We start from the raw sequence: 57,120 nt of genomic DNA, 5'->3' as shown, positions 1-57,120 counted from the left end.
GTTCGCACAGGTCAAGGATCTGGCCACGGTCAAGGCATGTGGTAGTATTCACGGCAGCGGCTTGTCTTTCAACTGAGAATCTTTGTGGTAGGACACTTTGAATTGTCTCAGATCAGGCAAGCCACCCTCGCATCCCTCAGGACAAAGCGTTAGCTGAGAAAAACCAAAACACCCCTATGAATAAGCCTCATTGCATCGCCTCCAGAACCTAGCATCGCCAATCCCCAACAACATCAGCGGCTTCTTCCAGTTTTTCTCCGTATTCACTCCAGAGGTCCGGTCGCTTCTTCTCGATCCATCTGAACCCTTGACGCACATCCGCATCGTCGATTCCCCAGCCTAGATCCCGAGATGGGATGGATGCGATTGCTGCGGGCAGGTTTTGAACCATTCGCATGACATTGTGGGGGTTAGAATCTGCCAGCCATCCAACAGCCCTAACCAACCAAGCAACTGTGGCGGACACCGGCTCCGACGACCCTTCCAAGGACCAATGATCAAAAGATCGGAGGTTGTCCCGGTGCAATAGGTACCCCAGCGCACTCGAGACCTCGGAACAAAACTGTGAAATTGCCTCTTTGGACATAGAACTACTTTGACGACCGAGTTCCATGTCCTTGACCCCTAGAAGTACCCCCGTAAGCACGTTAAGCCTGAGTCCGCCTTTGGTGCTGTAGTCAATAGCTTCAACTTGACGCAATAGCCTACTAGCGCATGCAGGCAGGACATGGAGCAAAACTCGATAGAAAACATGGCCGGGACGCTGACGCTCAGCCGTCTGACCCGTCACCAATTGAGAGATGGCAAAGGCATTTACTTCCAAGCCTCTCTTAACAGCTGAGTCAACGAAGGTAATCAAACCATCATAAGCACAGAAATTGTCTTTGCTAACGGAATATCGCTTCTCTAAGCCAATCATATAGTCATCAAGCGCCGCCTGATCCAAGAAATCTGCAACTTCGAGACCAAGTTTAGTCCCCGGAAGGGCGACGGCAGGATTAGCACGAAAAGTTCTCTTCAGAAGTTTTTGATCACCGTCATCATACTCACCCATTTCCTCCCAAAGTAGTTTCAAATGGGTTTTATCCGCACTTTGGGAAACAGTATTTAAAAGCTCATCCCTACGACTCTTCGCGAGAACAGTTTTCTGCCTTTCCAAGCTCTCTGCTTGCCGCTTCGCTTGCTTGGAGTCGAGACGCCAGATAAATACAGGAATAAGCGCAGTAACCATGACCGTAATCAGGCTCAGCAGCAGCATGGGATCCGTCCAATCCCATTTTGCGGCGAACTGTTGCCACCAGTCGATCACTTCTTCCTTTCAGAAACAAGCCACTCACACATTGAACCTGAACTCCACGACATCGCCGTCCTGCATGACGTAGTCCTTGCCCTCCAGGCGCATCTTTCCGGCCGCCTTTGCCGCCGCTTCGGATCCTGCCGCCACGAGGTCGTCGAAGCTGACGACCTGGGCCTTGATGAAACCCTTCTGGAAGTCGGTGTGGATCACCCCCGCCGCTTCGGGGGCCGTCGCTCCCTGGGGGATGGTCCAGGCCCTGGCCTCCTTCGGGCCCGCTGTCAGGTAGGACTGGAGGCCGAGGGTTTCGTAGCCGACCCTGGCCAGCACGTCGAGGCCCGGTTCCGTGATTCCCATTTCCTCCAGGAACGCGCGCCCCTCCTCCTCGTCCATCTCCACCAGTTCGGCCTCGAACTTCGCGTCGAGGAAGATCGCCTCGGACGGGGCGACGACCTGGCGCATGCGGTCCTTGAGGTCCTCGTCGGCCAGTTCGTCCTGGTCGCAGTTGAACACGTACAGGAACGGTTTCGCGGTGAGCAGGAACAGGTCGCGCAGCAACTCCAGGTCCAGTCCCGAACCGTGGATCCGTTTCCCGGATTCGAGGACCTCGACGGCCGCCTTCATGGCCTCCAGCTTCGGGCGCGCCTCCTTCTTGATCCGCGCCTCCTTCTCCACACGCGGCAGCGCCTTCTCCAGGCTCTGGAGGTCCGCGAGGATCAGTTCCGTGGTGATCGTGTCGATGTCGCCGGCCGGATCCACCTTCCCGTCGACGTGCGTCACGTCGACGTCCTCGAAGACGCGGGTCACCTGGCAGATGGCGTCGGCCTCACGGATGTTGGCGAGGAACGCGTTGCCCATGCCCTCACCCTTCGACGCCCCCCGAACGATGCCCGCGATGTCCACGAAACTCACGGTGGCGGGCAGGATGCGCTGCGAGCCGAAGATCTTCGCCAGCACCGGCAGCCGGGAATCCGGCACCCCCACCACGCCGACGTTCGGTTCGATCGTCGCGAACGGGTAGTTGGCCGCCAGCACATCGTTACGGGTCAGCGCGTTGAACAGGGTCGACTTGCCGGCGTTCGGGAGGCCGACGATTCCAATGGTGAGAGCCACGAGCGATGAGTCTACGACACGCCACCTCGGAAGGGTCGGCGTCGCGCCGACGAAAAATATTTACGAACCACTTGCGTTTTCCAAATACTGTGGGTTAGGGTTTCCTCAGTGAACGACACAGTTGGTCACAGGTGTTCAGGACCACCGCTACGCGCTATGCCACAAGCGCTTGGCAGGCCCGCCGCACCGGCCATTTCTCTCCTTGGGCCGGGTTCGCAGGCGGGCCTGCACACTGTTTCCAGGGGTTCCGCGGGTTTGAGCACTGACCCGATACCACTGCGAAGGGACAGCCGTGGGCGTGGGTCCCGGGCGGTCGCCGGGTGGTTTCGACACGTCCGCTCGCTGACGCTCGTGAGGCTCGGCTCAACCAACTTCAACCGGAATGGTTTCGACACGCCCCGCTCACTGACACCCGTGAGGCTCGGCTCAACCAACTTCAACCAGACCGGTTTCAACACACCCCGCTCGTCGACGCTCGTGAGGCTCGGCTCAACCGGCTTCGGGGGAACCAATCATCCCTCAAGGTAGGCGCGCAGTGCAGCGGCCAGGTGGTGTGGGTCTTCCACCCCGCACATCTCCCGGGCCGAGTGCATCGACAACAACCCGATGCCGACGTCCACCGTCACCATTCCCAGCCGCGTGGCGGTGATGGGGCCGATGGTGGAACCGCACGGCATCGCATTGTTGGAAACGAACACCTGCGACGGCACTCCCGCGGACTCACAGGCCTGCAGCCACAGCACCTCACCCACCGCGTCGGTGGCGTAACGCTGGTTGGCGTTGACCTTCAACATGGGGCCGCCGTTGGGAACAAGATCGACGTGCGGGTCGTGGTGCTGGGGATAGTTGGGGTGGACCAGGTGCCCGGCGTCCGCCGAGACGCAGGAGCCGCGGGCGAGCAGCGCCTTCGTCGCGTCGAGATCACACCCTGCGACGGATGTGATCCGCTCAAGCACGTCCTCGAGGAACGGCCCGGCCGCCCCGGAGCTTGTGGCGGAACCGATCTCCTCGTGGTCGAAGGCGGCCAGGACCACCAGGTCGTCGCCGTCGTCCAGGTCCTCGATGGCCGTCAATCCGGCGTGGGTGCTGGAGAGGTTGTCCAAGCGAGACGAAGCGAAGAACTCTTCACGCAGCCCGAAACGAGCCGGAGGCTGTGAGAGGTAGGTGAACAGATCGTGTCCCAGGACATCGCCGGGCCTCACCCCCGCCTGCTCCGCGAGGGCCGCCAGCAGGTCGGGTTCGGCGTCAAGGGTGAAGACGGGTTGGGTGTGGGTCTGCCGATCGAGCCTGAGACCGTCATTGACCGACCGGTCCAGGTGAATGGCCAGCTGCGGGAGCCTGGCCACGGAGTCGAGACGCACCAAGTGCTGGGCGCCGTCGCGGGTGATGATGCGACCCGCGATGCCGAGTTCCCGGTCCAGCCACGAGTTCAGCAGCGCACCGCCGTAGATCTCAACGGCGATCTGACCCCACCCGCGGAAGGAGAAGCTGGCCTCGGGTTTGACCTTCAGGGCCGGGGAATCGGTGTGGGCGCCGACGACGCGCAGCCCGGTGGCCTCGTCGATGCGTTCTGGTTGTCGCCAGGCGATCACGGCGCCGTGCCGCACGATGAAGAACCGGCCGGCGCCCCGCGGGAACCGGCTCTTCTCGTCGACCGGGACGAAACCGGCATCGGCAAGGCGTGACGCCATGTTCCAGGCAGCGTGATAGCTGGTCGGGGAGGCCGTCACGAAGGCGGCCAGGTCATCCAGATGGGAAGAAGGATTCGAGAACACGATTCCCATTCAACACCCCATCCCCGACAAAACCGTCCCCGCATGGGGTAGAGGGCACACGTGGTCCCCCCGTTGAGGATGAACGCTCGCCGCCGCGTCCCCGCATGCGCGATGGGGCGCGGCGAAAAATGTCGGTGCCGTCTGCAACCCTTCCCTCATGGACACTTCCTCACTGCTCCTGGTCCTGGCGGCGCTGCTGGTCGGCGTGGCCCTCGGTTTTCTGCTCGCCCGCCAGAGCGCCACCACCCGCACGGCACGCGCCGAGGCGGAACGCGACGCCGCCGTCCAACGGGCCGCGGATGTCACCGCGGACCGCGAACAGCTCGCCCACCAGTTCCGGTCCCTGTCGGCGGATGCCCTGGAGAAGCAGACGCAACAGGCCGATCGTGCCGCGGAACTGCGCCTGACCCCGATATCCGAGGCGCTGCGTCAACTCCAGCAGCGGCTGGCGGAGGTGGAGAAGCAGCGCACCGCCCTGGCCGCGGAACTCAGGCAGCAGGTGGAGGGGGTCCGGGTCTCCGGCGAGGCGGTGCGGAAGGAAGCGGCGTCGCTGGCATCGGCGCTGCGGGCCCCTCACGTGCGGGGCGCCTGGGGCGAGTCCAGTCTGCGGCGGATAGCGGAGGTCGCGGGGCTGGTGGAGCACTGCCATTTCGAGACCCAGACCAGCTACACCTCCTCGGAGGGCAACCGGCTGCGCCCCGACATGCGCATCGACCTGGACGGGGGCCGGGCGGTGTTCGTGGATTCGAAGGTGCCCCTGTCGGCCGTGTTGGAGGCCTGCCAGGCAGAGGACGAGGAGGAACGCGCCGCGCACCTGCGGCGCTTCGTCAGACACGTCCGCACCCACATCGACCAGCTCTCCGCCAAAGAGTACTGGGCCCTCGACGCAGGCAGCCCCGAGTTCGTGGTGCTGTTCCTCGGCAGCGACGAGTTCTACCGCCTCGCCCTGGAACAGCAACCCACCCTGCACGAGTACGCCGCCGCCCGTCGGATCACCCTGGCGGGACCGGGCCTGCTGATCCCGCTGCTGCAGATCATCTCTCACGGGTGGCGGCAGTCGCGGCTGGCGGAGTCGGCGACGAGAATCAGCGCGCTCGGACGCGAGCTGTACTCCCGGCTGGCGACCCTGGGATCGCACTTCGAGAAACTGGGGGCATCCATCAACGGCACGGTCAAGAACTACAACGCCGCCATGGGCACGCTGGAGTCGCGGGTACTGGTCTCGGCGCGACGATTCCGGGCGCTGGACGTTTCAATGGACGAACTGCCGCACCTGAACTCCGTCGACGAGGGGGTCCGGACCCCCGTCGCCCCCGAGCTGATGGCTCCTTCAGCAACGGAGTGAGAGGTTCTCAAAGCCGACGGGGCTGGCCGCATGGAAACCGCAGTGAGGGTGTTCAAGGACCTGTGGCCGGGTCTGCTTTTCGGGTGCCGGATGGTTTCACCTCGGGCCGCTCCTTCCTCACGCCCCGACTCAACCGGGTTTGCATTTCCGAAGAGTGACGACGACCACGAGTGCTTCCGCCGTCGCATGCCCGACTTTCAGCGGCGTACCGAATCCCATGGGACATGTTCAGGTATGTGCACGTGAGGAGGACAAGAGAGTTTGAACCGAACTCGCCCGCCGTCGCTGCGACTCGCGTGGGATGATCAACCCATGCTGATGCCCGGTGCTTTTCCAATCCTCGACTTCGACGATGACCCCGACGACCTCATCTCGCCGATGATGTTCGCCGATGTGCAGGTCGAGGGGCCTGACGTCGCTGTGTTGGCGTTCCTGTCCGAGAAGACGATCGAGACCGCCGAGGGCTGGGAGGTGCGGCGGGTGGGGACCGTGCCGTTCGTCACCGTCGAGTACCCGATTTACGAGGCGACGCGCGGCGGGCAGGCGGTGCGGGTCGTGCCGATGCCGATCGGCGCGGCCGCCGCGGCTCTGGTGACCGAGCGGATGATTCGCTCCGGGGCCGAATCGCTGGTCGCCGTCGGTTCCTGCGGGGCGCTCCGGAAACTGCAGGAGGGGGAGTTCATCGTCCCCAGCCGAGCGCTGCGCGACGAGGGTACGTCGTATCACTACCTGAAGGCCGGGGCGTGGGTCGAGACCGACGAGGCGCTGCGAGCCACCGTCGCGAAGGTGGCGCGTTCAGCGGGCTTTGGGGCGCAGGTCGCTCCGGTGTGGACCACCGACGGCTTCTTCCGTGAGACCCGCGCCCTGGTGGAGCAGCGCAAGTCGCAGGGCTGCGTCGCCGTCGAGATGGAATGCGCCGCGATGGCGGCGATCGCTAAGGTCCGCGGAGTGCGCTTCGCCCAATTGCTGTTCACCGCCGACACCCTCGCCGACGACGACTACGACCTGCGCGGCTTCGGCGTCGACTCGCACCATGTCGCCCTGTCCCTGGCTCTGGAAGCAGCAGCCGGCTGCTGATCCCACGCCGGCGCCGGCCCTCTTGGCCCTCGACGGTCGTCTGCCGGGATTTGCTCCGCCCAGGCGGGATACCGCCGAGCCGTCGGCCTGGGCGGGTTCGCGCCCTTTCGGGCAGCAACGGGCTTGTGTGCGGGCTGGTCGACGGCCGTGCCCGCTGGGGCTGCCGGTTGGTGTGAAGATACCGGAACTGGTCGCTGACATCCGTGCCGGCTCACGCCGTCCCAACACGAGTCGGGCGTCGCAGGAATACTTACAAGGATCGGCATCAATCGACGACCACGATCGTCGCGACTGCCCGTCCCGGGGGACTGCCCGCCCCGGCGGCGCAACTGTTGACAGACATGGCCCAAGTTTCGTCCAGTGGTTTTGTCCTTCTTCGACGCGGTCTGGTGGGCCTTCGCGTACTTCTTGGTGACCTCCATCCGATCAGCCAACGACAGATCCTTCACATCCCCTTGCCGCCCGCCCCACCCATCTTCTGAGGAAACCGGGTGAGGCACGGCCCCTACCCACGCGGGGACTATGAGTCTCGTCGAGGGATTGACAGTGAGGCGCCGCAATACTAGAGTCGAGAATGGTTACCTACTCGTGATCTAGTGAATTAGACGAGAGTCCATAGTTTGATGGATGACGCAACGAAGGGGTTTGACCATGATGATCAGATGGCGCGCGGCGCTCGGTATAATAGGAGCTTTTCTTCTGGCGGTGGGGGCCGTGTCTCCTACGGCGAGGGCAGAAGATCAGGATGGCGAGTCCACCTCGCTTGTCACGGTTTCGGATCTCTCTGGCTCGACAAATCAGACGCAAACGTTGCCGGAGGCGACTACGGCGGTGGCGCCGGAAGGAACCATCGAGGGGGAAACGGACGCGGATCACCCTGAAACTGTCCCGTCCTGGTGGAAACCCTCGCCCGCCGGATGCCGGGGGTCCACGGGTTACCCTCACAAGAGCCACAGGGGCGGAAACATGGTTTCGGTCCATGCCGTGACCAAGTGCGGACTGACTGTGGAACGTGCTGAGGTGGTCACCGCGGTTTTTCGAGACCGCTGGTGGGGAGCACAGTATGTGATGTCAGGGTCTTCCCGTCGAACCAACCAAACCTGGTCCGGTGTAGCTACTCCGCACTCCACCTGCCGGAACGAGGGAGAGTTCATGTTCCGTGCGTTCTCGATGCACGCCTCTCTTGAAGGCGGAACCGTCTATAAGTCGACGACCAGGAACTGGGACCCAAAAATAAGCCGCTTCTGGTGCTGAGATGGCGGGACTAGGCGGCGCTCGTTCGGTTCTGGTTCCGGTGGTCGTCCTCGCGGCACTCGCCGTGGGAGGATGCTCCAGCTCGGGAAGGGATGAAGCTTATCCCAGCGCCTCGTTGCCCTCCGAGGAGACGATGGAGACGATGATTGCCGTGCAGGCCCCACCAACTTCTGCGCCCGACGCGACCGTGAATGGGATTGCGATCCCACCACTGTCCTCTATTTGGTATAGCGGCTCCAGCAGTTCCTTTCACACTGCACGACCGACGATCGAACCGAACGAGGTAATAACGATCGCTACCGGCGGTTCGGCGCGGATCACGGTGGATTCCCCCGTGATTCCCGCGCAGGTTTTTGTACGTGAGTTCACGGGCTATGACGCTGAAGGAATTCCTTCTGATGAGCGGCCAACGATCGAGTGTGTGATGGAAGGGCAGACTTGTACCTTGGATTCAGATGGGGAGTCAGTGACGGCTGCAGTGGAGCTTGATAGCGCTACCGTGTTTGTGACGGTGGAGGTCTATTACCACATCGATTCGCTGGATGTGGAGTATCCATATGACATCGTGACCTATGGTTTCAGGGTATGAGGGTGTGTGCTGGGAGGTGCGATTGTGCGGGTAAGTGACCTGGTGGGCGAGGGACACGAGCGTGCGGTGCGGGTCCTGCTTCCAGTCCGTGATGCCGCGGGGCAGTGGCGTTCCTGGAAGGATGTCGTCGATCTCACAGAGATTGACGGGGAGGTGTATTGGGAACAAATCTGCGACAGAGCACCAGAGTTGGTGGATGCTCCGTACGGGGACTTGTCCGACCAGGCGGCAGGGGCGCTCGTCGATGCTCTCGCGCAGGGGCGGGACCGCGAGTGCTACTTCGCCCTCTGGAAGGGCTACGGGGAGGACAGCACCATGACGAGCGCGCCCGTGAACGTGCCGACGTGGGTGTCGCCTCTCGTGCGTTACCTGTCGTTGATCCCGGACAGCATAGGCGATATTCCGGGCATCCCGGAGGATGTCGTTTTGATTCACGAACCGCTGTCATGGCTTGCCCGCGATCTCCCTGTACTAGGGCAGCGATGCCCGCTGATGATCCTGTCCCAAGACCGCAGCTTTGTCGCGGCATGTCCGATCTACCACGACTCTTTGTACATCGGGTGCACGCGGGAGTTGGGGGATTCCCTCCTGGCGGCTGACCTCGACAGCTACCCGATCTCGCTCGACAGCGTGATCCGAGGGACCATCGACTGGCAGCCCCAGACTTAGGCGACGGCGAGCGGGGTTGAGAGGGGCAGCCCAGGTGTCTCTGGTGAACTGGTTGTGGGAACACGCCGTGTCATCGAGACCGACGCCGGGAGCCTGTGCTGCACGGCCTGCTGTGACACTCCAGCAAGCCGGTCGAGTCGAAACCACAATGACCTTGCCCGGGAACTGGAGTCGGGTCCGCCACTCAACCGCCGGATGGTTTCGACACGGGCCACTCGTTCCTCGCGCCCCGGCTCAACCAGCTTCACCCTTCCCGAAGCCGGTCGAGTCGAAACCACAGCGCTCTTTTCCGGGAACTGGGGTCGGGTCCGCCACTCAACCGCCGGATGGTTTCGACACGGGCCGCTCGTCCCTCACGGCCCGGCTCAACCGGCTTCAGGGAAGGGGGCTCGCGACTCGGCTCAACCGGCTTCAGGGAATGAATAGCTCAACCAGCTTCTGGGAGGGCGCGCCCCCGTGAAGAGTGCGGATTTTGTTTCCGGCTAGCACAATTGGGCCCGTGACTGTGCTTTCCGATCTGGCTGCCCTCGTTCCCGACGCCCGCGACCGGTTGAAGGGAGTGGCCCGCATCACCCCCGTCGAGTTGAACCAGCGACTCACGGACGCCACTGGATCCGAGGTGTGGTTGAAACGCGAGGATCTCCAACCCGTGCGTTCCTACAAGCTGCGGGGCGCCTACAACCTGATCTCGCAGCTCCCTCCCGAGGCTCGGGAAGCCGGTGTGGTGTGCGCGTCGGCCGGCAACCACGGGCAGGGGGTCGCGTTCGCGGCTGCGACGCTGGGCATCGGCGCGGTCGTCTACGTGCCCACCACCACGCCCCGGCAGAAACGCGACCGCATCCAGGCGCTGGGACGCGGTCACGTCGAGCTCGTCATGGAGGGCGCCACCTACGACCAGGCCTCCAAGGCCGCGGCTCGGTTCGCGGAGAACAACGGCCGCATTCTCGTGCCCGCCTTCAACGACCCGCGCACCGCCGCCGGGCAGGGCACCGCCATCGCGGAGGCCGTCGAACAGCTCGGGTTCGTGCCGGATGTCGTCATCCTGCCCGTCGGTGGCGGGGGTTTGATGTCGGGTGCCGCGGCCTGGTTGCGCACCCACCACCCGCAGGTGCGGATCATCGGGGTGGAACCGGACGGGGCGCCGTGCGTGGCGGCCGCGATCTCCGCGGGACGCCCGTTCCCGCTGAACAACATCGACACCTTCGTCGACGGTGCCGCGGTCAGCCTCGTGGGCGACTACACCTTCGGCGTCATCAACGAGGCGAAGATCGAATTGACCCGCATCCCCGAGGGGCAGGTGTGCTCCGAGATGCTCGACATGTACCAAACCGACGGCATCATCGCCGAACCCGCCGGGGCCCTCGCGGCCGCCGCCCTGCCCACCGGCGGGGTGGGCACACGCGTCCACATTCCCGGTGGGTCGCGGGTGCTGAGCATCGTCTCGGGTGGCAACAACGACGTCGCCCGCTATGCCGATGTCGTGGAGCGGTCGCTGCTGCACGAGGGTCGCAAGCACTACTTCCTGGTCAACTTCCCGCAGCAACCGGGCGCGTTGCGACGTTTCCTCGACGAGGTGCTCGGCCCCGACGACGACATCACCTACTTCGAGTACGTGAAACGCTCCAGCCGGGAGGTCGGCCCGGCCCTGGTCGGCGTCGAACTCAGCAACCCCGGGGACTACCGTTTCCTCCTGGCCCGCATCACCGAATGCGGCATGGAGGTCAACGAGGTCGATTCCACCAGCCCCTACTTCCGTTTCCTGGTCTGACCAGTCCGACCAGGCGGAGGAGAACACGTCTTCCGGCACGGATGTCCCGGCGCGGTCACTTCATGAGCCGACCCCGGGTCACACCTCGTCATCAATATCGGCATGCACATCGCCTCCGGCTGACCTGGAGGCCACCGAGTGGCTGGAGTCGCAGGTGAGCAGGTGCTGGCCTCAGGCGGGGTCGCTTTCCTTGATGGCGCGACGCAGCTCAGGGGGCAGGGCGAAGGTCAGGTTCTCCTCGATGAGGCTTTCCTCCTCGGCCTTCGGGAAACCCCGTTCCCTCAACAACGCCAGCACCCCCTGCACCAGTTCGTCGGGCACGGAGGCCCCCGAGGTGAGCCCGATGGTGGAGACGCCGTCGAGCCAATCGTCCTGGATCTCGTTGGGGTAGTCGACGCGTTCGGAACGTTTCGCACCGGCCTCGAGTGCGACCTCCACCAGACGCATCGAGTTCGACGAGTTCCGCGACCCGACCACGATCATCAGGTCGCAGTGGGGCGCGATCTGCTTGACCGCCTGTTGCCGGTTCTGGGTGGCGTAGCAGATGTCGTCGGTGGGCGGGCTCATCAGCAGCGGGAACTTCTGCTGCAGCCGGGTGACGGTCTCCATGGTCTCGTCGACGCTGAGGGTGGTCTGCGACAACCAGACGAGGGGTTTGTCGGCGGGCAGGTCGAGGCGGTCGACATCGTCGGGGTTCTCCAGGAGGGTGGTGCGATCCGGGGCCTCCCCCATGGTGCCCTCCACCTCCTCGTGTCCGGCGTGCCCGATCAGGAGAATGTCGGTGCCCTTGGCGGCGAACCGTTTCGCCTCGCGGTGCACCTTCGTCACGAGCGGGCAGGTGGCGTCAATGGTGCGCAGCTCACGGCGGGCCGCCTCCTCCCGGACGGCCGGGGAGACGCCGTGCGCGGAGAACACCACCAGGGCGTCGGCGGGCACCTCGTCCAGTTCGTCGACGAAGATCGCGCCCCGTTCCTCAAGGGTTGAGACGACATGTTTGTTGTGGACGATCTGTTTGCGCACGTAGATGGGCGGGCCGTAGGTCTCGAGGGCCTTCTCCACGGTGGTGACGGCACGGTCCACGCCCGCGCAGTATCCGCGTGGCGCAGCGACGATGACCCGCTTGCTGGTGCTCATGCGGGCCAGTGTACGGGGCACACACCGTCCCTCGGCGTTTCCGACCGGCCGCCGGTCAGGCGATCAGCACCCCGGGAATCAGGATCGCCAGCAGCGCCGCGGTGGCGATCATCTCCGTGTAGCCGAGCTGTTTGGTGGTCACCTTGCGTCCCTTCATCACCCCCAGCGAGGGCACCAGCCACGCCCGCAGCGTGCAGGCGACGAAGAACGCCACCAGCCACCAGCGGGGCAGGTTGAAGTCGACGACGGCGAACAGCACCGCGCAGGCCGCGTGCCAGGCGACGGAGTAGACGATATAGCTCACCCGACCGCGTTCCCGCACGTTGGTCTTGACATAGAAAACGGTGCCGAAGAAATAGCCGAAGCAGGCCAGCGACAACCCCGCCAGCACCGGCAGGCCACCGAGGTTGAGCGGCCCCTCCGAGCCGAGCACCAGGGGCAGTCCCGCGGCGGCCAGTACCGTCACGAAACCCGACGGCAGCGATCGTTCGCGGCGTTTCCACGCCAGCCACAACCCGATCCCGGTCAGCGGCCCGAACACCAGCGCCCACGCCCACCACGCGGGTTTCAACGCCAGCAGCAGAATGCCGAGGACGACGGTGATCGCGCCGTAGGTGAGCACAGCGCGGCGATACCTGGGTTTGAAGTTCGACTTCAGCCACGTCGCCGTGGCGAAGAAGGCGAAATAGCCGATCACCCACACCGGGGCCAGCAACACCAGCGGCCACGAGAACCGTCCGGCCCCGACGGCCCAGATCATCCCCATGACGTAGGGCATGATCAGCATCGCCCATGCCCCGTGATGGTTAGGCACCCAACCCTGTGAATGTCCCCCGGGTTTCCGGGATCCCTTCCTGCTGCTCACAGCACCCGATACTAAGCGGGACACGCCGGCGGGGTTTTCCGGGGACGGGAGTCGCAATGTGGCCAAGGAACCGCCTGGCCGAAAGTCAGCGCGACGAGGGGCCGTTGAACTTGAAATTCCCCAGGGCGGCGGCGAAATTGATGCCGACGATCCCCGCCCAGATCACCAACCCCATGAGAGGCCCGCCGAATATCAAAGCGATGGCGGTCAGCGGGATGGCAAAAGCCATCGATGTGATCGCCAGCGCCATCGGGTTGTAGGAACGTTCCTGACGCTGCGCACGGGCCTGCTGGGCCGGCGTGAACGTCTGCGACATGCCCGGTCCCGGGCTCATTGCCTGCTGACGCCTGATCTCAGCAACCACCTTCTCCGCGAATGATTCGACGAGGGCCGGTTCCATCTCCGGGCCCAAGTCCTTGCGGGCCGCCAGTGCGGCCTCGAACTCGGATTTGTCAAGAGGTTGCTGACTCATGCTCCAAGCGTAGTCCGGGCATTCGTCAGGGTGCATGGGTAGGCTCCCTGACATGGCCCTGACCAGTTCTCCCGAGCATCCGCAGCCCCTGGCGCGAGTCGTCGGTGCCGTCGCGGACTGGGTGGGCAGGCTCGGCGAGATCTGGGTGGAGGCGCAGGTCATCGAGATCAAACGCCGCGCAGCACCCACCCAGTTCCTCACCCTGAGGGATCGGTTCGCCGATGTCTCCTGCTCGGTGACGACCACGGCCTTCGTGCTGGATGCGGCGGGCCCGCTGCCGGAGGGGTCGCAGGTGGCGGTGCGCCTGAAACCGCGGGTGTGGGAACCCAATGCGTCGCTCAGCTTCGAATGCCTGGAGCTGCGGGTGGCGGGTGTTGGCAGGCTGTTGGCCGAATTGGATGCGCGGCGCCGCAAACTCCAGGCCGAGGGCCTGTTCGATCCCCACCGCAAACGCCGGTTGCCGTTGCTTCCCCGGCGCATCGGGTTGATCACCGGCAAGGATTCCGACGCCGAACGCGACGTGCTGCGCAACGTGACCCGTCGCTGGCCGGCACGTTTCACCGTCGTGCACTCACCGGTTCAGGGACCGGGCGCCGCCGCGTCGGTGATGCAGGCCCTCCAGGAACTCGACGAGAACCCGGAGGTCGACGTCATCGTCATCTCCCGCGGTGGTGGGGCGCTGGAGGATCTGCTGCCGTTCTCCGACGAGGGCCTGGTGCGGGCGGTTTCCGCCTGCCGCACCCCGGTGGTTTCCGCCATCGGACACGAGTCCGACACCCCGTTGCTGGATTTCGTCGCCGACCTGCGGGCCTCCACCCCCACCGACGCGGCCTCGCGCATCGTCCCGGAGTTCACGGCCGAGCAGGACCTCGTCGCCCTGGCCCGCGCCAGGCTCAGGCAGGCCGTCGATGTGCGGATCGGGCAGGCCCGGCAGGAACTCGCAGAACTGCGGCGCCGCCCCGTCCTCGCCAGCCCCGCCGCCGCGCTGGAGGGGCACCGCGACCGCCTCGCCCTGCTGCGTCACCGGCTCCGCACCGCCGTCGACCAGCAGCTCACCAGCAGACGAACCGAACTGGCCTCCCACCTGTCGGCGGTGCGGGCCCTGTCCCCCGCCGCCACCCTGCAACGCGGCTACACCCTGCTGGTCGACGGCGACCGCACCGTCTCCAGCGTCGCCGACGCCCCCGTCGGGGGCACGTTGACGGCTCACCTGGCCGACGGCGAACTCACCCTCACCACAAAGGCCAGTCACCCGAAGGAGTCCCGATGACCAAACCCAAGAAGCTGTCCTACGAGGAAGCCCGCGACGAACTGGTCAAGACCGTCGCCACACTGGAGTCGGGTGGGACGACGCTGGCGGAGTCGATGGCGCTGTGGAAACGCGGCGAGGAACTGGCCGCCATCTGCCAGGCCCACCTGGACGAGGCGAAAGCCGCCGTCGAGAAGCAGACCGCCGAACAGTGAGTTATGAAACCCCTTCCTGAAACCGGTTGAGCCGGGACATCCCCTTCTCCGAAGCCGGTTGAGCCGGGACGCGAGGAACGAGCGGCCCGAGTCGAAACCCCCCAACCACCCCCAAGAGGTTTCGACACGACCAGCTCGCAGAACGAGCAAGCCGGCTCAACCAACTTCGGAAAAGAGCAGGCCGACTCAGCCGACCTGTGGATCCGGTGTGGGACTCGCGTCGGTTCCCGGGGCATTCCGCGACAATGGGGTCGTGGATTTCTTCGGATGGTTGACAACCATCTGGGACGTGGCTTCGCTCCGGGTGGTCGAGGACCCCTCCCTGGGGTTGCCCGGTCTACCCACAGCCGGGCTCATCGCGCTGGTTGCCGGGGTTTCCACCCTGATCGGGCACTGCGCCGTGCTGTTCATCAACCGCGTCAGGGGCGTTCGGTTCCTGGCGATGCTGTTGGTCGGCGGGATCTTCCTCACCCTGCTGTACACCATCCAGGCGTTGATCCTGTGGGTAGTGGCGGGCCCCATCACCCAGCACAGCATGCGCCTCACCGACCTGCTGGCGGTGACGCTGTCCTCCACCGCTCCCCTGGCCTACGGGTTCCTGGTGTTCATCCCCCACCTCGGTTTGCTGATCGGCCGCATCCTGCAGGGCTGGAGCGCGATCTGCCTGTGGCTGCTGGTGACGGCGGCGATGGAGACCAGTTGGTGGCAGGCCCTGATCGCCACCGGGCTGGCCTGGGGCATCATGCAGATCGCCTCGCGGCTGCTCGGGCACCCCATCGGATACCTGACCAGCCGCATCTGGACCCTGGTGACGGGCCGACCTGCGATCCTGGGTCCGCGGGACGTGCTGGCCGGGGCGCCGTTCATTCCCGTCGAGGCGAAGGCGATCCCGTGATCCGGCCGATGATTCTCGCGCTGCTCGAGGTGACGCTGCTGGTGGTCCTCGTCCTGGCGCTGCTGGCTCCCCTCGAATCCCTCGAATGGTGGGCACGACGCTACCCGACGCCATCCCTTCCGGCCCCGGAACCCGCACCCGCCACCGGCATCCGGCGGTTCGCGGTGTACCTGTCGGGCATCGCGGTGCTCGACGGCAGGTCGATATCGCGCCGCGAGCACGCGGTGCTGGAGGAGGTGCGGAAACAGCTTCCCGACGTTGCCATCACCGAGGACGTGTTCCCCTACGCCATGGAGAACCGCGGGCTACCGCAGCGCGCCACCGCCTGGCTGTGGCGTCGCCTGGACTGGGCGCGACACCGGTTCCCCTGGTCGCCGCTGCCTTTCCTGATCAACCTGCGCAACGTCATGCAGGTGCTGGTCTCCGCCGATCAGCGTTACGGCGGCACCTACAACTTCGGGGTCGCGTGCGTGGTGTGGCGTTCCCTCCTGAACGCGGGCTATGACCCCGACGACCCGGCCCCGGTGACGCTGATCGGCTACTCCGGTGGCGCGCAGATCGCCTGCGGGGTGGCCCGTTTCCTGGCCGCCCACGACGTGCGGGTCGACGTCGTCTCCATCGGAGGGGTCTACGCCGACGACCCGGGGCTGGATCACGTCGGTTCGCTGACGCACCTGAAAGGCAGCCGCGACCGCGCCCAGTCGCTGGGCACCATCGCCTTTCCCGGGCGCTGGTTCACGGCCCCGCTGTCCTCCTACGGCCGCGCCGTCAGGGACGGCCGCATCCACACCGTGAACATGGGCCCCATCCACCACAACGGTTACTTCTCCCGGCACATCACCCTGCCCGACGGACGCACCCCGAAACAGGAGACCATCGAGCAGCTCGTCAAGGCGCTGAGCCGCTGACCCCACTGCGGCTACCGGCCGAAACGGCGTTCCCGCTGGGTGTAGTTGCGCAGGGCACGCACGAAGTCGACCTTGCGGAAGTCCGGCCACAGGGCCTCACAGAAGTAGAACTCGCTGTGCGCCGACTGCCACAGCAGGAAACCGGAGAGCCGCTGCTCCCCCGAGGTGCGGATGATCAGGTCCGGGTCCGGTTGGCCCTTCGTGTACAGGTGCTCCGAGATCTCGTCGATCTCGACGGTGGCCGCCACCTCCTCCAGGGTGCGGCCCTGCGCGGCCCGTTCCGCCAGCAGCGACCTGAAGGCGTCGCGCAGCTCGTGTCTGCCGCCGTAGCTGACCGCGACGTTGATGTGCATGCCCTCCACCGCTTCCGTTCTGGCCGCCGACGCCCTGAGGCTGGCGGCCCGCTCCTTCGGGAGCAGGTCTAGATCACCGACCGCCTGCACCCGCCAGCGTCCCGTGTCAGCCAGTTTCACCACCAGTTCGTCGATGACCTCCAGCAGCGGTTCCAGTTCGTCCGCGGCGGAACGGTCGAGGTTGTCGGTGCTCAGCACCCACAACGTGATGACGGGAATACCGAGGTCGTCGCACCACTCGACGAACTGCTGCAGCTTCGCGGCCCCCGCGCGATACCCAGCGACGAGGGGCTGGCCTGGTGCGTTGAGTCGCGCCCACCGCCGGTTGCCGTCCGCCAGCACCGCCACGTGACGGGGCATGGCGGAGCGATCCAGCCGTTTGACCACCTGGGCTTCGTAGGTGGAGTAGAGCCAGGCAGGAGGCCAGATGCGATCGATGAACCGGCTTGTCGCAGACATGCACCAAGGGTAGACCCCGGGAGCGGGACTCATCCGCACCCGTGGGCAAAGCACCCACTCACTTGCAGATCTTGCCGTCCTCGGGGAGGGTTCCGTCCTCGAAGTAGGCGGTGATCGTCTCGTCCACGCACTCATTCCCCGAGGTGACGGAACCGTGACCGGGGCCGTCGTAGGTGAGCAGATGCCCGGATTCCAGCTGCTTCGCCATGGTGACGGCCTGCTGGTAGGGGGTGGCGGAGTCCCCCGTCGCCCCCACCACCAGGATCGGCGCCGCGCCCTTGCCGGTCAATTTCAGGTTGGGTGCGGAATTGGCGGTCCAGCGTTCGCAGACCAGTTCCATACCCATGTTGCCGCCGAACACCGGGGCCTTCTCGGCCACCTTCTTCTGCGTTTCCTCGGTGACCGCGACCCCAGCGTCCGGCTGGTCCACGCACCGGATGGCCGGGAAGGCGTAGGCGACGGTCTCCCACCCGTTGTCGGTGCGGCCCGTCAGGAGATCGGAGGCCTTGAGGATGCCCCTGCCGTCGCCTTTCATCGCCGCTTCCAGGAGCTGGGTGAGCCTCGGATAGGCCTCCTTCCCCGAGTAGAGGAACAAAGCGATGCCCGTGGCACCCTGGCCCTGCGTCACCTGCCGGTCCCCGACCTTGATCGGCTTGGCGTCGAGGCCGTGCAGGAAGGTGTTGATGCGGGAGGTCACCTCGTCGCGCGAGTTCCCGAGGGAGCAGGAATCCTCACCCGCGCACCAGTCCGCGTAGAGCCCGAGGGCCGTCTCGAAACCCTCGGCCTGGAAAACCGCGTCATCGTTGGTGATGTCGACGGCGGAGTCCAGCACCAGGTGGCCCGTGCGTTCCGGAAACAGTTCCGCGTACATCGCGCCTATGAAGGTGCCGTAGCTGACACCCAGGTAGTTGAGTTTCTCCGCCCCGGTCAGGAAACGCAGCAGGTCGAGGTCGCGGACGTTCTCGATGGTGGAGACGTGGTCCAGCAGTTCACCGGAGGCCTCCCGGCATTCCCGGGCGAAAGCGGCCCAGGTGTCGTTGAGGGCGGTTTTCTCCGCCTCGTCGTCCGGGGTGCCGTCCGCGAAATAGGCCTTGTCCGTCTGCTCGGTGGTGCCGCACTGCACGTGGGTGGATTCCCCGGAACCACGCGGATCCCACGCGATGATGTCGTATCCCTTCCACTTGTCGCTTCCCAGGGTCGTGGCGAACGAACCCGCCTCCACGCCGGGGCCACCGGGATTGACGAACAACGGACCCTTCGTCGGGTTCTCGGAGGGCATCTTCGTGACCTTGATGTCCAGCGCCGCCTTGCCGGGGTTGTCCCAGTCCAGGGGCACCTTCATGGTGGCGCACATGGCCTTGCCGCAGGGCTGCCAGCTCAAGGACTGCTGCCAGTAGGGGGTCAGGTCGTCTCCGAGGGCGGCTGGGAGCTGCACCGCGGGGTTGGACGCCTTGACGTCGAGCTGCCGGTCGGGGTTCTCGGTTGCCTCGCTCGGCCACGTCTCGTGTTCGGAGACGGGAACCGCGGGCACCCCGGGTTTCTGGTCACCAACGGTGGGAGGGGGCTGCACCGACGGCTCGGCCGATGGCGTCCCCGATACCTGCTTTCCCGGAGCCAGCATCCCGCTGGCGAAGAACGTCACCACGAGACTGACCGCGACGAAGATCAGCATCCCTTGGAACCAGACAATCCCTCTTCGCATCAACTCTCCTCATCCGGAGTGGCTTGGTGCGCCACTCGGTTCCTCTTCCAGCCACAAACCCGCGCCAGCGGGCAACGTCTCACCCCGTCGGCGGTCCGTACCGCCACTTCTCCCGTCGGCACCACATGCCCAACCACCCGGCCCGGCCCGTCCGGAGTGGTGACATGCTCCCCGATCTGCGGCGCCCGCTTCAAGAAGTCCACATACAGCGGGTGTTCGAAAGCCAGACAGCACAGTAGCTTCCCGCAAACCCCCTGGATCTGGAGGGGGTTCGCTGCCAGGTTCTGGCTGCGCGCCAGCCGCATGGACACCGGATCGACCTCGTCGAGGAACAGGGTGCAGCACAGTTCCCGGCCGCACATGCCAACCCCTCCGACCAGCCTGGCGGTGTCTCGGGAGGATATCTGCCGCAGATCGATGCGCGCCCCGATGGCACGGGCCAGGTCGCCGATCAGGGCTCGGAAGTCCACCCTGCCCGGGGCCGTGAAGTAGATCACCGCCAGCTTGTCGTATTCCTTGGAGGAGTCTATGTAGTCGGTTGCCATCACCTTCATGGGCAGCCCGTGGGCGGTGATCCGCTCCACTGCCACCTCACGGATCCTGCGGCGGTGTTCCCGGTTGGTTTCGTCGCGTCTCAGATCCACTTTCATGGCGCGTCCCAAGCACTTCGGGAGCGGGGCATCCAGCGTCGTCTCCTCCGGCGCCCACACCACGCGCGCCACCTCCGCACCGTCTTCGGTCGGGTAGAGCACCCAGTCACCGACGCGATAGTCGACACCATCCGGGTCGAGGTAGTGCAGACGACCGTACTGCTCGAAGGTGACGGCCATGACTCTGGGCATGATCAACAGAGTAACCGCAGGCACCGACAGCCCGCAGGAAACCCGAGGCCAACCCTCTCCGCGCCAACGTTCGCCGGTCCGATTCACCCATCCTCGACGGGCTGCTCGATCCGCAGGATCCTTAACTTTTGGCCAAAGTCTTCGCATTGCCCCGCAGGGTCTGGTTGTTGGTTCTAGAGTCGTGTGATCCCGGGTTGGAGACGCCTGCCGGGTTTGTGACACCAATGGGGGTGTTGAACGATGAAACATCGCATCAAAGGAACCACCACGGCGGTCGCTGTGGCCGCGGTTTTGCTGCTGGCCTCGTGTGGCGGGCAACAGCCAGGTCCGGGGAGCAGTGATTCGGAGTCCTGGGGGGACTGCCCCGCAGCAGCCTCCCCGAACCACCACGGCCCAACCGTCGGCTGCATCGTCATCGCCGGTGAAACCCCAGCCGTCGGAGACCTTCACCCCGGAGCAACTCGAAGCAGCCAATGTGCTGATCGAGTTCATCCGCATCCGAAATGAGGTTTTCAGCAATCCGGATGCCGATCCCCAGCCCCTCAAGAACATCACCATTGGCCAGAGCCAGGAAATACAGATGGACACTCTTGCGGAGTATCGCGGGAATGGTCAGGTGCAGACCGGGGAGGCGGTTGTTCACATCACGGGCGCTTCGGAACCGGTCGAGTTTGACGGGGTGCGCTCCATGGATGTCCAGATGTGCACGGACGCAGGGAAGGTCGATGTGATCGACTCAGCCGGCAAGAGCGTGGTGCCCATGGACCGGCCGCAGTATCTCCAGTGGAATGTGAATGTGGTCAAAACCGAAACCGGCTGGAAATTCGGCGATGCCACGAACGAAAACGCCCTGAGGTGCCCGGCATGAAACGCCTCATCACCGTCCTCCTTGCCACAGCTTGTCTCTTGGCCGTGGCCGGCGTGTCCCAGCAGTCGGCCCGCGCCGAAGGAGAGGTCCGCTGCGGACAAAAAGACAGCACTGCCGGAAGTTGTGAAATTGTAGTACGTGCTCCGGGCTCTGGCGGCCAACCGGGTAGGCCTGCGCAACCCCGCAACACTGGCGGCGGGGGTTCCGGTGGGGGTGGTTCCGAAGAGCCGAGCTGGCCCATAGAAGGCTGCATCCGATACGACTCGCGCTCGGGGTTGTGCGTGCGTTTTGCGCCTTCCGAATCACCCGGGACGGGTTCGGGGGGCACTCCTGAACCCGCCGCCATCGCAAGGATCGCAGTCGAACGCATGGACCTCCACGCCCCCGAAATCGGACTGTGGCCTCATCCTTTGGAGGAGCTACCCGACGGATACAACTACGTCGGCTGGAACAACTGGATGTGGATCAAGAACCCCACCCCCAGCACCTGGGGACCCGTCACCAAAACCGTAACGCAGGCCGGGTACTCGATCACCGCCACCGCAGCGGTCACCCACCTCACCTGGGAGATGGGCAACGGTGACACCAAGGAATGCGACAAAGGCGTCGAACATCCCGAACACCAAACCCGCAACGAGAAATCCCCCAGCTGCGGCTACGTCTACCACCAAACCGGTGACTACACCATCACCGCGACCGCGCACTGGGTGATCGTATGGAGTGGTCTCGGACAACAAGGAACCATCGAGATGGACCTCACCGCCCAGGCCCACACCAAAGTGGTCGAGGTATCCGCGGTCAACATTCCCAACGACAGGCACCACCTCGCCACCCCGTCACCACCACCAAGTCAGACCGGCACCCCCACCAAAAACGCCCCCTGCCCCACCAACCAAAACAAACACGGCTGCTGACAAAGCCCCGACCGCAGTCACCATGGTTTCGGCACGACCAGCTTCAGGGAGAGTTCGCGCGGGTCGGCTCAACCAGCTTTGGGAAGGGATCACGCGGGTCGGCTCAATCGGTGTGCATTCACTGCTACTGGTCGCGGTCTTCCCTCGCCGCTTTGCGGGAGTGCCTGAAGGCGGCGTCGATGCCCCAGCCACCACCGCCGATGCAGATCAGCAGCAGACCGACAGCCCCGAGGAGGAGGTCACGATCCCCGAGGAAACCGTCGAGCCCCGGCAGGAACGGGCTGAACGCGCCCCAACGGATGAATGCCAAGGAGCAGATGGCCATCGCCAGCAGCAGCACACCGACGACCCGCTGCAGCAGGCCGATCACCAGCAGCAGCGCCATGACCACCAGCAGGAAACCGCCGATCCACACCAGCATCCTGGGTTCCGGAAGGTGGGTGCGGCTCAGGGCCTCGGTGGTGCCCTCGACGTTGGTGAGTCCCTGGTAGGCCAGGACCGTCAGGATGGCGGCGGTGATGAGACGCAGGAAGAACAGGCCGAAGCTTGCGAGGGGCCTGTCGGTGGTGCGTCGCGGCTTCTCCACGAGAGCACGGGAAGCGTTCCGCGGGGAGGTCGCAACCACCCCGAGGCGTTCGTTGCGGGCGGCACGCTCCGCTTCCAGCTTCTCCTTGAGGCGGCGTTCCTCCTCCTGCTCCGCCGCGGGAATCGGCGAGGCGGGTGGGGTTGGAACGGATTCCTGCTCGGAGGCCTGCATCACCACGGTCGCCTCGGGTTGCGCATCCGCTGTTCCCGCTGGTTCAGGTTCGTTGGTGGTATCCCCGCGGAACAACCCGGGAGAGATGGCGGTGGTTTCCTGTGGCGTGGCCTGCTGGGGTGTGACCGGCTGTTGCGCGGCGGCTTCGGCTGGCTGGGCGGGTTGCGGCTTCACACGCTCGAAACGCTGGGTCGTGGCGGGGTCGTGGTACTGCGGGGCGACCTGTTCCGGACGGGGCCGCGCGGGCTCCGCGGATCGTGAGGCACCCTCCTGCCCGCTCTCCCCTTCGAGGCGCTGCTCCAAGGTCGGTTCCGTCCGCTGCGGTTCAGTCCGCTGCGGTTCGGGCTGTTGCTCCTGCTGTTCGGGGGTTTCGAGGGACCACGAGACGGTGTCATCCGTCTGCTGTGGCCGTGTCTCTGGTTGCTGCGGCGGGTTGGGTTCCACGCGCTGCGGGAACGCCTGCTCGGGATGCGGCGCGTCGAGGGGCCGCACGAAGGTTTCCTCGTCCTCGGGCTCGGCGGGTTCCGGGGCCGCGGTGAACGACGGGGCCGGCCTCGGGTCCGGATCCCGGGGTTCCGGCATTCTCAGGCCCGACACCACGGTTGGTTCGTCGGCGGCCTCGTCCTCCTGAGGGGTGGGTGTCGCCGCAGCCTGGAAGGAGACGTCGGGGGCGTGCGATGCCACGGGCTCCGTCCTGGGTTTCTCCTCCCCCACCTCGGAGTGCGCGGGCTGCTGCTGCGGCTCGCTGGAGAAACCCTGCTGCCCTGCAGCGGCCCGGGTGGCCGGGCGTGGCCTGGGATTCGGGGTTTCGACGGGCACCGATTGTTCGGCTACGTGGTCGTCCCACTCGGCGGGGTCCAGGGCGGTGCCGTACTCGCTCTGCTCGTCCTCCCAGCCGGCCCCGCGGGGCGTGCTCTGCCGCACCCAGTCGCCTGCGTCACGTGAAGACATGAACCCTCCTGAATCAGTCAACGCTTGAGTCCATATTCTCACCGCCCCCGTCGAGCGCGAATGAGGCGCGCCCGGTTTTGAACCTTCACCGGCCCTTGTCAGCGATGCGAGGCCCGCCCCAGCCCCAGCAGCATCGCCTCCAGGGCCAGTTGGGGTGCCACATTGCCCTCGAGGGCCTTTCGGGCCTCCAGCAGGGCGTCAAGGGCGCGCACCGTCTGTTCGGGACGGGTGCGCCCGGCGAAGGCCATGATCTCGTCGGCGATGTCGGCGTTCACGAATGGCACACCGGGTGCGCTCTGGCAGGCCAGGACGTCGCGGTAGTAGCCGGTCAGTTCGGTGAGCACCCGGTCCAGGGCGTCGCGTTGGAAACGTTTCGCCCGGGCCTTCTGCTGGTCCTCCAATTCTTTGATGGCTCCCTGAACCCCGCGCGCCTTGACACGTCTGGTGCCCATGCCCAGCGCCGCCTGGAGCTCCGTCATCTCCCGGGCATCGAGGTCCGCGGTGAGCTGCTCGGCCTCCTCGGATGCGGATGCGACGAGGGATTCGGCCGCCGACAGGCAGTCGGTGAGGGTGTTGAGCCGGGCGGGCAGCGACAGGATCTCGTGGCGCCGTTTCCTGACCTTCTCGTTCAACGCCAGGGCCCGGGCACGACCGACGTGTCCCTGCGCGGCGCGGGCGCAGTGCTGGGCCATCACCTCGTCCACACCGTCGCGTCGAACCAGCAGTTTCGCCACCTCCTCGATCGGCGGGGTGACCAGCCGCAGCTCCCGGCAGCGGGACCGGATGGTGACGATCACATCGTCGGCGCTGGGCGCACACAGCAGCCACACGGTTTTCGGTGCGGGTTCCTCCAAGGCCTTCAGCAGCGCGTCGGCGCCGCGTTCGGTGACGCGGTCCGCGTCCTCGATCACGACCACCTGCCAGCGGCGGTTCACGGGCGCGACATTGGCCCTGGAAACCAGCTGACGCATCTCGTCGACGCCGATGCTGAGCTGTTCGGTGCGCAGCAGAGTCACATCGGGGTGGGCCCCGGAAAGCGACGTGCGGCAGTCGTTGCAGCGTCCACAGCCGCCGTCGTGGCACTGGAGAGCGGCCGCGAACGCACGTGCCGCATTGGAACGCCCCGACCCGGGCGGCCCGACGAACAACCACGCGTGGGTCATGGCGTGCCTGCCGCCCGCCACCGCACGCCGCAGCGTCTCAACGGCCCTGTCCTGACCCACGAGTTCGTCCCACACGCTCACGTGCTCATCCTGCCATCCCCCACCGACAAAGGGCCCCTTCCCCAAGCTGGTTGAGCCAGCACGCGAGCGAAGCGAACGCCTGAGTCGAAACCACCCGACCCCAACACCCCCGACCACCCCCAAGAGGTTTCGACACGACCAGCTCGCAGAGCGAGCAGGCCGGCTCAACCAACTTCGAGAAGGACAAAGCCGGTTGAGCCGGGCCACGAGGAACGAGCGACCCGAGTCGAAACCACCCCACAACCGGTAACCAGAACCCAACCACAAGCCCACAGACACACCCCCTGGTTTCGACACGACCAGCTCGCAGAGCGAGCAGGCCGGCTCAACCAGCTTGGGGATGAGATGGTTTCGATACGACCGGCTCGCTGACGCTCGCAGGCCGGCTCAACCAGCTTCCGGGTGGGTCGGCTCACCCGAGCAGAGCGAACACCTTCTCCGCGACCTTTTCGGCAATGCTTTCCCGCGAGTCGCGGGCCCCCAGCACCAGGTAGCGTCCCGGGTCCTCACCGGCCAGCCGGAGGAAATGGTCGCGGGCGCGGCGGTGGAAGTCCAGGCCCGCGGCCTCCAGACGGTCCTGTTTGCGGATGTTCGCGACCGCCTCGGCGGGGTCGATGTCGAGCAGCACGGTCAGGTCGGGCCGCAGCCCGCCCGTCGCCCAGCGCGCCACCTGCTCAACCTCGGCGAGGTCGAGCACCCGGCCCGCCCCCTGGTAGGCGATCATCGAGTCGACGTAGCGGTCGCACACCACCACATCGCCCCGGGCCAGGGCGGGAAGGATCACCTCCTCGACGTGCTGGGCCTTGTCGGCTGCATAGACCAGCGCCTCGGTGCGGGCAGTCAGCTCCGGGTGGCCGGGGTCCAGCAGCAGTTTGCGCAGCTTCGCGCCGATCGGGGTGCCGCCCGGTTGCCGCGTCAGAACGGGTTCGATGCGACGGTTCCGGAGCCGGGTCACGAGCTCCAGCACCTGGGTGGACTTGCCCACCCCGTCGCCGCCCTCGAAGACGACGAACAACCCGGAGGTGGGGGTGTCGGGAACGGTCATCTGCGCACCTTCGCCAGTAGTTTGCGGATCCTGATGACCCGTTCGATCCAACCTGCGACGAAATCGGCACGGGCCATGGACACCGCTTGGTTTCGTCGTTCCATCTCCCGGCCGCACTCGAAAGCCTCCGCCGGGGTGAGGCCACCCAGGTCCGGGGGCTCGATGTCCGTGGCGCAGTCCCGCAGGTCGTGGGTGACCTGTGTGATGATCTTCAGCAGTTTGGTTCCCGGTTTGCCGTGCAACTGCATCGCCACCTGTCCGCAGGCGTTCACCTGCTCGGCGGCCGTCAGCGCGGCCCGCCAGTCGGCGTCGGAGGATTCGGTGGTCAGCGACCGGCAACGATCAGCCAGGATGTATGCCCCCTGCTGGGCGCGTTTCAGCAGCAGCTTCGCCGCGGGTTCGGCGGAGAGGTCACCGAGCCGCGGGGCCCGCACCGCCGCCACCAGCGACTCCGTCACGTCGAGAGCCGCCTGCCTGGGCGTGGCGGCCTTCTCAATGGCGGATTCCACGGTCTGCCGCCACTCGGGGTCGAGCACGTTCGCCAACCCCCGCACGTGCCCCCGGAACTCCTGGATGGCTTCCGCGACGGCTTCCTCGTCGCGGTACTGCGCCCGGACGAGGCCCTGCAGATCGGCGGCGAACAGTCTCGTCACGAACGCCTCCATGGTTGCCCCACGGTTCAGCGGACCGGGGAGCGGGAAGTCGGTGCCGCCGGTGGCGGGCGGTCCGAGGCGCTGCCGGAGACCCGGGAACTCGGCGACGGGGGTCGCGGAGACCGCATCCAGCGCGGCCAGCACATGTTCCAGTTGGTGTTTGTCGAGCAGATCGGTGGGGGTGAGGGTGGCCTCCCGGTAGCGGGCCGTCGCCATGCCTCCGCGGCGCACCGTGACCCGTTCGTCGCGGATACTTCCCAAGGGGCCGTCGGGCCCTCGCAGGAGATACTCGACCCGCTGGCATTCCAGCGCGGCCACCGGCCCGAGCGCAGCGCGGCGCACCAGCGGCCGGGTGAGGTCGGTGAATTCCTGGGGCAGCTCGGCGGTGGCGTTGATGGGCACGATCCGTTCAGCGGGCAGGTGGGGCACCCATCCGGGCGCGGCCAGATACCAGTCCCCCACCCCACCGAGCACCCGGTGTGCCAGCACCACCCCGGCGCGCAGCAGCCGGTCGTCGGGGGTGTCCAGGATGGTCACGTCGATGCTGTGGCTGGCCGCGCGCCGCTCCATCAACCCGGTGATCCCGATGGCGTCCGACAGCAGCGACGGGGCATCAGCCTGGAAGGGAAGGTCGAAACGCATCACTGCCGGTCGCTCGAAACCCATGGCACCTACCTTCCCACAAGGCCCGGGAAAACTGGAGCGACGCTCGAGATGACGAACTGGTTGGACCAGAACGCGAGCACCCCCTGTGAAGCTGGTTGAGCCGGGGCGCGAGGAACGAGCGACCCGAGTCGAAACCACCCGACACCCGAAAAACACACCCGACCACAAAACCACAGACATCCTCACCATGGTTTCGACACGACCAGCTCGCTGCCGCTCGCAGGTCGGCTCAACCAACTTCAGGAAGGGCAAATCGGCGGTGGCAATGGCGATGTGGAACAGTTGAGCGATCTTCAGCCGGTTCAAGCAATGGCGCAGATCGCGATGCGCTCACACGAAATCGCCCGAAACCACCGCGCCAGCACCTGCCCTGACACCGCATTCAACGGTGGCTGGGAAGATTCTGACCCAGGACGCAGCGCCCTGAGATCGCTATGCACTCTTGAATCGTCGACTCGTCATCCAGGCAACGGAGCATGTGGCCAGCGACATCAGCCCTGGGGATTGGCCATCCCAGCCAGCCGCTCTCGGCATCCCGAAGCTCTCGGACCATGCCCGTGGCCCGCTTGTTGGTCAGACCTACCGGCCGGACGATCGTCCAGTCCAGTCCCGATTCTCGGACCACTTGTTCCTGGGCGGTGTGGTCGGCGAGGGCCGGGGCGAGCATACGGCTTGCCAAGTGCCGGATGCCGGGGGGCAGCATTCCTGCGGAAGCGCCAGCACCCAACGAGGACTGCACGATGATCCGGCGTAGGCCTGTCTGCCCGGCAGCCTTGAGGACGGCCTGGGTGATGGCCGTTCGATCACGGCTGCCGTCGTTGCCGCCATTGACGGTGACAAAAACCGCCGTGGCATCCTCCAACGCTTGGCGCACGACCTCCGGGTCATGGGCATCGCCGGCCACAAGGCGCGCCCCGATAGGACCAGCACCGCGACGGGAAAGACACGTGACCTCGAAGCCCCGCTTCAGTGCCAACTCCGCGAGTTCCTTGCCCGTGCCGGACGAGCCGCCGATGACGCTGATTCGACGTCGGGCGCCCTCGCGCTGGTGCGCAACGAGGGTCTGGGGTTCCGCGCTGATCGGCTTGTTGACACATCTCATCACACCTGTCGCGATCCGGCGCAGGGGCGGGGTCCAGCGATCCCGGAACTGGATCCACGGCCCGATGGCGTCCCGATAAGGCATCCGGCCTGCATCGGGGCCGAAAAGCCGGCTCTCCAGTTCACCGGCCTTCTGGCCAACGCGACCAGCTACCGCTGAGAGAATTCGGAGTCCGACGTTGCTGACGGATCGGACCGGATCCTCGTTGACGACGTTGTCCCTGAGATGGCAGGCGTACTCACCGAGTGCCTTCAGGTCGGGAATTCGACCCTCGTCGTATTCGCGCAGCGGCATCGGACTGCCAGAGGCCAGCGCGTCGGCCAGCAGCATCGCGTCCTCCAGACCGGAGTTGACGCCCTCGCCTGTCGGCGGGATGACGGAGTGGGCGGCATCGCCGAGGAGGACGAGCCACCCGTCGTGGGACACCCGGGGGCAGCGCACAACGGCGCCGCTGAAGGGCGCCCGCCCGAAGAAATCCACATAGGCGTCGCGAGTGAGCAGGGGGAGGACGAGCGGGGCGTACTGCCGCAGGTGCCGACGCAGGGCGCTGATGTGGTCCTCCGTAGGTTCCGTCGACAAGAGCAGGGCCTCCGCTGGGTCACCCTTGATGGCCGTGACCGCAACGCACCACACGCCGTCCGGCAGCGTCGCGGTGTAGATACCTTTGCCCGTGAAGATGTGGTGCCAATTCGGATCCAGTCCGGGAGCCATTGCACCGGGTGCCGAGAACAGGACGCGGAACTGGACGCCCCAGTCATTCACCTCCGGGGCGAAATCAGCAAGCTGCTCGGCCATGCTCTGACGCGTCTTCGACCAGACCCCGTCACATGCGATGACCAGGCCGTTTCCCACCTCGACCGTGGTGGGTCCCGTGAACTGCAGGGTTCGGGAGGCCAGATCGATGGCCTCCAGCCTGTGACCGGTGCTGAGGGTGATTCGCCGGTCCTGTTGCGCCGCAGCCAGAAGGATGCCCGTGAGCCGGGCTCGGGTGGTGCCGACGATGGCGCCAGACCGCAACGACGCAAGCATCCTGCGCCCGGCACGGATCTTGAATCCCTCGACAAGTTCACCCTGCGCGCGCAACTCCTCGACCAGACGCGGATCGATACGCCGCAACGTCTCCTGACCACGCGGGTTCACCCCGATCGGGTAGCTGTTCGCGTCGGTCAGAGAAATGGCTTCCCGCGCCTCGTGGATTGTGACGCGCCGGTCCTGGGCCGCCAACAGCAACGCTGTGGCCAAACCGACCGGGCCGGCACCGATGATGTGGATATCTGGGTTGGCCATGGCCTGTCCTTGCCTTGTTGGAGTTCCTTCCCCAACTCTGGATGACATACTACTAGGGGTGCCTGGTGACCCTGGTGGAGTGGCTTTCAGGCCGCGGGACCCAAAACCAGGAACGAGGCGAACCGGCCCAGCCGTTCTCCCACGCCTTGACCGCGGCGGAGCACTTCTTGGGTCAAGTCCCTTCGAGTGGTGTTTTTCAGGCGGCGGTGAGGGGTGCGGGGCCCAGGCACAGCGAACGCCACCGGCCCAGGAATCAAGCGCGGCGGCTACTCCCCCAGTGACGGGAACCGGTCGCGCAAGGCCTGGGTGATGGTGACGATGACATCCCGCGGCTCTCCCTGGTTGAGAACCTCCATGCCCGATTCGGTATCCGCGAGGGGTTCGAGCGTCGCCAGCTGAGAGTCCAGCATCGCCGGTTTCATGTAGTGGCCGGATCTTTTCTTGAGCCGCTCCAGGTTCTCATCCTCCGGAAGGACCAGATGTATGAAGAACACCTCTCCTTCGGATTCTCGCAGAATGTCTCGATAGACCTTGCGCAGCGCCGAACACGCCACCACCGTGGAGCGTCCCCCCGACGCCTGCTCGGACATCCAGTCCCGCAGCGACCTCAGCCACGGCCAGCGATCGTCGTCGGTCAGCGGCTGGCCAGCGCCCATCTTGGCCCGGTTGGCCTCGCTGTGGAAGTCGTCCCCCTCGGCCATGGGAAGGCCGAAAGCGGCGGCGACACCCTGACCGATCGTGGTCTTCCCGGTGCCAGCGACACCCATGATGACAAGATGTACAGGCCTCATCCGAACATCCCCGCCCCGTAGAAAACGATCGCCGACAAAGCAAAACCGATGACCGAGATGGCGGTCTCCATCACGGTCCAGGTCCGCAGCGTGGTCGCGACATCCATCCCCATGAGACGTCCGACGAGCCAGAAACCCGAATCATTGACATGGGACGCCGCGACCGAACCAGCCGCCGTAGCGAGCACGATGGCAGCAAGCTGAACCCCATTGAACCCGCCAGAGGCCACCGTCGCACCCATCAGCCCGGCCGTCGTGACCAAGGCCACCGTCGCGGAGCCTTGCGCCACACGCAGGATCAGCGAGATCAGGAAGCAGGCCAGGATCACCGGGACGCCGATGCCACCGAGGGTGTTGGCCAAGGCGTCCCCGATACCGGATGCCCGCAGCACCCCGCCGAACATGCCGCCCGCCCCGGTGACCAGGATCACCGAACACACCGGCCCGAGCGCGCTGTCAAGGGTCTTCTCCAGGGCGCTGCCCTTCTCGCCGCGCGCTCTGCCCAGAACCAGCGCCGCCACCAGAACCGAGATGAGCAGCGCGATCGGGGTCTCGCCGATGAGACGCAGCGTCAGGACCCAGCTCGCCTTCGGGTCCACCCACCCCAACGCGCCGGCCATGTTCAGGCCCGTGTTGAGGAAGATCAGGCCGACCGGGACGAGCATCAGCCCGATGATCACCCCGGCGGAAGGCGGATCAGCCGGCTGGTCGTCGTCCTTCGTGCCTCCCGCCAGCAGGTCGGGAACGGGCAGCGGCCACTTCTTGCCCATCCGGGTTCCCAGAAAATAACCGGCGATCCACCAGGTGGGCAGAGCGATGACCAGGCCAATCAGCATCACGACGCCGACATTGGCCCCGTAATACTCACTGGCTGCGATGGGACCCGGGTGCGGCGGAAGGAAGACGTGCATCACCGAGAAAGCGCCCGCCGCGGGCATCCCATAGAGCAGCACCGGCGCCCCCAGCCGCCGGGCCGTGGCGAAGATGATCGGCAGCATGACGATCAGCCCGGCGTCGAAGAAGATGGGGAAACCGAAGATCAGCGACGCCACACCGAGCGCCAGCGGGGCTCTGCTCTCACCGAAGAGCCGGATCAGGGCGTCGGCCAGCGATTGTGCACCACCGGAAGTCTCAACCAGACGACCCAGCATGGCCCCGAGCCCGACGAGCAGGGCCACCGAACCCAGCGTTCCACCGAACCCACCGGTCATGGTGCTGACGATCTTGTCCACAGGAACACCCGTCGCCAGCGCCGTCGCCAACGACACGACGATGAGCACGAGGAAGGCGTGCAACCTGAGCCAGATGACCAGGACCAGGATGAGCGCGATGGCTCCTACCGCTATTCCCAGGAGTGGACCCACGCCGAGAGTCTGCGTCCATTCGTTCATGCGTCCTCCTTAACGCTGTGGCTGGCCACCATTCCACTACATCGGCCACCACTGGAACGGGGCCACAGCACGAGGACCACACCATGAGATGCGGGGAGCACCCGGGGCCTGTCTGACGGCGTGCGAGCCCCAGCGATGAGCCTGGCCGCTGCCGTACTCGACACCGATGGGCACCCGCCCACGGACGCCCGCGGGTCTGGACACCGCCAGGGAGCGGACGCCGCAGACCGCCCCCGGACCGGACCCCGTGACCTACCCAGGTTCGAGCCCACCCGGGACCTCGCCTCAGAGTTCGTCGTCGTCCCGGTTGAACCGGTCGATGCTGACGACCCCTTCCACCTCGCTCAGCTGAGTCATGACGACGGGCAATGCCGGTCCGGAACGGAATCTCATCCGGGCACGGACGAGCTGGCGTCCGCCGATCGTGTGCTGCCTGGTGCTTACCAAGGTGGTCTCGCAGCCGAGCGAGGTGGCGTGGGCCAGGATGTCGCGCAGCGCCCCGCGTCCGTCCTCGTAGGTGATCAGCAGCGTGCTGCGATCCCCGGACACCGGCAGGAGGCGCCCCAGCGGAGCGACGATGAACACTGCGACGAAGTGCAGGGCGGTCGCGAACACCGCCAGCGGGATCAGACCCGAACCACACGCCATGCCGATGGCCGCGGCCAGCCAGATGGACGCCGCCGTCGTCAGGCCACGGACCACATCGCGGTTGACGAAGATGACCCCGGCCCCGAGAAAACCGATGCCGGACACGATCTGCGCCGAGATCCGCGACGGGTCCCGGGTCACCTGATACTCGGCCAGCCCGATGAACCCATGCACCGAGATCAGGGTGAACACGCAGCTGCCCAGCCCCACCAGCGCATGGGTGCGGACACCGGCTGCCTTGTGCTGGAACTGCCGTTCCAGGCCGATGATGCTGCACAGCGTGAAGGCGAGCGTCACCAGCCCCAGCTCCAGCGGAACCTTGCTCCAGTCGAACAACACCGTCATCCACCCCCGTCGGTCAATACCCGCTGAGCATAGTGGTTCGATGCGCCACCGCCGACCGACAACCGGACGCGGCCACCCTCGACACCACCCTCGACATCACCTCGCGGCGGGTTCCGGCGCCCCGGCCCTGCCCGCATCACTCAAGCTTTGGGGGTGGTCTTCTTCCTCGTCGTGGTCTTCTTCGCTGCGGTTGTCGTCTTCTTCCTGGTGGTAGTGGTCTTCCGGGCGGGTTTCTTCGCCGGGCCCTTGGCGCGTTTCTCCGCGAGCAGTTCGAAGGCGCGTTCCGGGGTGATGGTCTCGGGTGAGTCGTCGCGGCGCAGGGTGGCGTTGGTCTCGCCGTCGGTGACGTAGGGACCGAACCGCCCCGACTTCAGCACAACGGGTTTTCCGCTGGCCGGGTCGGCGCCGAACTCCTTCAGCGGGGGCGCGGCGGCGGCGCGGCCGCGGACCTTGGGGGCGGCGTAGATGGCGAGGGCCTCATCGAGGGTGATGTCGAAGATCTGTTCCTCGCTGGTCAGCGACCGCGAGTCGCTGCCCTTCTTCAAATACGGCCCGTAGCGGCCGTTCTGGGCGGTGATCTCAACACCCTCCGGGTCCTTGCCGACCACCCGGGGCAGGCTCATGAGACGCTGCGCCGCGGCCAGGTCGATGCTGTCGAGGGACATCGACTTGAACAGCGACGCCGTCCGGGGTTTCACCGACTTCGGGGTGCCCTCCGGCAGCACCTCGGTCACGTAGGGACCGAACCGGCCGTTCTTCGCCACCACCATCCGCCCGGAATCCGGGTCGACGCCGAGTTCGCGTTCCTCGTCGAGGGGGCGGCTGAGCAGCTCCTCGGCGACTTCCACGGTCAACCCGTCGGGCGGCAGGTCGTCGGGAACGTTGGCGCGACGCCCGTCGGCGGCCTCGACGTAGGTGCCGTAGCGTCCGACGCGCACGTCAATGCCGGAGTCGCCGAGGGGGAAGGTCGACAGCCCCTTAGCGTCGATGTCACCGAGTTCGGTGACGAGCTTCTCGAGGCCTTTGGCGGTGTCCCCGTCGGGGCCGCGGTAGAAGTCGGTGAGCACCTTCAGCCGCTCGGCCCTGCCGTCCGCGATCTCGTCGAGCAGCTCCTCCAGCTGCGCGGTGAAGGTGTAGTCCACCAACTCGGTGAAGTGCTCCTCCAGCAGCCGGGTGACGGCGAACGCCAACCAGGTCGGCACCAGCGCGGAACCCTTCTTGAACACGTAGTCGCGGGCGGTGATGGTGCGGATGATTGATGCGTAGGTGGAGGGACGGCCGATCTCCAGCTCCTCCAGTTTCGCCACGAGCGAGGGTTCGGTGTAGCGGGCCGGGGGTTTGGTCTCGTGCCCGGCCGCCTTCACCTTCTCGGCGGCGAGTTCCTGACCCGCGGTGAGCTGCGGCAGCCGCGACTGCTTGTCGTCGCTGGCGGAGTCGTCATCGGTGCCGGCGACGTAGGCCTTCAGGAACCCGTGGAAGGAGATGGTGCGGCCCGATGCGGTCAGCTCGGCGCGTTCCAACGCGCCCGTCCCGACCCGCACCGGCGCGGTGGGGGCAGCGGAGATGGCGACGCTGACCTGTTCGCCTTTCGCGTCGGCCATCTGGGAGGCGAGGGTGCGCATCCAGATCAGCTGGTAGAGGCGGTGGGCGTCGCCGGACAGACCGGTGGCGTCGGGGTGGGTGAAGACGTCACCCGCGGGCCGGATGGCCTCGTGGGCCTCCTGGGCGTTTTTCACCTTCGAGGCGTAGATGCGGGGTTTCGGGGGCAGGTAGCGGGCCCCGAACAGCTGCTCGACCTGGTCGCGGGCCGCCGCGATGGCGGAGTCCGCCAGGGTGACGGAGTCGGTTCGCATGTAGGTGATGAAGCCCTTCTCGTAGAGCTCCTGGGCCACCGACATGGTGCGTTGCGAGGTGAACCCGAGTTTCCGGCCGGCCTCCTGCTGGAGGGTGGTGGTGCGGAACGGCTCGTAGGGACGGCGGGTGTAGGGCCTGGCCTCCACCTGGTCGACGCGGAAAACGGCGGCCTGGAGGGCCGCGGCGAGCGCGGTGGCGGTGGCCTCGTCCAGTACCACGGCGGACGCGTTGGTGGGCTGACCGGTGGAGTCGAAGTCGCGGCCCTGGGCGACGCGCACCCCGTCGAGGGAGGTCAGGCGCGCTGGGAAGGTGCGGGGATCGGCTTCGGCGCCGCCGTCGAGGGTCACGTCGAGATCCCAGTAACCGGCGGACACGAACGCGATGCGTTCCCGTTCCCGGTCGACGACGAGGCGGGTGGCAACGGACTGCACCCGGCCCGCCGACAGTTTCGGCATGACCTTCTTCCACAGCACCGGGGAGACCTCGTAGCCGTAGAGGCGGTCGAGGATGCGGCGGGTCTCCTGCGCGTCGACGAGGTCGGTGTCGAGCGGGCGGGGGTTGGCGACCGCCTCGGCGATGGCCGACGGCGTGATCTCGTGGAAGACCATGCGGTGGGCGGGCACCTTGGGTTTGAGTTCCTCCATCAGGTGCCAAGCGATGGCCTCGCCCTCGCGGTCACCATCGGTGGCCAGGAGGAGTTCGTCGGCGGCCTTGAGTTTCTGCTTCAGCTCCCGCAGCGTCGCCTTCTTGTCGGCGGCCACCACGTAGAGGGGGGCGAAGTTGTCGTCGATGTTGACGCCGGTTCGCGCCCACTTGAGTCCCTTGTACCTGGCGGGCACCTCGGCGGCGCCGGTGGGCAGGTCGCGGATGTGACCGCGGCTGGACTCCACCATGTAACCGTCCCCCAGGTAGCCAGCGATCTTCGTCGCCTTGGTCGGCGATTCCACGATCACGAGTCGCTGCCGCTTGTCCACCATGTGTTCCTGCCTCCCGTCTTCCGCATGGGAACAATAGCCCAAGGATCAATCCGGGAAGCACCAAAAGACCAAAGGGCAAGTCGCGGCTATGCGCTCTCGGAAGCCAGGGGCGTTTCGACGGGGCCGGAGGGCAGCATGACCTTCCCGGTCTCGCGGTAGCTGACGACGCCGGTGAAGGTTTCCTGGTATCTGCTCTCGGTGGTCACCGTCTCGCCGACGTTCTCGAAGGAGGTCGTGTTCACGTAGGTGACGGCCTTGTCGACGGTCTGGTTGTCGTTGAACAGGGAACGCAGTTTGACGTGATAGTTGCAGCGGCTGCTCCACGGGCCGTTCATGGTCAGGACGCTGCCCTGCTGACCGGAGACGTCGACCTTCAGCCGGAACCCGTCGACGCTCTTTCCAATGCCGTCCGCGACGACACGGGAGAGGCTGGCGTTCGGGTTCCGCGGATCGGCGCACTCCTCGATCACGCGGCTGTAGGCCCAGTCGGCGGAGTCGCGGGAGAACGTTCCCAAGGTGACGGTGTTCTTCATGACGACCCGGGACCCGGACGGGTAGTTCGTGTTCAGCCAGGAGCCGGGGACCGTGACATCCCAGTTGACCCCTTTGGAGTTGGAGGTGAGCTGTTCGGCCTGGCCGCCCGGTTTGCTCGCGGGCTGCCACGGGGCGGTGGGTTTGATGGAGACGGACTTGTTGTAGGGCAGGGGGACGGCCTGGGTCCTGCCGTTGAACCCGACCCCGGCGACCGCGGTGTCGGTGGTGTCGGCGACCTGAAGGGTGACGCGGATGGACCCCTTGACCTCCTTCTTCCTGCGGACCGCTTCCTTGAACACGCAGCTGACGGTTGAGTTCGTTCCCGTGTTGTTGAGGGAGCACTCGCCGGCTCTGGTTCCGTCGGCGGTGGTCATCGGTCTAAGGGCGGCGGTGTCCTGGAGCCTGAGGAAACCGGGAAGCTCGATCGTGAACTCATCGCCGAACGCCACCCGGGCGTTGGTTCCGTCGAAGTTGACGCCGAACTCCAGGTGGTCGCCCTGCCAGACCTCCTGGCGATCGGCGACGGGATTTCCCGACTGGTCCACGTGCTTGAGGACGGCGTCGGTGAAGACGATGTCGGAGTTGATCCTCGCCTGCGCAGGAGTCGCCCCGGCGACGAGGAAGGCGGCCAGCGTCGCGATTACGCCAAAAACCGTGGTTGCGACACGCCACCGCGATGTGCGCGAACGATCAAGCTGCATTTCCCCTCCCGGGTATTTCAACGCCGGAGAGTCCACGAAGGTTCCTGGCGACGATGAGCACCGCATGACTGACGATAACTCTTAAGACGGTTTTCGGGTAGTCCCCGCGAAGAACCTGCGCACTGGCCCCTCGCGAGATTCAAGGAAGCGGAGGTGGGCGCGGCTCCTTCCCCACCCGGATCCCGGCTGGACATCCTCTTCCCGCTTCTCGGGAGCCGCTTTGGGATCCGGACTGCGGCGGCACCTCGTGCACGCTCACGGGATTCGTTTCCGTGCGAAGAGGCCTGTCCACGAGAGGGGAAACGGGACAGGCCTCTTCGCGAGAGCCGGGGACCGGGGAGGTTCTCCCGGCGCCGGCTCTCTTTCGTCCTGCCGGACTCAGCCTTCGTGGCCGGTTCTGGGCAGTCCGGGTTTCATGGGCGTCGGCACCGCTTTGGGAGCCTTCGCGGATTCGGAGGGATCGACGGGATCAGAGGCCCCGGGATCAGCGAGCTCGGTCGGGTCGGGGGTCTTGGGACCGGGACCCGGGGACACCGGGGGCGCCGGAGGTGCCGGGGGTGCCGAAGGCCCACCGGCTGTCTTGGTGGCGTTGTTGGTCAGCAGGACGGGCAGGGTGGTCCGGTCGACGACGGTGAAGGTCGCGGTCCTGGCGTCCCCGCTGATGGTGACCCGGTTGTCCTCGGAGGAGAACTTCGGATCCCCCCAGGTGATGCCGGCGGCGGCCGGGTTGGCGGTGGCGACGTCCTCGGTGAGGGTGATCTCGGTGCCCGCGGGGAAGGTTACCGACGGGGTGGTCTGGCCGACGGTGACCGTCATCTTGGCCGGGTTGGCGGGAGCCTCCCAACCCGGGAAGTCCGCAGTGGTCTTGCCGTTCGGCAGCTTGTAGGCGACGGTGACGTCGAACTTCTGCCCGGCCGGGGGCACTGCGCTACCCGCGCTGGCCTTGGTCACCTGGAAACCGCCGAAGCCCTGGCGGTAGGAGATGGTGGCCTTGAACGACTCGAAGTAGGAGCGGGTGGCCACGTTGGTGTCCTTGTTCGCCTCCACGGCGTGCGCCTGGTTGCGGTATTCGTGGCCGGGGACGATCTTGCCGCCGCCGGTGAACTTGGTGTCGAAGTCGATGCGGTAGTTCTTGTCGGTGGAGAGGGGGCCGGTCACCTTGAAGGTGACGGTTTTGCCCTCGAAGGAGGCCTGGATGCCGTAGCCGTCCCGCTTGACCTTCCCGTCGGCGGTGGCGACGACGCGTTCGGTCTCGCCGGCGCCGTTCGGGCCGCCCTGGACCTCGACCAAGTTGATGCTGGAGGGGTCGGGAACCTCCAGACCGTCCTGAATGACGTCGGTGGCTGTGACCGGGCCGCCGTTCGGGTAGTTGGCCTTGAGCCAGGAACCGCCCAGCAGGACACGCCAGTTGATCCAGGTGCTGTTGGTGCCCACACCCTTGGCGCCCTTGACGAACTGGGTGCTGGGTTTGAACTGCACCGCCGGACGGAGGGTGATGTCCTCATTCCAGGGATGCGCGACGGTGTATTCCTTGCCGTTGATGGTGATGGCGCTGGAGGTCTTGTCGGTGGTGCCCAGGGCCAGCAGCTGGGCCTGGACCTTGCCCGCGACGTCGAGTTTGCCCGCTATGGCATCGCCGAAGGTACAGGTGATCCGGCTCCTGTCCACCTTGCACTCGCCGGCCTTGACGGTGGTGCCCTTCGAGTCGGTGTACTCGAGGGGTTTGACCACCTCACCGCGGGAGTTTCCACCATCCCGGTTGATGAAGGGTTCGGGTAGGTCGATGGTGAAGGACTGGCCCGGCTTGGGGTTGGCCTTGGTGGCATCGAAGTCGACGTTCAGGTAGAACCAGTCGCCTTTGTAGAGCTGGCGGCCAGGAGCGGGGATCGCCTCACCCTTGTCGGTGACATGGGTGAGGGTGACCGGCCCGAACTTGATGTCGGTGTTCTGGTCGGCATGGGCAGGGGAACTTCCGACGTTGAACAGCGCTGCGGATGCGACCACGAGGGCTGCGGCTGCGCTGACCGCCCGTCGCAGAAGCGAACGCGGGTGATTCATTGGTACCTCTTACTGACGGCATGGCCGGGAGAAACGACCTCCTCCCGGTTTGGCGAGTCGTTGAAGGACGAATCGCCGACGAAAGTATATGTAGTCGTCGACCTTTCAGCCAATTTGCCTGCTCAGAGGTGATTTCCCTTCCGCCACGCGGACACCGCGAGGCAGTTATCTTTCATCACTCATGCCGGTTTCGGAGCGCACCTCGGGGACCGATCTCCCCGCGAGGGGACCGGTCCGGTTCATGGGTGGGGTCTCAGCCTTGGGGCCAGGAGGGCATGGAGAGCAGAGTGAAGGTCGTCAACGCCTCGTGGGGGGCGACCAGGGCGCTGTAAACCCCCGCCTCGACGCGTCGCATCCCGCGTTCCTGCGCGGCGTGGGCGTCGTGCGCCAGGGACATGATCTCCCAGCGTTCACCGTCCTCGGTGATGCGCATGGCGCGCACCGGGATACCCTCCCAGGTTCCGTGGACCTTCACCACCCCGGCCTGGGCGATCCGGTCGAGTTCGATGACGATGCGCCGCTGGGCGCCGTTGTCGTCGCGGCGCAGCCCGATCACGTCGCGCAACGACCCGTCGTCGCAGAAGTTGAACTGCCCCGGGGAGAAGGAATCGGCCTCCTTGACGCGGAAGGCCTGCATGCTGAGCGGGTCGGGGCTGCCGGGCGGGGTTTTCGTGCCGTCGGGTTTCTTCCACCCCATGAACAGGCCCCGGTAGGTGGCGACGACCTCGGCGGGCGCTCCCCCGGATTCCCGTCGCAGGATCTGAGCGCCCGCGCGCAGGATCGTCGGGTCGACGTAGAGCCGCGCGGCCTGGGGGTCGCTGGGCAGGGCGACGACGCCGTCGCCGTTGAAGGGCGGCAGCTCCAGGAAGTCCCCCCTGGCGACTGCGCGCTCCTCGTCAGTGGTGCCGCCCATGGCGGGGTAGACGGTGTCGGTGGGCAGCAGCGGGAAGCGCAGGGTGTGGACGACGTCCGCTCCGGCCAGGGGACCGTCGGGCCCGTCGAGGTCGAGCGCAGCGACGAGATCCTTCGCGGGATCCTCGGGGTTGATCGAGTCCGCGGACACGGCGTAGCCGAAGTTGAGCGCGTACCCGCGCTCAAGGTATGCCTCGAGCAGGTCGGGGGCAAGAAGCTTCTCGAGCCAAGTCGTCATCGGATTCTCTCTCCGTCGCGGAAACCTGTTATCAGGATCATGTCACTTCTTGGCGCCGCGTTCAGAGAACGAGCATGTCGAACGGATGGACAGCAACTTCTCCAGTCGGGTTCACGCGGCAGCAAGGAAATGATAACGGCCGGGCCGGGAGTTCTTCCCCGGCCCGGCCGTTTACCGGATCGCTCGGTCAGCTGCCGGTCCTCGGCAGGCCGGGCTTCACGGGCGGTCTCCTCGTTTCCCGACCCGTCGGCGTCGGAGCACCGGGAGCGGTCGGGCTCACCGTGACGGTGGGGGCACCCGACGGGGTCGGGGCAGGCGAGCCGCTCGGGTCAACGCTCGGCGACGGCGAGACACTCGGGACACCGGACGGCTGCGACGACGGCGAGACGCTCGGAACACCGGACGGCTGCGACGACGGCGTGACGCTCGGAGCGGCCGACGGCGAGGCGGAGGGCCCAGGACTCGGGGCGGAATCCTTCGTGTAGGTGTTGGTCACATTCACCTTGACGGTGTCGTCCTTGACAACAGTCACAGCCTGACCCTTGTCAACACTCAACGAGTAACCATCACGCGGGGCAGGCACCTCGGAGACCACCTCACAAGTGGTCCCAACCGGGAACCTACCAACGACCTTGTCCACACCCGCGGTCACCGCGACGGTGCCCGTGGCGGCAACAGCTCCCTCATCATTCTCGCCCGCAGCGGAACACTTGTACTCAATGCCGAAGCTATCGGTGCCATCAGAACCACCATCAACAACAACCTTGGAAATCGCAAAGACACCAAGATCCTTCGTATAGGTGTTGGTCACATTCACCTTGACGGTGTCGTCCTTGACAACAGTCACAGCCTGACCCTTGTCAACACTCAACGAGTAACCAGCCCGAGCAGCAGCACCCTCATCCTCAGAAACCACCTCACAAGTGGTCCCGGCAGGGAACCTACCCACAACCTTCTCAACACCAGCAGTCACATCCACTACACCCTCGGCAGCAACACCACCCTCACCAGCAGCAGAACACTTGTAACCAACACTGAACGAGTCAGCCCCAACAGAACCACCATCAACAACAACCTTGGAAATCGCAAAGACACCAAGATCCTTCGTATAGGTGTTGGTCACATTCACCTTGACGGTGTCGTCCTTGACAACAGTCACAGCCTGACCCTTGTCAACACTCAACGAGTAACCATCACGCGGGGCAGGCACCTCGGAGACCACCTCACAAGTGGTCCCAACCGGGAACCTACCAACGACCTTGTCCACACCCGCGGTCACCGCGACGGTGCCCGTGGCGGCAACAGCTCCCTCATCATTCTCGCCCGCAGCGGAACACTTGTACTCAATGCCGAAGCTATCGGTGCCATCAGAACCACCATCAACAACAACCTTGGAAATCGCAAAGGCTCCACTTGGGGAGGCCTTGGTGGTGTTCATCAGTGAGACGGGAAGGGTCACCTGGTCCTCGACGGTGAAGGTGGCCTGGGTCTTGTCGCCGTTGATGCTCACCTTGTTGTTGGTCGACGAGAACACCGGGGCACCCCAGGTGATCCCGGGGGACGCAGGATCGGCAGAACCCGTGTCCTCGCTGAGGGTGACCACCGTTCCCTTGGGGAAGGTCGGCATGTACGGCGTGGTGCTCCCGACCGTCACGGTCAGTTTCGTCGGATTTTCAGGCGCCTTCCAGTCGGGATAATCCGCTGCCGTGGTGCCTGCGGGCAGGGTGTAGTTGACGGTGACGTCGAACTTCTGGCCCCGCGGCGGGATCACTTCACCCTGGATGTTCTTGCTCACTTCGAAACCACCGAAACCTTGCTTGTAGGTGACGATCGCCTTGAAGGACTCAAAATAGCTGCGAACAGCAGTGGGAGTGGTGTGGCCCGCCTCAACGAAGGTCGCGGCATTGGTGTACTGGAATCCGGGAGTCACCGTTTCGCCGCCCGTGAAGGGGGTGGTCAATTCCACCCGGTAATCCTTCTCCGGGGAAAGCGGTCCCTCGACCTTGAAGGTGACGGTCCGTCCCTCGAAGCTGGGGGTCACCTTGAAGCCGTCCAGTTCGCCGGTGCCGTCCCCCTTCGCGACGACGCGGTCGGTGGCCTTACCGGTGACGGGATCGCCGTACACCTCGACGAGCTGGACCGTGGAGGGGTCCGGCACCTCCATGCCCGCGCTGATGGTGTCCTTGATGGTGATGGGCCCGCCGTTGGGATAGTTGTTCTTCAGCCAGGTGCCCCCGAAGATGACGCGCCAGTTGATGGCCTTCGATCCGGACCCGACCCCGATGGCCCCCTTGACCGCCCTAGTGCCCGGGGTGAACGGCACGATCCCGGGCGCGACGATGTCCTCACCCCAGGGGTGCTGGAGCACGTGGTCCTGTCCGTTGATGACGAAGGTGCTGCTGGTCCTGGACGTGACCCCGCCTGCCACCAGCTGGGCCCGCAGCGTCCCCCGGATGTCGGTGCGCCCCCGCACCGCCTCATTCAGGGTGCAGGTGATCAGGCTGGCCTTGATGTTGCAGTCACCGACCTGGGTCGCGCCCACCATGAGGGGTTTGATGACTTCCCGCTGGGAGTTCCCCGCGTCGCGGTTCACGAATGGTTCGGGCATGGAAATGGAGAATGTGTCCCCCGGCTTGGGATTGGCGGCCGTCGCGTCGAAGGAGACGTCCAGGAAGAAGAAATTCCCCCGGATAAGCTGCCGCCCGGGAGGCGGCACGGGTTCCCCGGTCTCAGTGACATGGGTCAATGTCACCGGATCGAATTTGATGGCGCTGTTCTCCTCGGCACGCGCAGGCGTGTCGTGTGTTGGGATGCCCAACACGGCCACCACGAGAGCGGTCAGCACCGCGATGCAGCGCCGCCACGGCGACGACGTTCGAACCTCTGTCATGAATCCCCTCCTGAACCCCGCGATCCCGGAAAGCCACCCGGGAAAACACAATCACGGGCCAGCATAGGGGCAATCCTCAGCACCAGGAAAGCGGCGATGGAAACGCTCTTCTTTCGTCACTGCAAACATCCGGTCAAACACGACGAATGGGGTCTAACTTTCGGCTCGCTGGACGATTTTTTCTCAACCCGGTTGAGCCGGAATCACCATTTTGAAGCCGATTGAGCCAGCACGCGAGCGCCCCTCCCCCAAGTTGGTTGAGCCGGGCCGCGAGCGCCCCTCCCCCAAGTTGGTTGAGCCGGGTCGCGACGAAGGAGCGACCCGAGTCGAAACCACCCCGGACACCCACAAGAGGTTTCGACACGCCCCACTCGCTGACGCTCGCAGGCCGGCTCAACCAGCTTTGAGGCGGGACGATTTCGACACGACCAGCTCATCAAGCGAGCAGGCCTGCTCGACCAGCTTCCCCATTTCCATCCCCGCACCTTCCGCCATACACGGCGGACTCAGGTCTTGAGCAGCGCACCCGTGAGGAAGTCGACGGAGCGTCGCACCCCGGCGGGCAGGTCCGCCATGGCGCTGCGCCCGGTGGTGACCTTGACGATGTCGAGGTACAGCACGGCGTAGATGGCGTGGGCGATGTCCTCGAGATCGGCCGAGGGGTCTCGCGGCCTCGCCCGGTGGAGCAGCATCACCTGGAGGATGGCCTGTTCAATGCGCGATACGCTGCTGGTGGCCTCTTCCCGGTGCTCGACGCTGCCGAACAGGGCCTCGCGTTCATAGGCGAGCATGTTCTCGGGGTGGGTCATCGATTCCTCGACGAATGGCCGCAGGATGGTGACGATCGACTCGGCCATCGCCCGTCCCTCCGCCGCCTCCGACAGGCCGGCCTCGATGCCCTCGGTGAAGCGGCTGTTCATCACCGCGACGAGCAGCTCGGCCTTGGAGCCGGCGTATCGGAACAGGGTGCCCACCCCCACCTCCGCGGCCTCCGCGATCTCTGCCGTGGTCACCGCCTCGTAGCCCTTCTCTGCGAAGAGCCTGGTGGCGGCCTCCAGGATGCGTTCCTGCTTGGCCGTCTTCTTGCGTTCGCGCAGCGAGGTTCCCGGCTCAGGCGCCGGCTGCTGCATGTTCATCGTCATCACCTGGATCGTCACGGGACGTCATCGGACCTGTTTCCACGATACCATTTTGGAGCGTACTCCGAACGGAGTACAATCCGTTTTGTGAACGCCGCGGAGGGCGCGGCGTCGGATGGATGAAAGCTGGGCGACATGACTCGCAGGGCATACATGATCGGGGCGGGGATCGGGAACCTCGCCGCCGCTGTCTATCTGATCCGCGACGGCGGCTGGCGCGGCGACCAGATCACGATCCTGGGGCTTGAAACGCACGGGGCGAACGACGGCGCTGCCGTCAAGGAGTTCGAGGGTGAGTACGGGCACCGCCCGCTGGGCAATTCCGAGGGTTTCCTCAACCGAGGCGGGCGGATGCTCAATGAGGAGACCTACGAGAACTTCTGGGATGTGATGGGCAGCGTGCCGTCGCTGGACCAGCCGGGCAAATCCGTCACGCAGGAGATCCTCGACTTTGACCACGCTCACCCCACCAAGGACATCGGCAGGCTGATCGACTCCGAGGGGCTGCGTGTCTCGGGCCCCAAGGGCTACCGGCACATGCAGTTCACCAACAAACAGCGTCTGCTGTTGACCAGGCTGATGATGCTGCCGGAGTCGCGCGAGAACGAGCTCGACGACGTCTCGATCCGCGACTGGTTCGCCGAGACACCGGACTTCTTCGAGACGAACTTCTGGTGGATGTGGCAGACCACGTTCGCCTTCAAGGAGGTCTCCTCCGCGGCCGAGCTGCGCCGCTACATGAACCGCATGATCCTCGAGTTCTCCCGCATAAACACCCTGGAGGGGGTCACCCGCACGCCGTACAACCAGTACGAGTCGGTCATCCTGCCGCTGCGCGCCCACCTCCAAGGGCAGGGCGTCACCTTCATCACCAACCGCAAGGTCACCGAGTTCGTCTTCGCGGACACCCCGCTGCGCGACGAGATCATCGTCACCGGCCTGAGGTACGAGGAGGTGGACAACGACGACGCCGAGGGTCTGATCGAGGTGCGTCCCGAGGATCTCGTGTTCGACACCAACGGCTCCATCACGGACTCGACCTCAATCGGCGACCTGGACACCGCGATCGTCGAGGACCACCGTTACGCGCCGTCGGCCCTGCTGTGGAAGCAGGCCGCGGGACGGTTCTACAACCTCGGCCACCCGGACAAGTTCTTCAACGACCGGTCGCAGTCGGAGTGGACGAGCTTCACCGTCACCACCTCCGATCACGACCTCATCAACGAGATCTCCCGGCTGACCCGTCAGCTGCCCGGAAACGCGCTGAACACCTTCGTCGACTCCGGTCCGTTGATCTCCCTGGTGGTGCACCACCAGCCGCACTATCACGCCCAGACCCCCGAACAGGGAGTCTTCTGGGGGTATGCGCTCCACCCGCGCCGCCCGGGCGATTTCATCACCAAACCGTTCATCGAGATGACGGGGCGGGAGATGCTGCTGGAGACGATCGGGCACCTGGGTCGCATCGACGCCACCGCCCACCCGATCACGGATCGCGTCGACGAGCTGATGGCCACGGTGATCAACGTGGTGCCCGCCCACATGCCCTACGCGTCGGCCCTGTTCAACCGGCGCACCACGCTGGACCGCCCGAAGGTGGTGCCCGACGGGTCGAAGAACCTGGCGTTCGTCAGCCAGTTCGCCGAGATGCCGTTCGACATGGTTTTCACCGAGCAGTACTCGGTGCGGTGCGCGCAGGTGGCCGTGTACACGCTGCTGGGTCTGGACAAGCCGTTGACGACACTGCACCACTACGAGCGGGATCCGCGTGTGCTCGCCAAGGCGGCCAAGGTGATGTTCCGCTGAACGAGGGCGTCGGCTTGGTCCGCTTCCAGCCGCCCACGACCCTCCCCGACGCGGATTCGCCTGCCTTGCGGTCATCCGCCTGCGCTGTGGCGCTGGCCTTTGCCGGCACGGCAGGCATTTGCCCGCGAAGGCCAGCAAACCGGATCAGGGATGGGAAGTTTGGAGCGGGCGACGGGAGTCGAACCCGCCTCTGAAGCTTGGGAAGCTTCCATTCTACCGATGAACTACGCCCGCGCGTCGCTCAGTGACGGGGCCCAGTCTAGCGGAGGCTTGCACCCGATTGGCAAGCCGGGATGCCCCGGGGCACGGCGGAACCCTATGCTTACAGGCATGAACATCCTGGGCATTGACGTTGGCGGCTCCGGCATCAAGGGCGCTCCTGTTGACCTGACTCTCGGGGATTTCGCCGAGGCTCGGGTGCGCATCCCCACCCCGTCCAAGTCGAGCCCCAAGAACGTCGCGGCGGTGGTGGCGGAGATCATCGAGAACTTCAAGGAACAGGTCCCCGCCGACTCCCGAATCGGTTTGGCCATTCCCGCCCCCGTCGTGCACGGAAGGGTGCCGTTCATGGCGAACCTCCACAAGTCGTGGGCGGGAATTGATGCCTCCAAATTCTTCGAGGATCATCTGGGGCGCCCCGTCACCCTGGTCAACGACGCCGATGCCGCCGGGCTGGCGGAGGTCCACTACGGCGCGGCGAAGGGCAACGACGGGCTGGTGATCATGACCACCCTGGGCACCGGCATCGGCAGCGCCATCATCCATCGCGGGGTGCTGGTGCCGAACGCCGAGCTGGGGCACGTGGAGCTCGACGGTTTCGACGCGGAGACCCGGGCGGCCTCCTCCATCAAGGAGAAGGAGAAGCTCAGCTACAAGGCGTGGGCCGTTCGTCTGCAGCGCTACTACAGCCACATCGAGATGTTGTTCTCCCCGGACCTGTTCGTCGTTGGAGGTGGGGTGTCTAGGGATTCGGAGAAGTTCCTGCCCCTGCTGACTCTGCACATCCCCATCGTCCCGGCGAAGATGCGCAACCGGGCGGGAATCATCGGCGCAGCCCTCGCGGCACAGGACGCGAACCTGCACCCCGGCCACATCTGAGCTGGTTGAGCCGGACGCTCCCTCCCAAAGCTGGCTGGGCCAGCACGTGGGCACCCCGTTCTCCCGAAGCTGGTTGAGCCGGGGCGTGAGGAACGAACGTCCCGAGTCGAAACCACTCTTGAAGCTGGTTGAACCAGCACGTGAGCGCCCCGCTCTCCCGAAGCTGGTTGAGCAAGCACGTGAGCGCCAGCGAACGGCTGAGTCGAAACCACCCGGCGACCAAGAAGCAGACCCGACTCCAGTCCCCTTCCCAACCCCGAACCCCTCCTCCTTGTGCCCGAAACGCTGGCAGAGAACGGTTCAACGTCGTGTGGCGACGTTGAACCGTCGAACCTCCGTGATTCGTGTACGGGAAGAGCAGGGCGGAGTGAGGTGAGGTGAGGGGGGTCGGGGGTTGGCTGGGTCTGCTGTTTGGGATCCGGTGGTTTCGACACTACCGGCTCGCTGATGCTCGTGAGGATCGGCTCAACCAGCTTTGGGACCACTCAGGCGGCGACGAGACCGGTGAGGATCAGGGCGATGATGGCCACGCCCAGGATCACGCGGTAGATGAGGAAGCCCGTGAACTTGTTGGAGGAGACGAACTTCAACAGCCAGGCGATGGTCGCGTAGGCGACCACCCCGGAGACCACGGTGGCGATGATCGTCGGCCCCCAGCCGATTGAGGCGTCGGCGATGTGTTTCCCAGCGGTGACGGCCTCCAGGCCGCCGGCGGCAACGAGAGCGGGAATGCCCAGGAAGAAGGACAAGCGGGTGGCCGTCACCCGGTCGAAACGCAGGAACAGGCCGGCGGAGATGGTGGCACCCGAACGGGAAATGCCCGGGAAGACCGGGGAGAGGGCCTGGAAGCAGCCGATGATCAGGGCGTCCTTGATGCTGACGTCCTTCATGCCCTTGGTGAGGTTCTGCTGGCGGTCGGCCAGCCACATGGCCGCGCTCCACAGGATGAGCGCCCCGGCGATGACCCACATGGAACGAACCGGACCCTCGATGAAGTCCTTGAGCAGCAGCCCCACCGCGGCCACCGGGATCGAACCGAGGATCACGCCCCAGCCCAGCGTGTAGTCGGGGTCCTGCCTGGCTGCCTTGTTGGCCAGGCCCTTGAACCACGCCACCACGATCCGGACGATGTCCTTCCAGAAGTAGATGATCGCGGCAAGGATGGCGCCCACCTGGATCACCGCGGTGAAAGCCGTCATGCCTTCCGAGCTGATCTCGTAGCCGAGCAGCTTCTCGACGATGTTGAGGTGTCCTGTGGAGGAGATGGGAAGGAACTCCGTGATCCCTTCGACGATGCCGAGGATGACGGCGTGCAGCCAGTTCATGGGTCTCCTGGGGGTCGGGCCGGACAGCAGCAGGCCCGAGGCTATCACCCGGGCCGGACGAGCCGAAGCGGCGTCAGCGCCACGAGACGAGGGGCCCGGCTGGGGTTCGGGTTCCTATGTGTTTCGCGGGAAGCGCCGAAACACGGATTCAGTCGAACAGATAAGGCATGACTCTGCGCACTGCTTCCTCAACCGCATTCCAAATTTCCACCATTACCCGTGAAATCTATAGCAGTCCACTCGTTACGAACCATCAAAAAACTGTCAGTTCCCATTGAGAAATGTGCTCTCCCCAGCGGGCCGGGGTAGGCATGGTACGTAGAGCGCCCGTGAACAGCGCAGTGATCATTCCAAGAAGCATAAGAGCAGCCAAAGACACTGTCACGGCCTGATATCCCCAATGCTGCATTGCCCATCCTGCGATCAATGTCAGCATCGAGAGAAACCCGAAATTTAGCAATTGTTGTGCAGCCGTGACTCGCCCCAGCTTGTCTTTACCCACGAGCACGTTGAAGAAACTTGTCAAGACAGCACCACCGGCCGGCAGCGGGACCAGCGCGACAGCAACCGCCGCTGCTTGAATCCAGATATCAGGAGCCAGAGCAGCAACCATAAACCCGGACGCCATTACTGCCACCATAGTAATCACGATACACCCAGAAGGAACGCGACCGATCACCCAAGATGCCGAGACGGCACCGATAAGCATGCCCAACGCCGCTGCCGCATTGACGAGCCCAGCCGTAAGGGTCTGTGATCCTGCGTTCGAAATCTTCAGCACCGTCAAAAATAGAAAACAATTTCCCGCTCCCGCTGAGACAACTGCAATCAACATCACCCTGCGCTGGAAGGGATACCGCAGAATCCACTTCAAACCGCCGAGGCAATCACGCCACCCCGGGCGCTCAGAAGCATCACCGGCTTCACCTCGTTTCCAGTAATTTTTAATTCTGGACGCTGTCACTGCCCCCAAGATACTCAAGACGGCACCAGCAAGGAGAGGGAAAACTCTGTTCAATGTCATTAAAATCCCTGCCGTCGGTCCACTGGCCAAGTGCACCGCCGAGTCTCGAGCAGAATTGTTGGTCATTGCTCGAGGCAGGACCTCGTCGGGCACCAACCCCCGCAACATCGCATTGGAGGTTCCGTCAAGCAGACCCGCCTGAAGCCCAAGCATCAAGGCGATCACCGTCAAAGCCACCAAATTTAAGCCGATGGCCAGATCGAACATCCAAGCTGCAGTCAAAATCGTTGCTGAGATAAATCCATTTATCACCATCAAGAACCGGCGGTCATACCGATCTTGAATCACACCTCCAGCAATCCCGAATATGGTTTGCAATGCTATCAAGATTGCCGAAAAGGAACCAGCCAATCCCTCCGACCCCGTCACACCGAGAGTAATGAGCGGAAGGGCAAACAATGCAATGTTCTTGGAGAAGGCCCCACTTGTATCAGCCGTGAACCACCAGCGATAACTCGCGTCGCTCCACAGGGAATAACTCGGCATTTTCCCATGAGCCGATGTTGAGTTATTCACGATCACTCCTACCTCCAACACAATGCTTCTTTGACCGCAAAACGGGATCGTGGGGCGTTCGATCTCCGACCACCCCACGATCAACGAAAATCACAAGATAATGATGATGACCACCATGTCGCGCCTCTTCCTCGAGCAGCCCTCAGCTCCCCTAGCTGAAACGGCTGATCCAAGAGATCAGGTTACGTTGAGTCCCCATGGACGTCAATCCCTAACTTTAGTTAATACGTTTTCCTCGGACGATCCGGATGAACCCAGAGGTTTCACAAACGCGTCGGCGAGGATGATCGCCCACGATTTCTCAGTCGCTGTCCCGGTTTGGTCTCGGGCAGGCGCCGCTGGATCGCCAAGGAGATCAGCGCCGCCGTGACCTGCTGGAACAGGGTGGAGATGATGACGGGAAACATCGTCGCCGCAGGGAAGAAGGCCGCAGCGATCACCGCACCGGCGTTGATGTTGCGCATCCCCGACCCATAGATCATCGCCACCGTGACCGCCCGGCCCTGCCCCGTCAGGCGCGCCGCCAACCAGCCGAACCCGTAACCGGTCAGGGAGATCAGGAACATGACGCCCGTGATCACCAGGAGCATCGGGTCGAGGGTACGCACGATCGGCGCGATGCGCGTCGAGGACGCCAGGATCACCACGACGATCCCGAACTTCACCACCATCTGCAACCAAGGAATGAGCCTGCCGCTCACCCTGCCACCCGTCGCCTCGTTGAAGACGACGGCCAACACCGACGGCGCCAGCACCATCACCACCATGCTGCGCATCAGCTCAACGGAGTCCACGGAGACGTGAGCCCCGGTCAGGAACTCCACCCCGAAGGGAAGCAGGACCGGGGTCAGCACCGCATCCACGAACACGGCGACAAGCCCGAGCGTCAGATCACCCCCACAGATCGCTATCCACGCAAACCCCGCGCTCGCCGTCGGGACCAGGAACTCCAGGACCATTCCCGCGGCGATGTCGGGACTACCCGCGAACCCCAGCCGGGCCACCGCCCACGCGACGACGGGCATCACGACGTGAAGGATCCCAAGAATCAGGAGCAACGGCAGTGGATGACGCAACGTCTCGGCGATACTCCTGGCCCGTAGGGTCGAGGAACCGGCGAAGACGATGACGAAGAAAACCGGCGCGATGGCGGGCAACAGGACCCCGAACTGCCCGGGAAAGAGCACCGCCACGACGATCGCCAACGGGACGACGAAGGGCATGAGGGCCGAGAACCGGCGGTTGAGTTCGTGCGCTGTCATGATGATGCCCCCATCCTTGCACGCCAACCACCAAGAGAAGGGGCGAGTGGGAACATCGCGTCGGATCCCCAAGGACTCGTGGCCGGGTCTGCTTGTCAACCACCGGGTGGTTTCGACACGGGCCGCTCGTTCCTCGCAGCCCGGCTCAACCAGCTTGAACTTGAAGAAGACACCACTCTCCCTGTTCACGAAACACTGAAGAGAAACGGTTCGACGTCGGGTGGCGACGTTGAACCGTCGAACCTCCGCGATTCATGCACGGGAAAGGACGTGAATCGCTACAGCTTCACGGTCGGGTCCACCTGCCGGGCACCGGATGGTTTCGACACGGGCCGCTCCTCCGTCGCAGCCCGGCCCAACCGGCTTGGATAGAGGAAAGTTGGTTGAGCCGGCCTGCTCGCTCTGCGAGCTGGCCTCGTCGAAACCATCTCGCGCATGTCCGAAAACTTGTTGCCAGGTTCTGACTACCGGGCACCGGGTGGTTTCGACACGGGCCGCTCCTCCGTCGCAGCCCGGCTCAACCAGCTTGGCCATTCCAAAGACCAACCGGCTCTCCCCGGGCCTCACGGATCTGCGCCGGTAGTTTGGGGGCATGTCACTACCCGAAGAGCTGATCGCAGACCTCGACGTGATCCGGGTCACCCCGGTCCATGGCGGGGACATTGCACGGGCCTACCGAATCGACACCCCCTCCGGGCCGGTGTTCCTGAAGACACATCCCTCCCCCACCCGGATGCTGTTCGAACGCGAGGCACGCGGTCTGCGGGCTCTGCGGGAGGCCGCACCGCCGGAGCTGCGGGTTCCCGAGGTGCTGGCCGCCTCACCCCGCGGGTTGGTGCTCGAATGGATCGACGAGGGTGGTCGTGGTCCCGACACCGAATCGGCGCTGGGTGTCGGTCTGGCCTGGTTGCACAGCCTGCCCGCGCCCCATTTCGGCGGTCTCGACGGCGACACGTCGGGATATCTGGGTTCCGTAGAGGTGGACCTGACCCCGGCGTCGTCGTGGTCCGAGTTCTACCTGGAACGCCGGGTGCTGCCGCTGACCCGGCGGGCCGTCGCGGAGAAACGGGTTTCGGCCGAGGCCCTGCGACTGCTCGATGTCCTCTCCTCCCGCGTCGACGAGTTGTGCGGCCCACCCGAACCCCCGTCGCTGGTCCACGGCGACCTCTGGGCGGGCAACCGCCTGGTGGATGTCGCAGGTGCCAACTGGCTCATCGACCCTGCCGCGCACTACGCACATCGCGAGTTCGACCTGGCGATGATGGCGCTGTTCGGTGGTTTCGGGGCGGAGGCGTTCGCCTCCTACGACGAGACCCACCCGCTGGCCGACGGCTGGCAGGCACGGATTGCCTGGCACCAACTGACCCCGCTGCTGGTGCACGCCATCCTGTTCGGCGGCGGCTACGGCGCCTCCGTGCTGTCGACGCTGCGACGACTCGCCGCCTGAGAGAGGGCATCCGTGAGGTGGCTTCGACACGAGCCGCTCCTTCGTCGCAACCCGACCCAACCAGCTTCGACAAGACCCGCCCCTCCCCAACTCCGAACCCGCCCCCTCCCCTTTGTGCACGAAACGCGGGCGGAGAACGGTTCAACGTAGTGTGGCGACGTTGAACCGTCGAGCCTCCGCGAGTCGTGTACGGGAAGGAGCGCAGGCGCGGTGGCCCGGCCGGCTGATTCTCACGACTAGCTTCCGCGAGTCGTGTACGGGAAGGGGCACGGACGCAGTGGCCCGGTGGGGTCCTGGTGTTCAACGACCCCCGGGCCCAGGAACTGGTGCTGGGCGCGAAGGGGGGCGGCGAAGGTGATCTCCGGGGCCGTGACCCCGCTGTCCCTTCAACAGGTCTCGAGGAAACGCGAGGAAATGAGACGGCCGGGATCCGGGCAGATCGAATCCCGGCCGCTTCCGGATGGGGCTCCAAGTACATCGGTGGAGTTCCCCGACTCGCGGTCCTGCACAACGGTGCCAGAACCGAGGATGTGGGAAGGTTCCGCGGTCGGACAATGCCGAGAGCCATTCGCGAATCCCACTGTCAGGCCACGAGTTTCCGGTTCCTCAGCCGCAGGACGATGTCGGCGGCCTTGGCCACCTGTTTGCTGTGCGTCACGACGATGACGCACTTGCCCTTGTCGTGTGCGGCGGTCTTGAGAATGTCGATGATGTCGCTGGCGGTGTCCTCGTCGAGGTTGCCGGTCGGTTCGTCGGCGAGAATCACGGGGGCGTCGGAGACCAGGGCCCGGCCGATCGCGACCCGCTGCTGCTGGCCACCCGAGAGTTTCATGACGTTGCGGTTGATCTCCTCCTTCTCCAGTCCCATCTTCTCCAGCACCCCGGCGTCCGCTCGGTGATTCACCAGGCGAAGGTTCTCCAGGGGAGTCAGGTAGTCGATCAGATTATAGTTCTGGAACACCAGCGACACGTTACGTTTGCGGTGTTTGGGGAGTCCTTCTTCGGAAATGTCCTTGCCGTTGCAGAGAATCTTCCCGCTGGTGGGGACATCCAGCCCGGCGAGCAACCCGAGCAGCGTCGACTTGCCCGCCCCGGAACCACCGAGAATCGCGTAGAACTTGCCTCCCTCGAACTCGATGGTGACATTTTCAAGGAGTTTGCGCGCCATCTTTTCGTAGGCGTAGTTGACCTTTTCCAGCGCAAGAACACTCATCTGTGATTTCCTAACTCATCTTGGAGAGAATCTGCTTCGGCTTGAGCCGCAGCATCGGGATCATTGCGACCACCGCCGACACCAGGACGACGGCGTAGCCGAGCAGCCAGGCGCGTCCGAGGTCGAACGCCGAGGCGGCGGCGAAACTGGGGGGTGGGACATTCACACCGGACTGTCCGTCCTCCGTCCCCGCGGCCTGCCCGACGACGAAGTCACCGAGCATGCGGGAGACCTGATCTGAGGCGAGGGCCGCCAGGCCACCCGCGGCGAGCGCGATCAAGGTCAGCTCGATCAGGAACTGCGCCAGCAGTTTTCCCTTGGATGTGCCGACCGACAGCAGGATCCCGATCTCGTGGACCCGGCCCCGCACCCAGAACACCAGCACGAACACCAGGATCGCGACACTCGCGAGGCTCACCCCCGCCAGCATCAGGTTGAGCAACCCCTCGACGGTGGCGATCCCGGAGAGCACCCCGGAGAAGGTTTTGGCGTTGTCCTCCACCTGGAAGGTGTCCCAGGGCAGCGACAGCCCCTTTGCCCGGGCGATCGTCGCGCCCAGTTCGTCGGCGCTCGCGACCAGGTACTGGGCCTCGGTGAGTCCCTGCCCGGCGGCGAGTTCCCCGCTGGAGGCCAGATCGGTGTAGAAGGTGTTCTCCGCCATCTCCGAGGGCAGCGACGCCTTCCCGCTGGTCCCGGTGAACAGGCCGACGATGGTGACCGTCACGGACTTTCCGTCACGGCTCAGCGTGACCCGGTCCCCCACCTTCAGGCCGTTCTTCGCCGCCAGTTCCTGGTGCATGATCGCCGAGTTCTGGTCGCCCTCGGCGATGTGGCGTCCCTCGACGAGGGTGTACTGCTTGGCGGCGAAACCCTGGATCAGGTCGCTGCGGGTCACCCCCGTGACACCCGCCTCGGGCACCACGTCACCGGAGAGTTCCACCCCACTGGCGGGCATCTCGACGAGCTTGAGATCCGATGGCGTGGCGGTGAGGCCGCGCACATAGTTGTGGCCGGTTACCCCTTGCACCCCGCTGACGGATTGCGCATCGGTGAGGCTCAGTTCCCCGGCGCCGGGACGAACCACGAACCCGGCGGGTACCCCACGGCTGACGCTTTCCCGGAGGGCCTGCATGGAGCCGCGGACGCTGGCCTCCGCCACCAGGGCGGTGAAGATCACCGTCATGATGAGAAGCAGCACCACGCTCTTCCCGATTCGCCTGCTGACCGACAGCCAGGCGCGTTTCAACAACAAAGACATCGCAGGCGCCTCAGGACAGCTGGGTGAGCAGGGCCTTGGGCTTGGCACGCAGCGTCGGGATGGATGCGATCAGCACCGCGACGCAGACCAGAGCCAGCGAGATCCCGCACACCAGGAGCCACTGCCCGGTATCCAACATCACCTGGACGTGGTCGAGGGTCTTGCCGGACAGGGCCGATTCGTTGTCGGCACCGAGGTTGCTGCCGAGTTGCGCGGCCATTTCCTTCGACGTCGACTTCGCGGCCTGGGAGACCAGTTGGTTGCCGATGAACTGGGCCGCACCCTGGGCCGCGAACCACGCCGTCCCGAAGGCGGGGATCGCTATCAACACCAGCTCCAGGATGTGTTGGGTAACGATCCCTGGTTTCGAGGTGCCGACCGCCAGGAGGATCCCGGTCTCGCGTCGTCTTTCCCTGGCCCACAGCCACAGCACCAAAGAGATCACCACCACACCGAAGATGACCGTGGCCACGACCATCGTGTCAACGAGCTTGTAGATGCTCTGAACCGTGCCCGTGACCCCCGCGAGGATCTGGTTGGTCTTGGAGAGCTGGAAGTTATTCCAGTCCACCCCCAGCTGACCGGCCTGCTTCATCACCTCGTCGAGTTTGCCGGCGGATTCCACGAAGAAGGTGGCGTCCTGGTAGATCTCCTTGCCGTCCTCGTGTTTGGCGAGTTGTTTCGCGGTGTTCACATCGGTGTAGACGAGGTTCTGCACCAGTTCGGCGCGTACCCGTGCGGGTTTGACGTTTTCCCCGGAGAACAGCCCGACGATCTCGACTTCCACTTCCTCGGTGGACTTGTTCACGTTGTCGGCGTCGTTCGGGTTCGCCTTCAACTTGAGTTTGTCGCCGACCTTCAGGCCGTTGGCCTTGGCGAGATCCTCGTGAATGATCGCCTTGTTGACGTCGGATTCATTGACGTGACGTCCTTGGGTCAGTTTCAGACCACCGGAGCGGAAGTTCACGTCCAGCTCGCTGTTGTTCTCCCCATAGCCGGTTATCAGGTTTCCGAAGAGTTTTTCCTTCTGGGCGTCGTAGTCGCGCTGGGAGTTGGGGAGTTTCAGCGCATTCGCGTCCACCAGGTCGGCGGTCACCGACATGCGACGGAGGTAATCGGTCACCCCGGGCAGGGCACGAATGGCGTCGATGTCGGGGGCCTTGACGACTCCACTGCCCCGCGGGGTGCCGGCGTTGTTCTTCCGGTTGTTCTCAAGGGTGAAGCCGGCCTTCAGCTGCTGACCGACCTGCGACGCAGCCGCATCCGTGGAACCTTTCACGGCAACCATGCTCAGCATGACCGTAGACAGGCAGAGCAGGATGCCGAACATTATCAGTGTCTTCAGTTTCTTGCGCACCACGAAGCGCCACGCACAGGTCAGGGCCCGCATATCCTTTTCTCTCTCGCTCACTCCCGGGTCACGCGACCAGAATGCCCTGATCCACGCAACTTCCATCAGCCGCACAGGTCGGCTCCAACAAATTCCAGATTCGCGAACATCTTCCTCGCGACGAGCGGTCGGACGCGGAACGCCGGATTTCCTCGGAGACTGGCTCCCCAGCACCTTGCCGGGTGATTTCCCGTCGGACCCACTGACCCGGTCGTCCCCGTGGTCGGAATCGTTCACGATCTGGCTGGGAGCCTAGCACCGCAACAACTACCGGGGCAGAGGCCGGAAAAGACCAATGAATTGCCTTCTACAACCCAGGTCTTGGTCCGGTTGACCCCGGAAAACCGGGGTCCAACGGCCCCTCAGGGGCGGGGGCGGACCCAGCAGGCCCGCCCCGGATAGGACCACGGTAGGAGTCGCCCCGCAGAACCGGGCCGAGGGACCGATCCACTACGACCAGCGGTAGGAGGAAAACAGGCGAGGAGCCCACGGGATTTCACACCACAAGCCGCCTGAGAGGGCACCTCCTTTCCCGAAGCCGGTTGAGCCAGCACGTGAGCACCCCTCCCCGAAGCCGGTTGAGCCAGCACGTGACCGCCCCTCCCCGAAGCCGGTTGAGCCAGCGCGTGAGCGTCAGCGAACGGCTGAGTCGAAACCAGCTTCGGAAAGACCCGCGCCCCTCCCCAACTCCGATCCCCTCTTCTCTTGTTCACGAAACGCGGGCGGGGAACAGTTCAACGTCGTGTGGCGACGTTGAACCGTCGAGCCTCCGCGATTCGCGCACAAGGGGGCAGGGCAGGACGAGGCGGGGCGGGGCAGGGCGGGATGGGGCGGGGCG

At 65.1% G+C, this 57,120-nt stretch carries 43 protein-coding genes and 1 tRNA gene; 14 read left to right on the top strand and 30 right to left on the bottom strand.

Annotated features, from left to right (window positions below; translation table 11 throughout):
• Positions 1 to 208: 208 nt before the first annotated feature.
• From ACO6D6_RS14575 to ACO6D6_RS14565, 3 genes are all read right to left on the bottom strand, one after another.
• Complete coding sequence (locus ACO6D6_RS14575) at positions 209 to 1,309, bottom strand: hypothetical protein (protein WP_484785968.1); 1,101 nt, start codon at positions 1,307 to 1,309, stop codon at positions 209 to 211.
• 24 nt (positions 1,310 to 1,333) lie between these two features.
• Positions 1,334 to 2,407, bottom strand: a complete 1,074-nt coding sequence (ychF, locus tag ACO6D6_RS14570; protein WP_484785967.1) for a redox-regulated ATPase YchF — start codon at positions 2,405 to 2,407, stop codon at positions 1,334 to 1,336.
• A 512-nt stretch (positions 2,408 to 2,919) separates the two neighbouring features.
• Complete coding sequence (locus tag ACO6D6_RS14565) at positions 2,920 to 4,191, bottom strand: M18 family aminopeptidase (RefSeq protein ID WP_484785966.1); 1,272 nt, start codon at positions 4,189 to 4,191, stop codon at positions 2,920 to 2,922.
• A gap of 148 nt (positions 4,192 to 4,339) precedes the next feature.
• On the opposite strand from ACO6D6_RS14565, the gene ACO6D6_RS14560 reads away from it, so the two are divergent.
• The 5 genes from ACO6D6_RS14560 to ilvA all read left to right on the top strand — a co-directional run bounded on the left by ACO6D6_RS14560 (position 4,340) and on the right by ilvA (position 10,884).
• Entirely contained in the window at positions 4,340 to 5,527 is a 1,188-nt protein-coding gene (locus ACO6D6_RS14560) for a DNA recombination protein RmuC (protein ID WP_484785965.1), read from the top strand.
• 261 nt (positions 5,528 to 5,788) lie between these two features.
• Positions 5,789 to 6,604 carry a nucleoside phosphorylase gene (locus tag ACO6D6_RS14555; RefSeq protein WP_484785964.1) on the top strand — a complete coding sequence of 272 codons (816 nt, stop codon included), beginning with the start codon at positions 5,789 to 5,791 and terminating at the stop codon, positions 6,602 to 6,604.
• Positions 6,605 to 7,991: 1,387 nt separating this feature from the next.
• Positions 7,992 to 8,447, top strand: coding sequence for a hypothetical protein (locus tag ACO6D6_RS14550; RefSeq protein WP_484785963.1), 456 nt, complete (start codon positions 7,992 to 7,994; stop codon positions 8,445 to 8,447).
• 24 nt (positions 8,448 to 8,471) lie between these two features.
• Positions 8,472 to 9,116 carry a hypothetical protein gene (locus ACO6D6_RS14545; protein WP_484785962.1) on the top strand — a complete coding sequence of 215 codons (645 nt, stop codon included), beginning with the start codon at positions 8,472 to 8,474 and terminating at the stop codon, positions 9,114 to 9,116.
• 499 nt (positions 9,117 to 9,615) lie between these two features.
• On the top strand, positions 9,616 to 10,884 hold the full coding sequence (gene ilvA, locus ACO6D6_RS14540) for a threonine ammonia-lyase IlvA (RefSeq protein ID WP_484785961.1): 1,269 nt from the start codon (positions 9,616 to 9,618) through the stop codon (positions 10,882 to 10,884).
• 171 nt (positions 10,885 to 11,055) lie between these two features.
• Here ilvA and ACO6D6_RS14535 read toward each other — a convergent pair whose 3' ends face one another.
• The 3 genes from ACO6D6_RS14535 to ACO6D6_RS14525 all read right to left on the bottom strand — a co-directional run bounded on the left by ACO6D6_RS14535 (position 11,056) and on the right by ACO6D6_RS14525 (position 13,355).
• On the bottom strand, positions 11,056 to 12,018 hold the full coding sequence (locus ACO6D6_RS14535) for a 4-hydroxy-3-methylbut-2-enyl diphosphate reductase (protein WP_484785960.1): 963 nt from the start codon (positions 12,016 to 12,018) through the stop codon (positions 11,056 to 11,058).
• A 55-nt stretch (positions 12,019 to 12,073) separates the two neighbouring features.
• The gene (locus tag ACO6D6_RS14530; RefSeq protein WP_484785969.1) at positions 12,074 to 12,832 is read right to left on the bottom strand and encodes a YwiC-like family protein; all 759 of its coding nucleotides are present in this window, start codon (positions 12,830 to 12,832) and stop codon (positions 12,074 to 12,076) included.
• 136 nt (positions 12,833 to 12,968) lie between these two features.
• Complete coding sequence (locus tag ACO6D6_RS14525) at positions 12,969 to 13,355, bottom strand: hypothetical protein (RefSeq protein ID WP_484785959.1); 387 nt, start codon at positions 13,353 to 13,355, stop codon at positions 12,969 to 12,971.
• Positions 13,356 to 13,407: 52 nt separating this feature from the next.
• Here ACO6D6_RS14525 and xseA point away from each other — a divergent pair, with 52 nt between their 5' ends.
• The 4 genes from xseA to ACO6D6_RS14505 all read left to right on the top strand — a co-directional run bounded on the left by xseA (position 13,408) and on the right by ACO6D6_RS14505 (position 16,622).
• Positions 13,408 to 14,625, top strand: coding sequence for an exodeoxyribonuclease VII large subunit (gene xseA / locus ACO6D6_RS14520; RefSeq protein WP_484785958.1), 1,218 nt, complete (start codon positions 13,408 to 13,410; stop codon positions 14,623 to 14,625).
• Positions 14,622 to 14,819: an exodeoxyribonuclease VII small subunit gene (locus ACO6D6_RS14515; protein ID WP_126379476.1), complete on the top strand. Its 198-nt coding sequence runs from the start codon at positions 14,622 to 14,624 to the stop codon at positions 14,817 to 14,819. Before xseA ends, ACO6D6_RS14515 begins: the two co-directional genes overlap by 4 nt.
• A 253-nt stretch (positions 14,820 to 15,072) precedes the next feature.
• Positions 15,073 to 15,714 (top strand): hypothetical protein, encoded by a 642-nt coding sequence (locus ACO6D6_RS14510; protein ID WP_484785957.1) that lies wholly within the window; start codon positions 15,073 to 15,075, stop codon positions 15,712 to 15,714.
• Positions 15,711 to 16,622, top strand: a complete 912-nt coding sequence (locus ACO6D6_RS14505) for a hypothetical protein (RefSeq protein WP_484785956.1) — start codon at positions 15,711 to 15,713, stop codon at positions 16,620 to 16,622. Before ACO6D6_RS14510 ends, ACO6D6_RS14505 begins: the two co-directional genes overlap by 4 nt.
• A gap of 11 nt (positions 16,623 to 16,633) precedes the next feature.
• On the opposite strand, the gene ACO6D6_RS14500 is transcribed toward ACO6D6_RS14505, so the two are convergent.
• From ACO6D6_RS14500 to ACO6D6_RS14490, 3 genes are read right to left on the bottom strand one after another with little or no spacing between them, the layout of a single operon-like run.
• Complete coding sequence (locus tag ACO6D6_RS14500; RefSeq protein WP_484785955.1) at positions 16,634 to 17,434, bottom strand: isoprenyl transferase; 801 nt, start codon at positions 17,432 to 17,434, stop codon at positions 16,634 to 16,636.
• A gap of 58 nt (positions 17,435 to 17,492) precedes the next feature.
• Entirely contained in the window at positions 17,493 to 19,136 is a 1,644-nt protein-coding gene (locus ACO6D6_RS14495; RefSeq protein ID WP_484785954.1) for an alpha/beta hydrolase, read from the bottom strand.
• On the bottom strand, positions 19,136 to 19,978 hold the full coding sequence (locus tag ACO6D6_RS14490; RefSeq protein ID WP_484785953.1) for a PSP1 domain-containing protein: 843 nt from the start codon (positions 19,976 to 19,978) through the stop codon (positions 19,136 to 19,138). Before ACO6D6_RS14490 ends, ACO6D6_RS14495 begins: the two co-directional genes overlap by 1 nt.
• A 475-nt stretch (positions 19,979 to 20,453) precedes the next feature.
• Here ACO6D6_RS14490 and ACO6D6_RS14485 point away from each other — a divergent pair, with 475 nt between their 5' ends.
• Together ACO6D6_RS14485 and ACO6D6_RS14480 are read left to right on the top strand one after the other, a co-directional pair.
• Positions 20,454 to 20,846 carry a hypothetical protein gene (locus tag ACO6D6_RS14485; RefSeq protein WP_484785952.1) on the top strand — a complete coding sequence of 131 codons (393 nt, stop codon included), beginning with the start codon at positions 20,454 to 20,456 and terminating at the stop codon, positions 20,844 to 20,846.
• A gap of 368 nt (positions 20,847 to 21,214) precedes the next feature.
• Positions 21,215 to 21,760 carry a hypothetical protein gene (locus tag ACO6D6_RS14480; protein ID WP_484785951.1) on the top strand — a complete coding sequence of 182 codons (546 nt, stop codon included), beginning with the start codon at positions 21,215 to 21,217 and terminating at the stop codon, positions 21,758 to 21,760.
• A 124-nt stretch (positions 21,761 to 21,884) separates the two neighbouring features.
• Here the strand turns inward: ACO6D6_RS14480 and ACO6D6_RS14475 are convergent, their stop codons facing one another.
• From ACO6D6_RS14475 to ACO6D6_RS14410, 14 genes are all read right to left on the bottom strand, one after another.
• Positions 21,885 to 23,468 carry a DoxX family membrane protein gene (locus ACO6D6_RS14475; RefSeq protein WP_484785950.1) on the bottom strand — a complete coding sequence of 528 codons (1,584 nt, stop codon included), beginning with the start codon at positions 23,466 to 23,468 and terminating at the stop codon, positions 21,885 to 21,887.
• A gap of 98 nt (positions 23,469 to 23,566) precedes the next feature.
• A complete protein-coding gene (locus ACO6D6_RS14470) occupies positions 23,567 to 24,712 on the bottom strand; it encodes a DNA polymerase III subunit delta' (RefSeq protein ID WP_484785949.1) in 1,146 nt (381 codons plus the stop codon).
• 412 nt (positions 24,713 to 25,124) lie between these two features.
• Complete coding sequence (tmk, locus tag ACO6D6_RS14465; RefSeq protein WP_484785948.1) at positions 25,125 to 25,757, bottom strand: dTMP kinase; 633 nt, start codon at positions 25,755 to 25,757, stop codon at positions 25,125 to 25,127.
• On the bottom strand, positions 25,754 to 27,076 hold the full coding sequence (locus ACO6D6_RS14460) for a CYTH domain-containing protein (RefSeq protein ID WP_484785947.1): 1,323 nt from the start codon (positions 27,074 to 27,076) through the stop codon (positions 25,754 to 25,756). The genes tmk and ACO6D6_RS14460 overlap by 4 nt, the downstream gene beginning before the upstream one ends.
• Positions 27,077 to 27,458: 382 nt before the next feature.
• Positions 27,459 to 29,465, bottom strand: coding sequence for an NAD(P)H-binding protein (locus ACO6D6_RS14455; protein ID WP_484785946.1), 2,007 nt, complete (start codon positions 29,463 to 29,465; stop codon positions 27,459 to 27,461).
• Between the two features lie 266 nt (positions 29,466 to 29,731).
• Positions 29,732 to 30,256, bottom strand: a complete 525-nt coding sequence (locus tag ACO6D6_RS14450) for a gluconokinase (protein WP_484785945.1) — start codon at positions 30,254 to 30,256, stop codon at positions 29,732 to 29,734.
• On the bottom strand, positions 30,253 to 31,647 hold the full coding sequence (locus tag ACO6D6_RS14445; RefSeq protein ID WP_484785944.1) for a GntP family permease: 1,395 nt from the start codon (positions 31,645 to 31,647) through the stop codon (positions 30,253 to 30,255). Before ACO6D6_RS14445 ends, ACO6D6_RS14450 begins: the two co-directional genes overlap by 4 nt.
• Before the next feature lie 285 nt (positions 31,648 to 31,932).
• Positions 31,933 to 32,640, bottom strand: coding sequence for an MgtC/SapB family protein (locus ACO6D6_RS14440; protein WP_484785943.1), 708 nt, complete (start codon positions 32,638 to 32,640; stop codon positions 31,933 to 31,935).
• 140 nt (positions 32,641 to 32,780) lie between these two features.
• Positions 32,781 to 35,471: a type I DNA topoisomerase gene (gene topA / locus ACO6D6_RS14435; protein ID WP_484785942.1), complete on the bottom strand. Its 2,691-nt coding sequence runs from the start codon at positions 35,469 to 35,471 to the stop codon at positions 32,781 to 32,783.
• Between the two features lie 86 nt (positions 35,472 to 35,557).
• A complete protein-coding gene (locus ACO6D6_RS14430) occupies positions 35,558 to 36,706 on the bottom strand; it encodes a DUF7926 domain-containing protein (protein ID WP_484785941.1) in 1,149 nt (382 codons plus the stop codon).
• A gap of 378 nt (positions 36,707 to 37,084) precedes the next feature.
• Entirely contained in the window at positions 37,085 to 38,764 is a 1,680-nt protein-coding gene (locus tag ACO6D6_RS14425) for a DUF7926 domain-containing protein (protein ID WP_484785940.1), read from the bottom strand.
• Between the two features lie 253 nt (positions 38,765 to 39,017).
• Positions 39,018 to 39,914, bottom strand: coding sequence for a hypothetical protein (locus ACO6D6_RS14420; protein ID WP_484785939.1), 897 nt, complete (start codon positions 39,912 to 39,914; stop codon positions 39,018 to 39,020).
• Positions 39,915 to 40,101: 187 nt separating this feature from the next.
• Entirely contained in the window at positions 40,102 to 42,804 is a 2,703-nt protein-coding gene (locus ACO6D6_RS14415) for a DUF5979 domain-containing protein (protein ID WP_484785938.1), read from the bottom strand.
• A gap of 506 nt (positions 42,805 to 43,310) precedes the next feature.
• A complete protein-coding gene (locus ACO6D6_RS14410; protein ID WP_484785937.1) occupies positions 43,311 to 43,940 on the bottom strand; it encodes a TetR/AcrR family transcriptional regulator in 630 nt (209 codons plus the stop codon).
• A 138-nt stretch (positions 43,941 to 44,078) separates the two neighbouring features.
• On the opposite strand from ACO6D6_RS14410, the gene ACO6D6_RS14405 reads away from it, so the two are divergent.
• Complete coding sequence (locus tag ACO6D6_RS14405; RefSeq protein ID WP_484785936.1) at positions 44,079 to 45,749, top strand: oleate hydratase; 1,671 nt, start codon at positions 44,079 to 44,081, stop codon at positions 45,747 to 45,749.
• A 160-nt stretch (positions 45,750 to 45,909) separates the two neighbouring features.
• Here ACO6D6_RS14405 and ACO6D6_RS14400 read toward each other — a convergent pair.
• Positions 45,910 to 45,983: transfer RNA gene (locus ACO6D6_RS14400), tRNA-Gly, on the bottom strand.
• A gap of 84 nt (positions 45,984 to 46,067) precedes the next feature.
• On the opposite strand from ACO6D6_RS14400, the gene ppgK reads away from it, so the two are divergent.
• Entirely contained in the window at positions 46,068 to 46,847 is a 780-nt protein-coding gene (gene ppgK, locus ACO6D6_RS14395) for a polyphosphate--glucose phosphotransferase (RefSeq protein ID WP_484785935.1), read from the top strand.
• Positions 46,848 to 47,332: 485 nt separating this feature from the next.
• Here ppgK and ACO6D6_RS14390 read toward each other — a convergent pair whose 3' ends face one another.
• The 3 genes from ACO6D6_RS14390 to ACO6D6_RS14380 all read right to left on the bottom strand — a co-directional run bounded on the left by ACO6D6_RS14390 (position 47,333) and on the right by ACO6D6_RS14380 (position 50,974).
• Positions 47,333 to 48,172, bottom strand: coding sequence for an undecaprenyl-diphosphate phosphatase (locus tag ACO6D6_RS14390; RefSeq protein WP_484785934.1), 840 nt, complete (start codon positions 48,170 to 48,172; stop codon positions 47,333 to 47,335).
• A gap of 253 nt (positions 48,173 to 48,425) precedes the next feature.
• Positions 48,426 to 49,712, bottom strand: coding sequence for an MFS transporter (locus tag ACO6D6_RS14385; protein ID WP_484785933.1), 1,287 nt, complete (start codon positions 49,710 to 49,712; stop codon positions 48,426 to 48,428).
• Positions 49,713 to 49,975: 263 nt separating this feature from the next.
• Positions 49,976 to 50,974 (bottom strand): bile acid:sodium symporter family protein, encoded by a 999-nt coding sequence (locus ACO6D6_RS14380; protein ID WP_484785932.1) that lies wholly within the window; start codon positions 50,972 to 50,974, stop codon positions 49,976 to 49,978.
• Between the two features lie 592 nt (positions 50,975 to 51,566).
• On the opposite strand from ACO6D6_RS14380, the gene ACO6D6_RS14375 reads away from it, so the two are divergent.
• The gene (locus ACO6D6_RS14375) at positions 51,567 to 52,421 is read left to right on the top strand and encodes a fructosamine kinase family protein (protein WP_484785931.1); all 855 of its coding nucleotides are present in this window, start codon (positions 51,567 to 51,569) and stop codon (positions 52,419 to 52,421) included.
• Positions 52,422 to 53,004: 583 nt separating this feature from the next.
• On the opposite strand, the gene ACO6D6_RS14370 is transcribed toward ACO6D6_RS14375, so the two are convergent.
• From ACO6D6_RS14370 to ACO6D6_RS14360, 3 genes are read right to left on the bottom strand one after another with little or no spacing between them, the layout of a single operon-like run.
• The gene (locus ACO6D6_RS14370) at positions 53,005 to 53,634 is read right to left on the bottom strand and encodes an ABC transporter ATP-binding protein (protein WP_126379521.1); all 630 of its coding nucleotides are present in this window, start codon (positions 53,632 to 53,634) and stop codon (positions 53,005 to 53,007) included.
• 10 nt (positions 53,635 to 53,644) lie between these two features.
• Positions 53,645 to 54,892, bottom strand: coding sequence for an ABC transporter permease (locus tag ACO6D6_RS14365; protein WP_484785930.1), 1,248 nt, complete (start codon positions 54,890 to 54,892; stop codon positions 53,645 to 53,647).
• A gap of 10 nt (positions 54,893 to 54,902) precedes the next feature.
• Positions 54,903 to 56,282, bottom strand: coding sequence for an ABC transporter permease (locus ACO6D6_RS14360; RefSeq protein WP_484785929.1), 1,380 nt, complete (start codon positions 56,280 to 56,282; stop codon positions 54,903 to 54,905).
• Between the last annotated feature and the right edge of the window lie 838 nt (positions 56,283 to 57,120).

Source organism: Arachnia sp. (genome assembly GCF_057238465.1).
This window is presented reverse-complemented; position numbering and strand designations above follow the sequence as displayed.

Excerpts from the sequence above, each read along its gene's own strand:
- ACO6D6_RS14565 (WP_484785966.1), bottom strand. The coding sequence starts at position 4,191 with ATGGGAATCGTGTTCTCGAATCCTTCTTCCCATCTGGATGACCTGGCC.
- ACO6D6_RS14560 (WP_484785965.1), top strand. The coding sequence starts at position 4,340 with ATGGACACTTCCTCACTGCTCCTGGTCCTGGCGGCGCTGCTGGTCGGC.
- ACO6D6_RS14550 (WP_484785963.1), top strand. The coding sequence starts at position 7,992 with ATGGAGACGATGATTGCCGTGCAGGCCCCACCAACTTCTGCGCCCGAC.
- ACO6D6_RS14535 (WP_484785960.1), bottom strand. The coding sequence starts at position 12,018 with ATGAGCACCAGCAAGCGGGTCATCGTCGCTGCGCCACGCGGATACTGC.
- ACO6D6_RS14525 (WP_484785959.1), bottom strand. The coding sequence starts at position 13,355 with ATGAGTCAGCAACCTCTTGACAAATCCGAGTTCGAGGCCGCACTGGCG.
- xseA (WP_484785958.1), top strand. The coding sequence starts at position 13,408 with ATGGCCCTGACCAGTTCTCCCGAGCATCCGCAGCCCCTGGCGCGAGTC.
- ACO6D6_RS14515 (WP_126379476.1), top strand. The coding sequence starts at position 14,622 with ATGACCAAACCCAAGAAGCTGTCCTACGAGGAAGCCCGCGACGAACTG.
- ACO6D6_RS14500 (WP_484785955.1), bottom strand. The coding sequence starts at position 17,434 with ATGTCTGCGACAAGCCGGTTCATCGATCGCATCTGGCCTCCTGCCTGG.
- ACO6D6_RS14495 (WP_484785954.1), bottom strand. The coding sequence starts at position 19,136 with ATGCGAAGAGGGATTGTCTGGTTCCAAGGGATGCTGATCTTCGTCGCG.
- ACO6D6_RS14490 (WP_484785953.1), bottom strand. The coding sequence starts at position 19,978 with ATGCCCAGAGTCATGGCCGTCACCTTCGAGCAGTACGGTCGTCTGCAC.
- ACO6D6_RS14480 (WP_484785951.1), top strand. The coding sequence starts at position 21,215 with ATGGACCTCCACGCCCCCGAAATCGGACTGTGGCCTCATCCTTTGGAG.
- ACO6D6_RS14475 (WP_484785950.1), bottom strand. The coding sequence starts at position 23,468 with ATGTCTTCACGTGACGCAGGCGACTGGGTGCGGCAGAGCACGCCCCGC.
- tmk (WP_484785948.1), bottom strand. The coding sequence starts at position 25,757 with ATGACCGTTCCCGACACCCCCACCTCCGGGTTGTTCGTCGTCTTCGAG.
- ACO6D6_RS14460 (WP_484785947.1), bottom strand. The coding sequence starts at position 27,076 with ATGGGTTTCGAGCGACCGGCAGTGATGCGTTTCGACCTTCCCTTCCAG.
- ACO6D6_RS14455 (WP_484785946.1), bottom strand. The coding sequence starts at position 29,465 with ATGGCCAACCCAGATATCCACATCATCGGTGCCGGCCCGGTCGGTTTG.
- ACO6D6_RS14450 (WP_484785945.1), bottom strand. The coding sequence starts at position 30,256 with ATGAGGCCTGTACATCTTGTCATCATGGGTGTCGCTGGCACCGGGAAG.
- ACO6D6_RS14445 (WP_484785944.1), bottom strand. The coding sequence starts at position 31,647 with ATGAACGAATGGACGCAGACTCTCGGCGTGGGTCCACTCCTGGGAATA.
- ACO6D6_RS14440 (WP_484785943.1), bottom strand. The coding sequence starts at position 32,640 with ATGACGGTGTTGTTCGACTGGAGCAAGGTTCCGCTGGAGCTGGGGCTG.
- topA (WP_484785942.1), bottom strand. The coding sequence starts at position 35,471 with ATGGTGGACAAGCGGCAGCGACTCGTGATCGTGGAATCGCCGACCAAG.
- ACO6D6_RS14430 (WP_484785941.1), bottom strand. The coding sequence starts at position 36,706 with ATGCAGCTTGATCGTTCGCGCACATCGCGGTGGCGTGTCGCAACCACG.
- ACO6D6_RS14425 (WP_484785940.1), bottom strand. The coding sequence starts at position 38,764 with ATGAATCACCCGCGTTCGCTTCTGCGACGGGCGGTCAGCGCAGCCGCA.
- ACO6D6_RS14420 (WP_484785939.1), bottom strand. The coding sequence starts at position 39,914 with ATGACGACTTGGCTCGAGAAGCTTCTTGCCCCCGACCTGCTCGAGGCA.
- ACO6D6_RS14415 (WP_484785938.1), bottom strand. The coding sequence starts at position 42,804 with ATGACAGAGGTTCGAACGTCGTCGCCGTGGCGGCGCTGCATCGCGGTG.
- ACO6D6_RS14410 (WP_484785937.1), bottom strand. The coding sequence starts at position 43,940 with ATGAACATGCAGCAGCCGGCGCCTGAGCCGGGAACCTCGCTGCGCGAA.
- ACO6D6_RS14405 (WP_484785936.1), top strand. The coding sequence starts at position 44,079 with ATGACTCGCAGGGCATACATGATCGGGGCGGGGATCGGGAACCTCGCC.
- ppgK (WP_484785935.1), top strand. The coding sequence starts at position 46,068 with ATGCTTACAGGCATGAACATCCTGGGCATTGACGTTGGCGGCTCCGGC.
- ACO6D6_RS14390 (WP_484785934.1), bottom strand. The coding sequence starts at position 48,172 with ATGAACTGGCTGCACGCCGTCATCCTCGGCATCGTCGAAGGGATCACG.
- ACO6D6_RS14380 (WP_484785932.1), bottom strand. The coding sequence starts at position 50,974 with ATGACAGCGCACGAACTCAACCGCCGGTTCTCGGCCCTCATGCCCTTC.
- ACO6D6_RS14375 (WP_484785931.1), top strand. The coding sequence starts at position 51,567 with ATGTCACTACCCGAAGAGCTGATCGCAGACCTCGACGTGATCCGGGTC.
- ACO6D6_RS14370 (WP_126379521.1), bottom strand. The coding sequence starts at position 53,634 with ATGAGTGTTCTTGCGCTGGAAAAGGTCAACTACGCCTACGAAAAGATG.
- ACO6D6_RS14365 (WP_484785930.1), bottom strand. The coding sequence starts at position 54,892 with ATGTCTTTGTTGTTGAAACGCGCCTGGCTGTCGGTCAGCAGGCGAATC.
- ACO6D6_RS14360 (WP_484785929.1), bottom strand. The coding sequence starts at position 56,282 with ATGCGGGCCCTGACCTGTGCGTGGCGCTTCGTGGTGCGCAAGAAACTG.